Raw genomic sequence first — 54,842 nt, forward strand, 5'->3', positions numbered from 1 at the left:
TGGCGCCAAACATGCCTGCCGAACTGGTGTGCTCGGCCTTGCAGATGGCCATTACGCAGCGCCAGCCGCCGGCGGGCCTGATCGTGCATTCCGACCGTGGCAGTCAGTACGCCAGCGAAGCCCACCGCGCCTTGCTGAGCCGTCATGGCCTGACGGGCAGCATGAGTCGCAAAGGCAACTGTTGGGACAACGCCGTCATGGAGCGCTTCTTCCTCAATCTGAAGAGGGAGCGGGTCTGGCAAAACGACTACGCCAACCACGCCGAGGCGTGTCGTGACATTACCGATTACATCGTCGGGTTCTACAACAACGTCCGTCTGCACTCGACGCTGGGCTACCTGCCGCCCACGGCCTATGAACGGAAAACCCCAGTACAGCACCCTATCGAGGTGTCCGGTATTACTTGACCACTACACCCAATCCCCCCGTAAACTCCGCCCGTTCAACCACGGAGCCCGCCCCCATGTCCAAACAGATCATCGCCACGCCCAACGCCCCTGCCGCCATCGGCACCTACTCCCAGGCCGTCAAGGCCGGCGACACCGTTTATATGTCGGGCCAGATCGGCCTGGATCCGGCTTCCATGCAGATGGTCGAGGGCTTCGAGGCCCAGACGGTGCGCGTGTTCGAGAACCTCAAGGCGGTGGCCGAGGCGGCTGGCGGCTCGCTGGGCGATGCGGTCAAGCTCAACATCTACCTCACCGATCTGGCCAACTTTGCCAAGGTGAATGAGGTGATGGCCCGCTACTTTGCCGAGCCCTTCCCGGCCCGCGCGGCGGTGGGCGTGAAGGAGCTGCCCCGCGGCGCGCTGGTCGAGGCCGACGCCATCCTCGTGCTCGGCTGATCTTGCCCGAGACCGCCGCGCCCGTTGCCAACGCCGCGCCGCCCAAGAAGGCGGCGGTGCGCGGCTGGCCGGGCGTGGGGCCGCAGCTGGCCGAGCGGCTGGCGAAGCTCGACATCTTCTCGCCGGCCGACCTGATCTTTCACCTCCCGCTGCGCTACGAGGACGAGACCCGCCTCACCATGCTGGCCGACCTGCGCCCCGGCGTGCCGGCCCAGTGCGAGGTGGAGGTGATCTCCTGCGAGGTGAGCCCGCCACCGCGGCGCCAGCTGCTGGCCCGGGCGTCGGACGCCAGTGGCGAGGTGACGCTGCGCTTCGTCCACTTCTACCCCAACCAGCAGAAGCAGCTGGCGGCCGGCAGCCGGCTGCGCATCTTTGGCGAGCTGCGCGACGGCTTTTTTGGCGCCGAGATGATCCACCCGCGGGTCAAGCCCGTGGCCGCCGGCGAGCCGCTGCCCGATAGCCTCACCCCGATCTACCCGACCACCGCCGGCCTCGTGCAGTCGGCGCTGCGCAAGCTCATCGGCGGCGCGCTGCGCCATAACCCGGTGGTCGAGGACCTGCCCGAGCCCCTGCGCCGCCGCCTCAACCTGCCCACGCTGCCCGAGGCCCTGCGCACACTCCACGCGCCGCCGCCGTCGATGGCGATCCTCGACATCGAGGATCGCGGCCACCCCGCGTGGCAGCGCGTGAAGCTGGACGAGCTGCTGGCCCAGCAGATTTCGCTCCGCCGCGCCTACGCCGCCCGCCGCGCCAAGAACGCCCCCAGCCTGCCGCGCCACGACACGCTCACCCGCAGCCTGCTGGAGCAGTTGCCCTTCGCCCTCACCGGCGCCCAGGGCCGCGCCTTTGCCGAGATCGCCGCCGATCTGGCCTCGGACCACCCCATGCAGCGCCTGCTGCAGGGCGACGTGGGCTCGGGCAAAACGTGCGTGGCCGCGCTGGCGATGCTGCTGGCCGCCGAAAACGGCCGCCAGGCGGTGCTGATGGCGCCCACCGAAATCCTCGCCGAGCAGCACTACCGCAAGCTGGCCGGGTGGCTCGCGCCCATCGGGCTGGAGGTGGCGTGGCTCTCCGGCAGCCGCAAGAAGAAGGAGCGCGAGGCGACGATGGCCCGCCTCGCCGCCGGCGAGATTTTGCTGGCGGTGGGCACCCACGCGCTGATCGAAGACCCGGTGGCCCTGCCGCTGCTTGCCCTGGCGGTGGTGGATGAGCAGCACCGCTTTGGCGTGCGCCAGCGCCTGGCCCTGCGCGAAAAAGGCCAGGCCGGCGAATCGCCCCACATGTTGATGATGTCGGCCACGCCCATCCCGCGCACGCTGGCGATGAGCTACTACGCCGATCTGGATGTCTCGGTGCTGGACGAGCTGCCGCCGGGGCGCACGCCCATCGTCACCAAGCTGGTGTCGGACCAGCGCCGCGACGAGGTGATCCGGCGCGTCCACGACGCCTGCGTGGTCGGTCGGCAGGCCTACTGGGTGTGCCCGCTGATCGAGGAATCCGAAGCCCTGCAGCTCAAGACCGCCCAGGAAACCTTCGAGATGCTCTCGGCCGCGCTGCCCGATCTGGCGGTGGGGCTGGTGCATGGCCGGCTCAAGAACGACGAGAAATCCGCCACCATGGCCGCCTTCAGCGCCAACGAGGTGCAGGTGCTGGTGGCCACCACGGTGATCGAGGTGGGCGTGGATGTGCCCAACGCCAGTCTGATGGTGATCGAGCACGCCGAGCGCTTCGGCCTCGCCCAGTTGCACCAGCTGCGCGGCCGGGTGGGGCGCGGCGTGCATGAATCGGTGTGCATCCTGCTGTTTGCGCAGCCGCTGTCCCAGGCCGGGCGCGAACGCCTGAAAGCGATCTTCGAGCACACCGACGGCTTCATCATCGCCCGGGAAGACCTGCGCATCCGCGGCCCCGGCGAGTTCATCGGCGCCCGCCAGAGCGGCGTGCCGCTGCTGCGCTACGCTGATCTCGAGGAAGATGCGGTGCTCGTCGACATCGCCCGCGATCTGGCCGAAACCCTGCTGCGCGACGCGCCACGGGTGGCCGACGCAGTCACCGCCCGCTGGTTCGGCGGCCGGGCCTCGCTGCTGAAGGCCTGATCCGGCCCCCTGTAGGTCGGACGTCAGTCCGACAACATCGGGTTGGGTAGGTGGAGGTGTCGGACTAAAGTCCGACCTACAGTGAGACGGTGATCGGCAGGCCGGGATGAAAAGGCCGGTCCGCCCTTGGCCCGGAATCGCCCTGTGGCAGCGAAGCACCACGCCCGGCGGCGCCATCACCTGTACGTCGGACTTCAGTCCGACAGCGTCGGGTTGGGCAGGTGGAGGTGTCGGACTAAAGTCAGACCTACAGTCCGCCGTGCTCCCCTGGTCCGCCATAAGCCGTACAATTGCGCGGCCCGCTTGCGGGCGTTTTTCGTTTTTCTGCACACCGATGACCCTGGCCCACTTTCCGGGTCGCGATCCCTTCCGCATGGCCGCCTGGCAGGCGCCGCGGGGGATGCGCGGCTGGCTCACCGACGACAGCTCCCTCACCGCCCGCATCCGCAGCCGCTGCGGACGCTTCTCGTTGCGCGTGGTGAGCCAGGGCAAGGGCGTGGTGCTGCCGGATGAAATGGCGGCTCTGGGCGTGCATTGCCACGGCCGGCTGTGGCAGCGCGAGGTGCTGCTGATCGCCGACGGTGAGCCGGTGGTGTTTGCCCGCTCGCTGGTGGCCGACACCTCCATCCCGGCGGACTGGCACCTGCTGCGCGGGCTGGGCGGGCGGCCGCTGGCGGCGGTGCTGTTCGACGACCCGCGGGTGGCTCGCTCGCGGCTGGAGGCGGCTCGTCTGGATGCCCGCGATTCCCGCTGGCACCACGCCGCCCGCGCCACCGGCAACGCTGATCTGCCGGCCCTGTGGGCGCGCCGCTCGGCCTTCCGGCGCAATGGCGCGCCGCTGCTCATCACCGAAATCTTCCTGCCCGCGATCCGGAGCCTGGCCCCATGAACCCGACCATGCCAACCCTCACCCTGCGCGAGCGTCTCGCCGAATACGAAAAGCTGATGCGCCTCGACAAGCCCATCGGCATCCTGCTGCTGCTGTGGCCGACCCTGTGGGCGCTGTGGGTGGCGGGCGAGGGGCGGCCGTCGGTGCTGGTGGTGGCGATCTTCGTGATCGGCACGGTGCTGATGCGCTCGGCCGGCTGCGTGATCAACGACTACGCCGACAAGGATTTCGACGGCCACGTGGAGCGCACCCGCAACCGCCCGCTGGCCGCCAGGCGCGTGACGCCGAAGGAGGCCCTGTGGCTGGCGGCCGGGCTGGCGGCGGTGTCCTTCCTGCTGGTGCTCCCGCTCAACACCCTCACCATCCTGATGAGCGTGCCGGCGGTGTTCCTGGCGGGCAGCTATCCCTTCACCAAGCGCTTCCTGGCGATTCCCCAGGCCTACCTGGGCATCGCCTTCGGTTTCGGCATCCCGATGGCCTTTGCCGCGCTGCAGGGCGAGATTCCGCTGGTGGCGTGGGCGATGCTGGTGGCCAACGTGTTCTGGGCGGTGGGCTACGACACCGAGTACGCGATGGTGGATCGCCCGGACGACCTGAAGATCGGCATCAAGACCTCGGCGATCACCTTTGGCCGCTTCGACGTGGCGGCGGTGATGCTGTGCTACGTGGCCACGCTGGCGATCCTGGGCTGGGTCGGGGCCGTCACCGGCGCCGGCGCGGCCTTCTTTGCCGGGCTGGTGGTGGCGGCGGGCATCATGGGCTATCACTACACCCTGATCCGCGAGCGCGATCGGGCGAAGTGCTTCAAGGCCTTCCTGCACAACAACTGGGTGGGCGCGGCGATCTTCGCCGGCTGGGCGGTGGATTACCTGCTGCGCGGCTGATCAGCGCCGCTGGGGGCGCGAGCCCCGCAGCAGCGGGGTGAGCATGTCCATGGTGCGCTCGGTGGCGCCCCGGTGGGATTGGGCAAAGTCGCGCCCGGCCTGGCCCATGGCGGCGCGGCGGGGCGGGTTGGCGAGGATCTCGATGGCTTCCTCGATGGCGTCTTCGATGTCGTCGGCGCGCACCGCGGCGCCCACCTCGATGGCCTGCTCGCACACCACCTTGAAGTTGAAGGTGTGGGGCCCGACGATCACCGGGCAGCCCACGGTGCTCGCCTCGATGGGGTTCTGCCCGCCGAGCTTCTCCCACGAACCGCCGATGATCGCCACGTCGGCCGCCGCGCAGTAGGCGTACATCTCGCCCATCGAATCGCCCAGCCACACGCGGGTGTCGGCCATCACCGGCACGTCCTTGGAGCGCTTCTGCATCTGCAGGCCGGCGCGCTTGACCAGCTTGGCGACCTCGTCGAAACGCTGCGGGTGGCGCGGCACCAGCACCAGCAGCACCTCGGGCGGGCACAGCCGGGCGAAGGCTTCGAGCAGCGGGCCTTCCTCGCCCTCGCGGGTGCTGGCGGCCAGCAGCACCCGGCGCTGGGGCCCGAAGCGGTTGCGGAACACCGCGCCCAGGGCCAGCATCGGCGCCGGCGGGGCGATGTCGAACTTGATGTTGCCGGTGACCATCACGTAGCGCGCGCCCAGGTTGCTCATGCGCTGGCCGTCGGCTTCGGTTTGGGCGCCGATGGCCGACAGGTGCGCGAAGGCCTTGCGCGCCAGGGCCCCCGCCCGCGCGTAGCCCTTGGCCGAGCGGGCCGACAGCCGCGCATTGACCATCGCCAGCGGCGTGCCGGTCTGGCGGCAGGCTTCCACCAGGTTGGGCCACAGCTCGGTTTCCATCAGGATGCCGAGGCGCGGATGAAAGTGCCGCAGGAAGGCCGCCACGGCCCACGGGAAGTCATAGGGCAGATACACGCTCTGCACCCGCGGCGCGAGGCTGCCGAAGAGCTCGGCGGCGGTGGCCCGGCCGGTGGGCGTCATGTGGGTGAGCAGCACCGAGTGATCCGGGTGCGCATCGAGCAGCGCGTGGAGCAGCGGCGCGCAGGCCCGGGTCTCGCCCACCGACACTGCGTGCAGCCAGATCACCGGGCCCGGCGGCAGGCCGGTGTAGCGGCCCAGGCGTTCGCCCACGTGCTGCAGGTATTCCGGCTGCTTGCGGGCGCGCCACAGCAGCCGCAGCGCGACGAAGGGCGCGGCGACGTACCAGACGGCGGTGTAAAGGCTGCGATGGATCAAGGGGATGGCGATTGATTCGGGAACGTCAAAGTATACCGGGCGTTGCAGATGCCACGGCACAAGTTGTGTCCTGGATTTACGCTGTCATGTGCCCGTGCGAAAATGCCGGGCTGACGGTTCCGCTTCCGAAGGCGTGCCCGCCCTACAACCTGCATCGTCCCTCACGAACATGAAAATTCTCGTTACCGGCGCTGCCGGCTTCATCGGCTCGCATACCAGCCTGCTCCTGCTGGCTCGCGGCGACACCGTCGTCGGCCTCGACAACCTCAACGATTACTACGACGTCCAGCTCAAGCTGGATCGCCTCGCCCGCCTCACGCCCCACGAAAACTTCCGTTTCGTGAAGCTCGACGTGGCCGACCGCGAAGGCATGGAAAAGCTCTTCGCCGAAGAGAAGTTCGACAAGGTCATCCACCTGGCCGCCCAGGCCGGCGTGCGCTACTCGCTGGTCAATCCCCACGCCTACATCGAGAGCAACATCTCGGGCTTCATGAACATCCTCGAGGGCTGCCGCCACAACAAGGTGCAGCACCTTGTGTATGCCTCCAGCTCCAGCGTGTATGGCGGCAACACCAAGATGCCGTTCGCCGAGTGCGACAGCGTCGACCACCCGGTGAGCATGTACGCCGCCACCAAGAAGGCCAACGAGCTGATGGCGCACACCTACAGCCACCTGTTCGGCCTGCCCACCACCGGCCTGCGCTTCTTCACCGTGTATGGCCCGTGGGGTCGTCCGGACATGGCCCTGTTCCTGTTCACGAAGGCGATCCTCGAAGGCCGCCCCATCGACGTGTTCAACCACGGCAAGATGAAGCGCGACTTCACCTACGTGGATGACATCGTCCAGGGCGTCATCAAGACCCTCGACCACACCGCCGAGCCGGACGCCAGCTACAACGCTGACGCGCCGAACCCCAGCACCAGCAACGCGCCCTTCCGCGTGTTCAACATCGGCAACAACAACCCGGTCGAGCTGATGAGCTTCATCGAAGCCATCGAGAACGCCGTGGGCAAGAAGGCCGAGAAGAACTTCATGCCGCTGCAGGATGGCGACGTGCCCGCCACCTACGCCAACACCGACGCCCTCAACGCCTGGACGGGCTTCGTGCCGGCCACCCCGGTGCCGGTGGGCATCGGCCGCTTCGTCGAGTGGTACCGGAGTTACTACAAGGTTTGATGTCTGTCGCGCTGGGCGGCGTCCTGCCGCCCGCCAATCCTGAAGTCGGGCGCTGATGGAGCGCCTGACCGTCAGCCTCGTGCTGTACCGGCCCGACGCCGCGCAGCTCAAGGCAACCCTGGATTCGCTGGTCACGGCGAGCCGGGCGGCCGATGTCGTCCCCGATCTCTTCCTCATCGACAACGGCGGCAGCGACGCCGTGCTCGCCGGCCTGCAACTGCCCGACGACTGGCAGGTTCACGTGTTCTCCGGCCACGGCAACGTGGGCTTCGGCTGCGGGCACAACCTCAGCCTCGATGGCGCCGGCGACGTCCACCTGATTCTCAATCCCGATCTCGAACTGGCCCCCGACGCCCTCGTCGAGGCCCGGGCCTTCTTCCGCGCACACCCCGAATGCGGCCTGATCGCCCCGGCGGTGCGCTGGGAGGATGGCCGCGTGCAATACCTGTGCAAGCGCGTGCCGACGGTGTTCGACCTGTTCCTGCGCGGCTTTGCGCCCGGCTGGCTGCGCCGCCGCTTTGCCGCGCGCATGGCCCGCTATGAGATGCAGGACGTGATCGGTGACGCCGTGGTGTGGGATCCGCCGCTGGTGAGCGGCGCCTTCATGTGCTTCCGCACCGACGTGCTGCGCCGGCTCGGCGGTTTCGATTCGCGCTTCTTTCTTTACTTCGAAGACTACGACCTCAGCCTGCGCGCCGCCCGTGAAACGCGGATCGCATATGTGCCGACGGTGAAAGTCGTGCATCATGGCGGCCACGCGGCAAAGAAGGGCTTGCATCACATCCGCCTCTTCATGCACGGTGCCGCGCTGTTCTTCCGATTGCACGGCTGGAAATGGTTCTGAAGACTCCCCTTGAAACCCGTCGCGCGTGGCTGCGCGGCGGGGTTTGCGCTGCCCTTGCGGCTGCGTTCTGCGGCCCGGCCCGGGTGCTGGCGGTCGCCGGTGTCGCGGCGCCGCCGCTGCTCCTGGCCGAAGTGCTGCGGGGCGATGTGGATGTCACCCGCTACTGGGTCAGCGAAAAACTCGATGGCGTGCGCGCCGTCTGGGATGGCCGCGTCCTGCGGTTCCGCAGCGGGCGCGTGGTGAATGCGCCGGCGTGGTTCGTCGCCGGCCTGCCGCCGGAGCCGCTGGACGGTGAATTGTGGATGGGCCGCGGGCGTTTCGAGGATCTGTCCGGCATCGTCCGCCGCCGCGAGCCCCGCGACGACGACTGGCGCCGGGTGCGCTTCATGGTCTTCGAGCAGCCCGGCGGCGAGGGTTCCTTCACCGAACGCATCGCCCTCCTGCAGGCCATCGTGGCCCGGGCCGGCGTGCCGTGGCTGGCGGTGGTCGAGCAGTTCCGCGTGGCCGATCGGCCGGCGCTCCAGGCAAAACTGGATGAAGTCGTCGCCGGTGGTGGCGAAGGGTTGATGCTCCACCTGGCCGACGCGCCCTATCTCACCGGCCGCAGCGACGTGCTCCTCAAGCTCAAGCCGCTCCTCGACGCCGAAGCCACGGTGATCGCCCATCTCCCGGGCCGCGGGCGGCTCGACGGTCTGATGGGCGCGCTGCTGGTGGAAACCGACAAGGGCGTGCGCTTCCAGTTGGGTACCGGCTTCACGGATGCGGAGCGGCGCAGTCCGCCGCCCGTCGGCAGTCTCGTCACCTTCGTCTATCGCGACCTCACCCAGGACGGCGTGCCGCGCTTCGCCAGCTACCTGCGGCGGCGCGAGGTGTTCTAGCCGCCATGGGCATCCTCGTTACCGGCGGAAACGGTTTCATTGGCAGGCGCCTCGTGGCGGCCCTGCGCGCCGACGGCCTGCGCGTGCGGGTACTCACCCGGCGCGAGCCGGTCGGCCCTGACGAGATCCGCGGTGACCTGTGCCAGCCGGCCAGCCTGGCAGCGGCCTGCGCGGGCATCGATACGGTGTTCCACTGCGCGGGCCACGCCCATGCCTTTGGCGCCCGCAGCGAGGCCGACGCGGCGCGGCATCGGCTGGTCAATCTGGAAGGCAGCGGGATGCTCGCCGAAGCCGCCGGTCGGGCTGGCGTGCGGCGGCTGGTGTTCCTCTCGAGCGTCAAGGCGATGGGCGATCCTGGCGACGACTGCATCGATGAAACCTGGCCGGTGCCACCGGCGTCGGCCTACGGCCTCGCCAAGCGCGAGGCCGAGGCCGTGCTGCTGGCCACCGGCGAGCGTTTCGGGATGCATGTGGTGTGCCTGCGCCTCGCGATGGTCTATGGCGCCGGCGGGCGGGGCAATCTGGAGCGGATGGCTGCGCTGGTGCGGCGCGGGTGGTTTCCGCCGCTGCCCGAGACCGGCAACCGCCGTTCGATGGTCCATGTGGCCGACGTGGTGGCGGCGATGCGACGGGTGGCGGGCGACCCGCGCGCAGCTGGGCGCAGCTACATCGTCGCCCATCCCCAAACCCATTCCGGGCGACAGCTTTACGACGCGCTGCGGGCCGCCAGCGGCATGCCTCCGGTTGGCTGGGCCGTGCCCCGGGGCGTGCTCGCCGCGGCGGCTCGGCTGGGCGATCTGGGCGCGGCCGTCCTCGGGCGGCGCATGCCGCTCGATAGCGAGGCGCTGGATCGGCTGCTCGGCTCGGCCTGTTATTCGCCGGCCCGCATCGAGCGGGAGCTGGGCTGGCGCGCCAGCCTGGATCTGGCCGATGGCCTGCGGGAGACGCTCCATGGGGCTTGAGCTGCTGCTGGTGCCGGCGGTCGCCTTTGCGGTGGCCTGGGCGGTCACCTGGCTGTGTTGCCGGCCGGGGTCGTGGCTGCATTTTCTCGATCAGCCCAACGAGCGTTCGCTCCACGTCAAACCCACGCCGCGCACTGGCGGTGTCGGGGTGATGGCGGGGGTGATGGCGGCCGGGCTGGTGCTTGCACCGGGCGCTGCGCCAGAGCTGCTGGCGGCCGTCGGCGGTGGGTTGGCGCTGGCGGCGGTCGGGCTGGTGGATGATCGGCGCAGCCTGTCGGCGCGGTGGCGGCTGGTGGCGCAGTTGCTGGTCGCGGCGGTGTTTCTGGCGCTCTTGGGGCCTGCGGCGGGCTGGGCCTTTGGCCTGCTGTGTGTCGTCGGGCTGGTGTGGATGGCCAATCTCTACAACTTCATGGATGGCTCCGACGGCCTCGCCGGGGGTATGGCGCTGTTCGGCTTCGGCACGCTGGCCTGGGCGGCGCTGGTGGCCGGGCAGCCGGGGCTGGCGGCGCTGGGGGCCGGGATCGCCGCCGCGGCGCTGGGTTTCCTGTGCTTCAACTTCCACCCGGCCAGGATCTTCATGGGCGATTCGGGTTCGGTGCCGCTGGGTTTCATGGCCGGCGCGCTGGGGCTGGTCGGCCATGAGGCTGGGGCCTGGCCGTTGTGGTTTCCGCTGCTGGTGTTCTCGCCCTTCATCGCGGATGCGACGGTGACCCTGCTGCGCCGGGCCTTGCGCGGGGAGAAGATCTGGCAGGCCCACCGCACCCACTACTACCAGCGGCTGGTGCGGATGGGCTTCGGGCACCGGGGCACGGCGCTGGCTGCCTATGCCCTGATGGCCGCGGCGGGGGGCTCGGCTGTTGCAGGCTTGCCACTAGGGTTCTCGCTGCAGTGCGTCATGATTACAATGTGGATATTCGTCTACATGATCCTTGGCTGGCTGATCGACCGCGCGTGGCGCCGGTTCGAGGCCGCCGAGGCGCCCAGGCCTTGATCAAGAAAGTCTTTCACCCTTCGCTGGTCTATCTGTCCGACGTGGTCGGCGTGGCGCTGGCCTGGTGGCTGGCCTACCTCGTCCGCTTCAACTTCGATATTCCGAAAGATTTCAACGCCGGCCTCTATCAGGGGCTGTTCGTCACGCTGGTGCTCCAGGGCCTGCTGCTGCGGGCCTTCGGGCTGTACCGGAGCATCTGGGTCTTTGCCAGCCTGCCGGATCTCGTCTGCATCGCCCGGGCAGTAGCGGTGTCCGCGCTGCTCACGCCGCTGGTGGTGGTGGTGGCGGTGCGCTCCGCGCCGGAGGTGCCCCGGCTGGTCTTTGCGATGCAGCCGCTGCTGCTGGCCATGTACATGGGCGGCTCGCGGGTGCTCTACCGCACCTGGAAGGAATCCCGGCTTTATGGTGGGCTGCGGGCCCTCGGTCAGCCGGTGGTGGTGCTGGGTACCGGCGATGCGGCGGTGAGCCTGGTGCGCGAGCTCTCCCGCTCGGCCGAGTGGCGGGTAGTGGGCCTGCTCGACGACAACAAGGCCAACCAGGGACGCGAGGTTTACGGCTGCAAGGTGCTCGGCCGGATCGCCGATCTGGAGCGCATTGCGGAGGAATACAAGGTCGGCCACGCCATCATCGCGATGCCCAACGAGCGCCACGAGGTGCGCCGCAAGGTGGCCAGCGCCTGCGTTCGGGCAGGGGTGAAGGCGCTGATCGTGCCGGCCATCGCCGACGTGATGACCGGCCGCGTCAAGGTGAGCGAAGTGCGCAACGTGGACGTGGAAGACTTGCTCGGCCGCGATCCGGTGCGCATCCACACCGCCGAGGTGCGCGAATATCTGCGTGGCAAGTCGGTGATGGTGACCGGTGCCGGCGGCTCGATCGGCACCGAACTGTGCCGCCAGATCGCCCGCTACGAGCCGTCGATCCTGGTGTGCTTCGACATCAGCGAGTTTGCCCTGTACCGCCTGTGCGAGGAGTTCGCGGTTCATTACCCCAACATCCAGCTGGTGGCGCTGGCCGGCGACGTGAAGGACGCGGTGCGGGTGGATGAGGTCATCACCCGCTTCCACCCCCACGTGATCTTCCACGCCGCGGCCTACAAGCATGTGCCGCTGATGGAAGAGGACAACGCCTGGCAGGCGGTTCGCAACAACGTGCTGGGCACCTGGCAGGTGGCGTGCAGCGCGGTGGCCTGCGGGGTGTCGCGCTTCGTGTTGGTGTCCACCGACAAGGCGGTCAATCCGACCAACGTGATGGGCGCCACCAAGCGGCTCGCCGAGAAGGTCTGCCAGGCCATGTCGGCCGAGGGCAAGACCCAGTTCGAGATCGTCCGCTTCGGCAACGTGCTGGGCAGTGCCGGCAGCGTGATCCCCAAGTTCCAGGAACAGATCGCCGCTGGTGGCCCGGTGACGGTGACCCACCCGGAGATCACCCGCTTCTTCATGTCCATCCCCGAGGCCGCGCAGCTGGTGCTGCAGGCCGGCTCGATGGGCAAGGGCGGCGAGATCTTCGTGCTCGACATGGGCGAGCCGGTGAAGATCGCCGAACTCGCGCGGGATATGATCCGCCTTTCGGGCCGCAGCGAAGAGCAGATCCGCGTCGTGTTTACCGGCCTGCGCCCCGGCGAGAAGCTCTACGAAGAGGTGCTGGCCGACGCCGAGGAAACCCGCGCCACCCATCACCCCAAGCTGCGCATCGCCCGTGCCCAGCCAGTGGAGGAAGGCAGCCTCGACGCGCTGCTGCAATGGCTGCGCCAGCGCCGCCCGGTGGGCGCGCTGGAGGTTCGCCGCGAGCTGCGCCGCTGGGTACCCGAATACACCCCGTCACCGTCGCCGCCGGCGCTGACGGTGGTGGATAAGCCCGGACGGCGGGCCTGAACATCATGGCAACTTACGCGATTGGCGACATCCAGGGCTGCTTCACCTCCCTCACCGCGCTCCTCAACCGGATCAACTTCGACCCCGCCCGGGATCGCCTGTGGCTGGTGGGCGATCTGGTCAATCGCGGGCCCGATTCGCTCCAGACCCTGCGCTTCGTGCGCGATCTGGGGGCTTCGGCGGTCACGGTGCTGGGCAATCACGATCTCTACCTGCTGATGGTGGCCTACGGCACCGTGCGTGCCCGGGGCAAGGACGACACCATCCAGTCGGTGCTCGACGCGCCAGACCGGGACGCCCTGCTGGGCTGGCTGCGCACCCGCCCGCTGATGCATCTGGAAGACGGCTTTGCGATGGTCCACGCGGGGCTGCTGCCCGGCTGGACGGTCTCCCAGGCGCGGGCCCTGGCGCGGGAGGTGGAGGGCGCCCTGGCCGGCCCCTATCACGCCGATCTGCTCAACAACATGTGGGGCAGCGAGCCGGCCGCCTGGCACGACGGGCTGCGGGATTACGAGCGGATCCGGGTGATCGTCAATGCGATGACGCGGATGCGCTTCTGCACGCCCGACGGGGTGATGGATTTCAAGGTGAAGGGCGAGGTCACCAAGGCGCCGAAAGGCTACGTGCCGTGGTTTGAGGTGCCGGGCCGGAAGAGCGCCGACGCGACGGTGGTGTTCGGCCACTGGTCGGCCCTCGGGCTGCGCATCGAGCCCAACCTGCTGGCGCTGGATTCCGGTTGCCTGTGGGGGCGCGAGCTCACCGCGGTGCGGCTGGAAGACCGCAAGGTGTTCCAGGTGGCCTGCCCCGGGCTTACCCACGGCAAGCTCAAGCCGTCCTGAGCGGGCCGTTGTCGGCTCGTCTTTCCTTCTGCTGATCTGATGTGAAGCCTGCCGGAATGGCGGGCTTCAGGCGCTTTCGATGCGTTCGAGGATCGCGGCCCGGGCCATGTGGGCGAGGGCCTTGCGATCCGGCGTCTCGCGGGTGCACAGGGCCGGCTCCACGTCGATGCGGGCAACGATGTGGCGCTCGCCGACGATGGCCCGCAGGCATTCGCCCAGGCTCACGTCGCCGTCGTAGGCCGGCGCCCGGGTGAAGCGGCCATCCGGCAGGCGGTAGGCGATGGCCAGCGGCTGGATCAAGGCGCCGGCGTCGATGGCCGGCTGGAGCAGGGCACCGTGGAAGTTGTGCAGGGTGCTGCCGTCGGTGGTCGTGCCCTCGGGGAACAGCGCCACGTACTGGCCGTCGGCCAGCAGCCCGGCAATCTCGCCATTCACGACCTTCGCGTGGCCGCGGCTGCCCCGGTGCAGGAAGACGGTCTCGCTCTTCACGGCGAGCCAGCCGAACAGCGGCCACTGGCGCACCTCGGCCTTCGAGATGAAGGCAGCGGGCCAGGCGGCGTTGATGATGAAGATGTCCAGCCACGACACGTGGTTGGCCACCAGCAGGCAGCCGGGCACCACGTCGCCACCGCCGCGAATCTGCAGCGTGACGCCGAGTACCTTTACCAGCCGGGCCGACCACCACTGCTTGAGCTGGCGCCGGCGTAGCAGGCCGAGGAAGGGGAAGGCCGCCGCCGCGATGGCCACGCCGACGGCGATGTGGCCGGCGAGGCGCAGGTAGCGGGCGAGGCGGATTGCGAACGGAGCGGGGCTGTCGGGCTTCAGTCCTTGCGTCCCATGAAGTGCTTGGCGTAGCGGGCGTCGAGCCGGGAAACCGGCAGCAGGACGGGCAGATCGGCCGTGTTGAAATCAGGATCCCAGGCCGGTTCGCCGCAGATCCAGGCGCCGGCCCGCAGGTAGCCCTTGATGAGCGGCGGGGTTTCGGCGTCGAGATCCTGGCGCAGGGCGGCGAGGGGCAGCGGGGTGCGGGGGAACACGCGGTACTCGAGCGGGCACAGGTGTTCGTCCTTCAGCCGATTATACAGGCTGGCCGCCATGTGCCCGCCGTCGGCCATGCTCACCGAGGCGCAGCCGATGAGGTAGTCGTAGTTGTTCTCGAGCATGTAGCGGGCGAGACCCGACCACAGCAGGGTGATGACGGCACCGGAGCGGTATTCTGCATCGATGCACGAGCGGCCGATCTCGACCATGCGGCTTTTGAGGTGGCGCAGGCGGGTGAGGTCGAACTCGTTTTCCGAGTAGTAGCTGCCCACTTCGCGGGAGGCGGAGGGCGACAGGATGCGGTAGGTGCCGACGATGCGGCCGGCGTCCTCGTCGCGGACGATCAGGTGCTCGCAGAACGGGTCGTAGAGGTCGCGATCCACGCCGGGCGTGCGCGGGTTGAGGCGCGCACCCATCTCGTCGGCGAACACGCGGTAGCGTAGCTTCTGGGCTTCGAGCACTTCGGTGGGGCTGGTCGCGAGGCCCACGTGCAGGTTGCGACCGGGGCGTTGGGCAGCTTGTTGTTGCTTGTGCAGCATGGCGGAAATCCTCGTGGGGTTTCCGCGCATTGTGGGAAGGGCGCGTTGCGGCCCGGTGAAGGGGCGGTTACCGGCGTGTGACGGCGCCCAAAGGCAAAGGGAGCCGCGCGGGCTCCCTTGCTGGATGCTGCCGGGCCGAAAGGCTCAGCGGGTCACGCGGGTGGTGCGGCCGTCCTGCAGCAGGCGGACGCGTTCGCCGGGCTTGAAGTTCTCGCCCTGGTCTTCCTGGGTGATGGCGAGCAGTTCGCCGTTGTCCATCTTGAGGGTGATTTCGACGCCCTGGCTGCGGGTCAGGCCTTCTTCCGCCGCCGCGCCGGCCAGACCGCCGACCACCGCGCCGACCACCGCACCGATCGCCGAGCCCTTGCCGCCGCCGACGGTGCTGCCGGCGATGCCGCCGACGGCCGCGCCGCCGATGGTACCCACCGGCGACTTGGTACCTTCGAGCTTGACCGCGCGCACGCCTTCGATCACGCCGAGCCGGACGCTCATCACACGGCGGGTTTCGGTGCGCTGGTAATCACCCGCGCCCTGGCCGGTGGCACAACCGGCGACGGTGACGGCGGCAAGCAGGGCAACGCCCAGATTCAGGATTCGCATCGTTCTTCCTTTCACCAAAGGGTTGAGCCGAAGGCCTTGCGATAGGCCTCGGCGATTTCATCGCGGCTGGGCGCGTGGTTCTGGCCGCCGCGGCTGGCAATCTTGATGGCGCCCATCAGCGAGGCGAGGCGCCCGGTCTGGTCCCAGTCGAGGCCGCGGTCGATGCCGTAGAGCAGGCCGGCGCGGTAGGCGTCACCACAGCCGGTCGGGTCTTCGACGCGGACGGGCACGGCGCAGGGGATGTCGATGCGCGCGCCGCCGGTGTGGATCTCGGAGCCTTCGCTGCCGCGGGTGACGATCAGCGCCTTGACCTCGCCAGACAGGGATTCGATCGAGCGGCCGGTGCGTTCGCACAGCAGGCGCGCTTCGTAGTCGTTGACCGTGCAGTAGTCGGCCAGTTTCAGGCAGGCGAGGAGCTCGCTGCCGCTGAACATGGGCAGGCCCTGGCCCGGATCGAAGATGAAGGGGATGCCGGCCTCGGCAAACTGGCGGGAATGCTCGAGCATGCCGTCGCGCCCGTCCGGGGCGACGATGCCGAGGCGCACGCCGCTGGTCTGGCCGATGGTGTTGACGTGGGAGTGGATCATCGCGCCCGGGTGGAAGGCGGTGATCTGGTTGTCGTCGAGATCGGTGGTGATGAAGGCCTGGGCGGTGAAGGTGCCGGGCACCTGGGTGACGTGGGTGCGCGGCAGGCCGAGGGCGTCGAGGCGGTCGAGGTAGGGCGCGGCATCGTCGCCGACGGTGGCCATGATGAGCGGCTCGCCGCCCAGCAGCTTGAGGTTGTAGGCGATGTTGCCGGCGCAGCCGCCGTATTCGCGCCGCATCTCGGGCACGAAGAACGAGACGTTCAGGATGTGCAGCTGCTCGGGCAGGATGTGATTGCGGAAGCGGTCATGGAAAACCATGATCGAGTCGTAGGCGATGGAACCACAGATCAGCGTGGACATGATTCGGCGATGGTTGGGCGGTTGCCCTGCCGGCGGCTGCCGTCAGGGGTAGAAGACGTACACGCGGTAGCCCGCGGCGGCGACGCCGGGGGCCTCGAAGGCGATCCGGGTGGCGACTTCGCGCTTGGCGGCGAAGGCGTCCTTCGGGGCGTCGGCGGGCAGCCACTGGGCGGGTTCGAGCACCTTGCGGACGAGGGCCTTGTCGCGGGCGTCGGTGAGGGTGATCTCGAGGTGCGGATAGGCCTGGGGGAACTCCGCCCGGTTGCGCAGGGTGGCGTGCAGGGTGAAGAAGGCTTCGCGGGCGGCGTCGGGCTGGATGTCGGAGCTTTCGATGGCGATGTCGGCGGCGTTGCGCGGCAGCGGCAGCTCGCAGCCGAGGGCGCCGCACAGGCTTTCCATGAACGGCCGGGTCTGGGGCGAGGACTGGACGATCTCGCTGCGGAACACCAGCGCGCCCTGGGCCAGGAGGGCGAGGCTCAGCAGGGTGGCGCCGGCAGTCCAGGCGGCCTGACGCAGTACCGGCGACGTGGCGGGTTCGGCTTCCGGTTCGATCGGCGGCTCGTCGTCGGCGTCTTCGTAGGATTCGACGGTCTCGACGGTTTCGGCGACGATCTTCGGCTCGGCCCGGCGGGGATCGGCGCTGGTGTCGATTTCGATGGGCACGTGGGCGGCCTCGGCCTGGGCTTGGGCGAGCATCGCGGCGGGCTCTTCGCTGGCCGGCCAGGGCTGGTCGTGGGGCGTGGCGGCGAGGGCTTCCGGCGGGGTCGGGTCCTCGTCCTGCTTGTGGAGCAGGGCGTCGAAATCGACGGGTTCGGCGGGCGGGGCCTTCAGGTCGAGATCGGCGGCGGACGGCCAGTCGGGCTGGAAGGGGGGCGCCTCGAAGGGTTCGACAGCGGGCGGGGCGTCGCTGGCGATCACGTCGTCGAAGTCGTCGCGCTCGTCGGTGGTGTCTGCGGTGTGAGCATCGCTGCCGAACTCGGTGGTGGGCGATGCTTCGGGTGGCCAGGGTTGTGCCGCGTCGATGTCGATATCGATGTCGGCGAAGGGCGCGACCGGCGCGGCGGCTTCGTCGGCAGGCTGGGACGCTTCAGCGGGCTCGTCCGGGAAGGCGTCGACGGGCTCGCTGTCGGGCAGGTCGAAGCTGGGGGCGTCGGCCGGGGCGGGTTCTTCGGGCGTGTCGAAGGCGTCGCCATCGCCTTCTTCGGCAGGGAGGGCTGCGTCCGGGGTGTCGTCCGGGAGGGCGGGCGCTGGCGGGATGTCGGCTTCGGCGATGAGCTCGTCCGCCAGGGGCTCGTCGGCCAGGGGTTCAGCGACGGGGGACGGTGTGTCGGCGGGCAGGAGGTCGTCGAGGTCGAGGAGATCTTCGTCGGCCGGTGCGGCGATCGCTTCCGGCTGCGGGGCGTCAGCGGCTGCCTCGGTGGCCTCGACCGGCGCGGCGTCTTCCTGGGGCTTTTCTTCAAGAACGAAGATGGGCGGCTCGGCGGGAGCCTCGACAGCGGGTGCCGGCGTGGGCGCCAGGGAGTGGGTGTCGGTGGGTTCGGTGTCCTCGGGGATGCGGCTTTCCAGCGCGTTGAAGGCGTGCTGGCAGTGGCCGCAGCGCACGCGCCCGCCCCGGGCCTGCAGTTGCTCGGGGCGAACCCGGAAGGTCGTGGCACAGGCGGGGCAGCGTGCGAGGATCATGGCGTGACCGGTCGTTCTCCTTCGAGGCGGACCCAGCCGTCGTGCGTGGCGCCGACGGTGAGCGCGATGAAGGGTGCGTAGGCTTCGATGACTTCGTCCGCCTGGGCTTCGAGCACGCCCGAGAGGGCGAGCCTGCCGCCGGGTGCGACGCGGGCCGCGAGGAGCGGCGCGAGCATCTTCAGCGGGTTGGTGAGGATGTTGGCGACGACCCGCTGGAAGGTGCCGTCGAGGGGCTTGGACGAGACCTGCAGGTGCAGCTTCACGCCGTTGGTCTCGGCGTTGAAGGCGGCGGTCTCGACGGCCTTCTCGTCGATGTCGACGCCGGTGACTTCGCCCGCGCCCAGGCGCGCGGCGGCGATGGCGAGGATGCCGGAGCCGCAGCCGTAGTCGAGCACCGTGACGCCCGGCTCGATCACGTCGGTGAGCCATTCGAGGCACAGCCGGGTGGTCGGGTGGGAGCCGGTGCCGAAGGCCATGCCTGGATCGAGGATCAGGTTGATGGCGTCCGGCGCGGGGGCTTCGTGCCACGAGGGCACGATCCACAGGCGGTCGGTGATGCGGATCGGGTCGAACTGGCTCTGGGTGAGCTGCACCCAGTTCTGCTCGGCGACTTCTTCGATGGTGAAGGGCGGCACCGCATCGAGCCCGGCGGCGGCCGAGGCGGTTGCCAGGGCTTCGGCCAGGTCGGTGTCGGTGTCGAAGAGGGCGACGACGCGGCTGTGATCCCACAGGCTGGCCGGGTGCATGCCCGGCTCGCCGAACTGGGGCTTCTCGGCGTCGGTGCCCGCGTCGGCATCGTCGATGCTGACCGACAGGGCGCCGTGATCCATCAGCGCCTCGGACAGGGCCTCGGCGCGTGTGGCATCAGCCTGCAGGATGACGGAGATCCACATCAGCTTTTGCTGACCTCGTTGCGCCCCGCCAGCTTGTGCTCCAGGTAGTGGATGCTGGTGCCGCCTTCGACGAAGCGGGCGTCGAGCATCAGCTCCTGGTGCAGCGGGATGTTGGTCTTGATGCCTTCGACCAGCATCTCGGACAGCGCGATGCGCATCCGGCGGATGGCCTGGTCGCGGGTGTCGCCGTAGGCGATCAGCTTGCCGATCATCGAGTCGTAGTGCTGCGGCACGGTGTAGCCGTTGTACACGTGGGAGTCGACGCGGATGCCGGGGCCGCCGGGGACGTGCCAGTTGGAGATCTTGCCCGGGCAGGGGGTGAACTTGAACGGGTCTTCGGCGTTGATCCGGCACTCGATGGCGTGGCCGCGGAACTCGATGTCCTTCTGCTTGTAGCGCAGCTTCTGGCCGGCGGCGACGCGGATCTGTTCCTGGACGATGTCGACCCCGGTGATGAGCTCGGTGACCGGGTGCTCGACCTGGACGCGGGTGTTCATCTCGATGAAGTAGAACTCGCCGTTCTCGTAGAGGAACTCGAAGGTGCCGGCGCCCCGGTAGCCGATCTTGCGGCAGGCTTCGGCGCAGCGTTCGCCGATGCGCAGGATGTGGCGGCGCTCGATGCCGGGCGCGGGCGCTTCCTCGATGACCTTCTGGTGGCGGCGCTGCATGGAGCAGTCGCGCTCGCCCAGGTGGATGGCGTTGCCGTGCTGGTCGGCGAGGATCTGGATTTCCACGTGGCGCGGGTTTTCCAGAAACTTTTCCATGTAGACCATGGGGTTGCCGAAAAACGCGCCGGCTTCGGAGCGGGTGGTGGTGACCGCGTTGAGCAGCGCCGCTTCGGTGTGCACCACGCGCATGCCGCGGCCGCCACCGCCGCCGGCGGCCTTGATGATCACCGGATAGCCGATGGCGCGGGCGATCTTGACGATTTCCTTCGGGTCGTCGGGCAGGGCGCCTTCGGAGCCGGGCACGCAGGGCACGCCGGCAGCCTTCATGGCGTCCTTGGCGGAGACCTTGTCACCCATCAGGCGGATGGTTTCGGCGCGGGGGCCGATGAAGACGAAGCCGGACTGCTCGACCCGCTCGGCGAAGTCGGCGTTCTCGGACAGGAAGCCATAGCCGGGGTGGATGGCTTCGGCGTCGGTGACTTCTGCGGCCGAAATGAGCGCCGGGATGTTGAGGTAGCTGAGGGCGGACGAGGCCGGGCCGATGCACACGGATTCGTCGGCCAGCTTGACGTACTTGGCTTCGGCGTCGGGCTGGGAATGGACCGCGACGGTCTTGATGCCCAGCTCGCGGCAGGCTCGCAGCACCCGGAGGGCGATTTCACCCCGGTTGGCGATGAGGATCTTTTCGAACATGGCCATGATTTAGCCGATGATGAACAGCGGTTCGCCGAATTCCACGGGTTCGCCGTTGGTGACGAGGATCGCCTTGATGACACCGGCGGCGTCGGCCTCGATCTCGTTCATGAGCTTCATGGCTTCGATGATGCACAGCACGTCGCCCACGGCGACGGTCTGGCCGACTTCGGCCAGCGGCTTGGCGCCCGGGGCGCTGGCGCGGTAGAAGGTGCCGACCATCGGCGACTTGACCTCGTGGCCTTCGGGCACGGCGGGTTCGGCGGCAGCCGGGGCGGCTGCGGCAACCGGCGCAGCGGCGGGGGCCGGCGCGGCGGCGGGCATCTGGGTGACGTAATTGACCGGGGCCGGGCCGGAAGCGTGCTTGGCGATGCGGACCTTTTCCTCGCCTTCGGTGACTTCGAGTTCGGAAATGCCGGATTCCTGGACCAGATCGATCAATTTCTTGAGCTTGCGAAGATCCATTGTGTTCCCCTTGAATGAGCTGGTCCCCGCCGAAGGGCAGGGAGCCGGTATCTGGAATTAGGCGCGAAGGGCGCTAGGACGGAAGCGCGCAGGTGCGGGGGTGTGCGCCGCTCGGACGAGCGTGCGGAAAATCACGGCCCCGGGGCCGGGCTGAACATGCGCGCAGTGCAGCGTCTGTTCAGCCGAGGTGATGGCCCAATGGCGGTTTTTGCGCGTCATGGACGCAAGTTTGCCGTAATTCGGCGCAAGTTGTCCACCGCCAGGGGCTGGCGGCGGGGTTCAGGAGCCGGTCAGTTCAGCCAGTTTGCGGTCGAGTTCGTCTTCGGACAGGGTGCCCAGCTTGACGAGGCCGAGCTGGCCATTTTGGGTGACGATCACGGTGAAGGGCAGCGCCTGGGAGGTGTTGCCGAGGGCTTCGGTGAGCCCCACGACTGACGGCGAGGCGATAACCAGCGGGTAGCTGACCTTGTTGGCCGCCTGGAAATCGCGCACGTTGTCGGCGGTGTCGATGCTGATCCCCACGAACTGGACGCCCTTGTCCTGGTATTTGGCGCTCATCGCCGAGAAGGCGGGGATTTCCTTGCGGCATGGCGGGCACCAGGTGGCCCAGAAGTTCACCACCAGCACCTTGCCCTTCCAGTTTGCGAGGGGCTGTTTGGCGCTGCCGCTGTCTGGCAGCTCCAGCGCGAGGAGCTTGTCGAGGGCGGCCTGCTGTTCGGGCGAGGCGGTGGGGGCGCTGGCCGGGGGCGTGTTGCGGCGGGCCGAGTAGATGCCGGCGGCGCCGGCGGCCAGGGCGACGATGATGACGAGGACGATGCGGAGGGTTCGGTTCATGGCGTGGTGCCGGCGGTGGCCGGCGTGTTGCTGACGAGGGCTTCGACGACGGAGCGGCGGGCGCGTTCCATCTGCCGTGCGCCGTGGGCGCCGCGGCGGCTGACGCGCTCGATGTCCTGGGCGTAGATGCGCAGCTTGAAGGGGATGTCGTCCCAGTCGAAGACGAGGATGGCCTCGGGCCCGTCGGGCTGGTTGCGGCGCGGCTCGCGGTGTTCGTAGGCGACGTTCTGGTTGAGGAAGAAGATCTCGACTTCCTTGGCGCTCTCGGGGAAGAGGTCGATCTCGACCTCGGAGTAACGGCCGGCGGTGCCTTCGAGCACGGCACCGGTGAGATAGGGGCGGAAGGCGTCGAGTTCGCGCATCACCTCGATGGCAGCAAGGCGCATCACCTGCTGGCGTTCAAGGTGCTCCTCATCCTGGAAAACCGCCAGATAGGTGCGGACCTCGGCCTCGATCTCGGCGTTGTTGGGCAGTTCGTCGGCGTTGACGGCGCCCAGCTGGCGGGCGGCCTTGCGCTTGGCGAAGCCGTAATCGCTGATGCCGTCTTCGGCGATCATCCGGGCGGCCAGCGCGGCGATCTCGCGGCGGAGGTTGCTGCGATGGGGAACGGCAGGGCGCGGCATGGGCGGTCGGAGCTCCCCGTTCGATTAGAATAGGCCCCATTCTACACACGACTGTTGCGGCGCTGTTTCGGCCGCCTTCTGGATTCCATGCATATTCATATTCTTGGCATTTGCGGCACTTTCATGGGTGGCGTGGCGCTGCTGGCGCGGGCCGCCGGCCACAAGGTGACGGGCTGCGACGCCAACGTCTATCCGCCGATGAGCACCCAGCTCGAAGAGCAGGGCATCGGCCTCGTCGAAGGTTATGGCGTCGATCAGCTAGGCCTTGCGCCGGATGTCTTCGTGGTCGGCAACGCGATCTCCCGCGGCAACCCGCTCCTCGAGGCGATCCTCGACCAGGGGCTGCCGTACGTCTCGGGCCCCCAGTGGCTGGCCGAGAACGTGCTGCAGGGGCGCTGGGTGATGGCGGTGGCCGGCACCCACGGCAAGACGACGACCACCTCGCTGCTGGCGTGGATCCTCGAAGATGTCGGCATGAAGCCGGGCTTTCTGGTGGGCGGTGTGCCCAAGAACTTCGGCGTGTCGGCGCGCCTGGGCGAGACGCCCTTCTTCGTGATTGAGGCCGACGAATACGACACCGCCTTTTGCGACAAGCGCTCCAAGTTCGTCCATTACCGCCCGCGCACGGCGATCCTCAACAACCTGGAGTTCGACCACGCGGACATCTTTGCCGATCTGCCGGCGATCGAAACCCAGTTCCACCATCTGGTGCGGATCATTCCCAAGTCGGGCCGGATCGTCGCCAACGGGGCCGAGGAGTCGCTGCAACGGGTGATCCAGCGCGGCTGCTGGTCGGAGCTCGAATGGTTCAACGACGCCGCCGGTTGGTCGGTGGCCGAGGGCGCCTTCGAGGACGAAGTGGTGGTGCGTTTCGAGGGCCGCGAGATCGGCCGCAGGCGCCTGCCCCTGTCGGGCACCCACAACCGGGCCAATGCGCTGGCCGCCATCGCCGCCGCCCGCCACGTGGGCGTGACGCCTGAAGTGGCGCTGGACGCGCTGACCCGCTTCGAGGGCGTCAAGCGCCGGCTCGAGGTGCGCGGCACGGTGCGCGACGTGACGGTCTACGACGACTTCGCGCATCACCCCACCGCGATCACCCTCACCGTCGAGGGCCTGCGCCGGCAGGTGGGCGACGCGCGCATCCTGGCGGTGCTGGAGCCGCGCTCCAACACCATGAAGCTGGGCGTGATGAAGGATCAGCTGCCGGCCAGCCTGGCCCAGGCCGACAAGGTGTTCTGCTACGCCGCCAACCTGGGCTGGGACGCCCGCGGCGCGCTGGCGCCCATCGCCGGCAAGACGGTGGTCGAGGACGACCTGGACGCGCTGGTGAAGGCCATCGTCGCCGAGGCGAAGGCAGGTGACCGCATCCTGGTGATGAGCAACGGCGGCTTCGGCGGCATCCACGGCAAGCTGCTCGCCGCGCTGGCGGGCTGATCCGCCGGCCCCGCTCCAGCCGGCGGCGCGGGGCGCTTTAGTTGAGCATGTCGCCGACGTGAGAGAAGATACAGAATCTGGAAATAAGAAGTTGCGGCTGAAAGGCGGGGGCTCAATCGCTGCCCCCTCGACCCCCGCTATTGGAGGTTTTGTGATGACATTCCGTCAAATTCTTCTTGCGTCTGCCGCTGTTGGGGCCATGGTGCCTGCCATGCCAGCCCTGTCGGGTGATGACCTGATGGTTGCCCCGCACTATAAAGATTTTACAGACCGTCGTGTTGTCGGCTCCGCTGCGCGTTCGTTTGTGAAGCGATTTACAGATTTAGCTACTTTGCCTGCTGTAGAAGACGCTGGAATGCGAGATTTCTTGAATTCGACATTCAGGGTTGCGGCTGATTTTGATCAGCCCATCACAGATGCCGCGCGCACTTTTACCGAGCTGTTGCAAAAGCCTCAAAAGGCATCCGACCCCATTGTTTATACCCACCTGAACCCTATCAGCCCAGAAGGCGTAGTCACCACATTTGCCGCGCGTGCGCCAGATGATGTCTTGGCCAGCTCCTCTACAGGTTTTGAATGGGGAGGCCAGATGGTTGCCTTCAGATATTGTATTGAGGTAAAGGGCCAAGTGGTATCGTATGGCGGTGTTGGTTATAACGGCTTGCCTGTTGCGCCAACTTCTGGGTCATCAATTCCGCGTAAAGTGGGTAAACCGATAATCGACCCCGCGACAGGTGCTGTTGTGGTGGACGCTGCCACAGGTCAGCCGCGCACATCCTTTGTTTTTGCCTGTAAAGCGGTGTTGGCTCAGCCAATCAAAGATTACATTGCATCCCGTTTAGGTCGATGAATATCAATATCACGACTACCTTTCCCTTCCACGCTCTCGCCCCCAGAAGGACGACCTGAATCCAGTCGTCGCGCTGCGCGCTCGGGCTGCTTCACCTGCTCAAACGTGTTCACAGGCCCACGCGGCTTTTGCAGTTCCTCTTCCTTGATCTCGGCGGCAATGCGCTGCCGCTCTGTCTTGTGCCATGTCTCATCAAGCTGTTCCAGCTCGTGGCGCTGCTTCTTTTCCAGCCTTCGGACCTCTTCCGCGTAACGCGCAGCCTGTGCCCGCTGTGCGGCTTCGTCAGCGGCTTCCTCTCTTGCGGTGCGCCCTGTGACCTCGGAAAGCCACTTGGACAGACGGTGATGCTCTAGCGCACTACCTCGAAACGCCTCGGAAAGCCCGCCGCTGGCACCCGGCCGCGGGCTTTTTCTCGCTCGAACACCCGGGCCACGGCGGCCAGGGTGGCGCATAGCAGCAGCGCCGCGCCGGTGTTGTGGGCGACGGCCAGCGGCAGCGGGAGCTGCAGCAGCACGTTGGCGATGCCGAGGCTGATCTGCAGCGCCAGCGCCGCCAGCAGCGCCATGCCGTGCCGGCGTAGCAGCGGCTGGCGACACAGCAGCACGCCCAGGCCGCCGACGACGATCAGCACCACGCCGGCGAACAGCCGGTGGGTGAAGTGGATGGCGGTGAGGGCCGCGCCGGGCAGCAGCGCGCCGGAGGCGGTGGCGCCCAGCTCGCGATCGAGCGTGAAGGCGTGGTGGGTGTCCATCTCGGGCCACCAGTTGCCCTGGCAGGTTGGGAAATCCGCGCAGATGGCGGCGGCGTAGTTGCTGCTCACCCAGCCGCCCAGGGCGATCTGCGTGAGCACCGCCAGCAGCGCGCCAGCGGCCAGCAGGCGCAGGCCGGCGGAGGCGGCGGGCCGTGCCGGGCGATGCTCGCGCAGCCACAGCAGGGCGAGGAGGGCGAGCGTGGTCATGCCGCCCAGAAGGTGGCTGGTGACGATCACCGGCTTGAGGAGCTTCGTCACCGTGAGCATGCCGAGCAGCGCCTGGCCGATCACCACCGCCAGCAGCGCCACCTCCAGCCACGGTCCGCGCCGGGCCCGCTGGCGCCACGCAAGCACTGCAAGGCCGAGGATGCACAGCCCCAGCGTGCCGGCGGCGTAGCGGTGGATCATCTCCTTCCAGGCCTTGGGCGCCTCCACCGGCTTGCCGAAGGCGGCCTCGGCGCGGGTGACTTCGTGGGCCGCTTCGGGCACGCCGATCAGCTGGCCGTAGCAGCCGGGCCAGTCGGGGCAGCCAAGGCCGGCGTCGGACAGGCGTACCCAGGCGCCCATCGATACGACGACCAGCGCGAGTACCAGCGCGAGGCTGGCGAGGAGGCGGTAGCTTCTGCTCACAGCAACCGATCCAGGAAGAGCGCCGCAAACAGCCCGGTGAGGTAGATCAGCGAGTAGCGGAAGGCGTGGCGGGCGCGGGCGTCGGAGTAATGCCGCCACAGCACCCAGGCTTCGCGCAGGTAGCCCAGGTTGAGCACGCTCACCAGTGCCACGTAGATGCCGCCCGAGAGGCCGAGGGTGGCGGGCAGGTACGAGACCGCCGCCAGCAGCACGGTGTACAGCAGGATGTGCAGGCAGGTGAGCGGCACGCCGTGGCTCACCGGCAGCATCGGCAGGCCGGCGCGGGCGTATTCCTCGCGGCGGTAGCAGGCCAGCGCCCAGAAGTGCGGCGGCGTCCACAGGAAGATGATGAGGAACAGGGCCAGCGCCGGCAGGCCGATGGAGTCGGTCATCGCGGCCCAGCCGAGCACCGGCGGCATCGCCCCGGAGGCGCCGCCGATCACGATGTTCATGGGCGTGGCGGGCTTGAGGATCAGCGTGTAGACGATGGCGTAGCCGAGGAAGGTGGCGAGGGTGAGCCACATGGTGAGCGGATTGACCGCCACGTGGAGCAGCCACAGCCCGGCGCCGCCGGTGAGGCAGGCGAGGGTGAGCGTCTCGGCGGGGGTGATGATGCCCAGTGGCAGCGGCCGGCCGCGGGTGCGCGCCATGCGGGCGTCGATGGTGCGTTCCACCAGGCAGTTGATCGCCGCTGCCGCGCCGGCCACGAGGGCGATGCCGACGGTCGCCGCAACCATCAGCCCGGCCGGTGGCCAGCCGGGTACGGCAAGGAACATTCCGATCATCGCGGTGAATACGATCAGGCTGTTCACCCGCGGCTTGCACTGGGTGGCAAAGGCGGCCAGACGCAGGCGCAGGGGCGTGGCGAGGGCGGTGGTGCGGAGGGTCGTAGGCATCGTGGTCTCTCCGGTGGCGTGCGTGTGGTCTGGTCAGCCGGCCCAGGCGTAGCGGAGCAGGCGGTCCATGTCTTTGAGGATGTCCTTCGGGTCGGCGTCGGGGGCGTAGCGCAGGATGATCTGGCCCAGCGGATCGACCACGAAAACCCGGTGGCCGGCGGTGGTCAGGTCGAAGGCGTCGGCGGCGTCGGTGCCGGTGGCGACGAGCGGGTGCAGATCGGGCTGGATGGCGAGGAGCGGGGCGGGGTCGGCGCCGGGCTGGTCGGTGACCCAGGCGCGCTGCACCCGCGGCATCTGTTTGTAGAGGGCCACGTGTACCTGGCGGGTGATGGTGATCCACTGCCGGCAAGCCGCCTCGCAGGGGCCGCTGCCGGCGACGACGAGCGTCCAGTGGCCGTCGAAGTCGGCCTTGGCCACGGGCTTGCCGGCGGTGTCGGCGAGGGGCGGAACCGGGCGCGGCGGGGTGAGGAGCTCGCCATGGCTCGTCGCCTTGGCCGGCCGCCAGCCCCAGGCGTAGAGCCCGCCGCCGATGGCGAAGGGCAGGATCAGGAGCGCCACCACCAGCAGCAGCGGGCGGTAGCGGGCGAAGGGTGAGGCGGGCATGGTGGGGCTTCCTGCGCTCATGGCCGCCTCCAGCCGAGGGCGAACCAGATCAGCACCGCCGAGGCGGCAAAGCCGTACCACTGCAGGGCGTAGGAGAGATGGCGCTCGAAGCGCTCGTCGGGGCGCGGCCAGTCGCGTACGAAGCCGGCCGGGGCATCCGGGGCGAGCTGCACCACCACCGGCTGCAGCGGGTAGGGCGCGCTGCCGGCGAAGCGGGCCAGGTCGAGGTTCTGCCACACGGGCTGCCAGCCGGCCTGCGGGGCGTCGCCCAGGGTGAAGAAGCGCGTTCCGGGCACGACTGCGGTGCCGGAGAGCGTCACCGGCCCGGCCGGCGTGGCGACCTGCGGGATGTCGTCGTGGCGGGCGTTGGCGGGAATCCAGCCACGATTGACCAGCACCCGCATGTCGCTGCCGTCGATGCGCAGCGGCGTGAGCACGTGGTAGCCGGCCTGCTCCCGGTGGATGCGGTTATCGACGAGGAACTGGCGGTCGGTCTCGAAATGCCCGCGTACCGTCACCGGCCGCGAGCGCAGGGCGTCAGCATCGACCGGGGCTGCGCCGATGCTCACCGGCGCGTCGCCGCCCCGGCTGTCGAGCAGGTGCTGGGCGGCGAGCTTGCGGTCGGCCTTGGCGTGCTGCCAGTTGCCGAGCTGGATGCAGCCCGTCGCCACCGCCAGGGCCACGGCGCCGCCCCACCAGGACGGGCGGAAGCGCCGCCCGCTTGTGGCCGTCCGGGTGACGGCGCAGAATCGGGCGACGAAGTTGGGGGAGCGAGCCGTGCTGTTCAAGTTTGCCGTGGTGCTCATGCTGTTGCTGGTGATTGGCAGCCTCTTTTCGGGCTTGTTCTTCCTCTATCGAGACAAGGGGGCGGGCGACCGGGTTGTGCGGGCGCTGACCTTGCGCATCTCCCTCTCCCTGCTCCTCTTTGTGGCCTTGCTGCTCAGCTATCGCTTCGGGCCTTACAGCCAGTAGACGACGACGAACAGCAGCAGCCACACCACATCGACGAAGTGCCAGTACCAGGCCACCGCCTCGAAGGCGAAGTGGCGTTTGGCGTCGAAATGCCCCGACAGGCAGCGCCCGGCCACCACGGCCAGCATGATGGCGCCCAGCGTGACGTGGAAGCCGTGGAAGCCGGTGAGCATGAAGAAGGTGGCGCCATACACGCCGGCGCCCATGGTCAGGCCCAGCTCGGTGTAGGCGTGGTGGTATTCGTAGGCCTGGAAACCCAGGAAGATCACCCCCAGCAGCACCGTGAGGATGAGCCCGGCGTTGAGCTGCGCGCGCTTGCCCTGCATCAGCCCCCAGTGGGCCCAGGTGAGGGTGGCGCCGGAGGTGAGCAGCAGCGCGGTGTTGATCGCCGGAATGCCCCAGGCGCCCATCGGCGTGAAGCTGGCGCCCTTGGGGCCGGCCGAGGGCCAGGCGGCGGTGAAATCCTTGTACAGGGTGAAGGCCGGGTCCATGCCCGCCAGCGCCGGCACCGAGATGTTGCGGCAGTAGAACAGCGCGCCGAAGAAGGCCGCGAAGAACATCACCTCCGAGCCGATGAACCACACCATGCCCTGACGGAAGGATTGGTCTTCCCAGTCGGTGTAGGCCCCGCGTTGGTTCTCGGCGATCACCGCGCCAAACCACTTGAACAGCACCGCGATGATGACCGCCGCGCCCGTCGCCATCACCCACGGCCCGGGCGCGAAGTGGTTCATCAGAAGGATGAAACCCAGCGCCAGCAGGAACATCCCCCCCGACAGGATGAAGGGGTACAGGCTGGGTTGCGGCACGTAGTAGTGGCCGGCGTGGGGCGCGGCAGATCGGGCGTGGGATGCGTTCACTGGGTGCTCCCTGAGGGTGGGGTTGGGGCCGGGAAGAAGGCGTAGGCGAGGGTGAGCTCGCTGATCTCGGGGCCGATCTCCCGGTCGACGATGAAGGTCAGGGCCATCTCGCGGGATTCGCCAGGGGCGAGGGTCTGCTGGGTGAAGCAGAAGCAGTCGAGCTTCTTGAAGTGCTTTGCCGCCACGGTGGGCGACACGCTGGGTACGGCCTGGCCGACGATGGGTTTGTCGGAGAGGTTGCGCACCAGGAAGCGGGTGGTGCGCAGTTCGCCCGGGTGGAGTTCGATGGACGGCTCCAGCGGGCGGATCTCCCACGGCAGGCCGGGCATCAGGGTGGTGGTGAACTGCACGCCCAGCTTGCGGCTGGCGTCCAGCCCGCCGGGGGCCACGTCGCCGGCGGCGATGGCGTCCTTCAGCGTCTTGCCGTTGAAGCCCACGACCCGGCACAGGGTGTCGTAGAGCGGCACCAGCGCAAAGCCGAAGGCAAAGCACGCCGCCGCTAGCAGCACCAGCCGGCTGACGAGCCGGCCGTGGCTGCGGGGTGGGGGCAGGGTGGCTTCGCGCATGGCCTAGCGCTGGATGAAGAAGCCCACGATGTAGAGCCCCAGCGCCACGGCGCCAAGGGCCCACGCAAAGCGCGCGGACGACTTGCGGCGCTGGGCGAGGTCGAATTCGGTGAGGTGCATGGCGTCTTCCTTTCTCACTTGATGACCGGCTGGACATCCCACGAGTGGTGGGGCGGCGGCGAGCTGAGCTCCCACTCGAGGCCGCTGGTGCCTTCCCATACCTTGTCGCTGGCCCGCTGACCGCCGCGCACGCAGCGCCACACGTTCCAGGCGAACAGCAACTGGGACAGCCCCAGCACGAAGGCGCCCACCGTCGAGATGGCGTTGAACTCGGCGAACTGCAGGGCGTAGTCGGGGATGCGCCGGGGCATGCCGGCGAGGCCCAGGAAGAACTGCGGCATGAAGGTGAAGTTGAAGCTGATGACGGTGAGCCAGAAGTGCAGCTTGCCGAGCCGCTCGCTGTACATGTGGCCGGTCCATTTGGGCAGCCAGTAGTACACGCCGGTCATCACGCCCATGATCCCGCCGGCGAAGAGCGCGTAATGGAAGTGGGCGACCACGAAGTAGCTGTGGTGATACTGGGCGTCGGCGGCCACGTCGGCCAGCACCAGCCCGGTGAGCCCGGCGATGCCGAACAGCACGATGAAGCCGATGGCGAACAGCATCGGCGTCTCGAAGCTCATCGCACCGCGCCACATGGTGGCGATCCAGCAGAAGAACAGCACCGCCAGGGGCAGGGAGATGGCCATCGTGCTGTACATGAAGTACAGCAGCGCCGGCACCGGCAGCCCGGCGGTCATGAAGTGGTGAGCCCACACGATGAGCCCCAGCACGCCGATGGCGATGAAGCCATAGACCTGGGCGGTGTGGCCGTAGATCGGCTTGCGGGAGAAGGTGGACAGCACGTGGGGCATCAGCCCCCACACCGGCAGCAGCAGGATGTAGACCTCCGGGTGGCCGAAGAACCAGAACAGGTGCTGGAACAGGATCGGGTCGCCGCCGCCCGCCGCGTCGAAGAAGTGGGTGCCGAAGTGGCGGTCGGTGAGCAGCATCGTCACGCCGCCGGCGAGCACCGGCAGGGTGATGATGAGCAGCACCGCGGTCACCAGCCAGCCCCAGCAGAAGAGCGGCATCTTCATCAGCGTCATGCCCGGGGCGCGCATGTTGAGGATGGTGGCGATGATGTTGATCGAGCCCATGATCGAGCTGATGCCCAGGATGTGGATCGAGAAGATCGCGAAATCCACCCCGATGCCGCCCTGCACCGACAGCGGCGCGTAGAGCGTCCAGCCGGTGTCCACGGCGCCGTCGCCGATGCCGAAGATCGCCAGGATGAAGGGCATGGTGAGCAGCATGGCGGCCGGCGGCAGCAGCCAGAAGCCCCAGTTGTTGAGCCGCGGCAGGGCCATGTCGGGGGCGCCGATCATCAGCGGGATCATCCAGTTGGCAAAGCCGGTGGCGGCCGGCATCAGCGCCGCGAAGATCATCACCAGCGCATGCACGCCGATCAGCTGGTTGAAGAACTCGGGCTTCATCAGCTGCAGGCCGGGCTGGAAGAGTTCGGCCCGCACCGCCAGGATCATCGCGCCGCCGACGAAGAACATCAGCAGCGAGAAGGTCAGGTACATCGTGCCGATGTCCTTGTGGTTGGTGGTGGTGAGCCAGCGCATGAGCCCGGTGGGCTGATGACCGTGGCCGTCGTGGTGATCGAGGGCGTGGGTGGCGGTGTTCATCGTGCGGACTCCTTACCGAAGGGCCTTGATCTGGGCGGGCTGGATCATGTCGCCCCTGGCGTTGCCGAAGGCGTTGCGCTCATAGGTGACGATGGCGGCGATGTCGGTGTCCGACAGGGTGGTCTTGAACGCCTGCATCGCGGTGCCGGCCTTGCCGTTCATCACCCGGTCCACGTGGCTGTCGGGGATCAGCTTGCCCTCCGGCGAGAGCAGCGGGCCATTGACGATCTTGCTGCCGGCCAGCGCCGGGAAGGCCGGCGGCACGCCCTTGCCGTCGGGCTGGTGGCAGGCGGCGCATTGCTTCTCGTAGGCGTCCTTGCCGTGGGCGATGAGCTCGTCCTTGGTCCAGGTCTTGTCGCTGCCGGCGGCTGCGGCGGCGAGCTCGCCCTTCTTCTTGTCGACCCACGCGGCGTATTCGGCTTCGGGCACGGCGTGCACCACCACCGGCATGAAGCCGTGGTCCTTGCCGCACAGCTCGGCGCACTGGCCGCGGTAGATGCCGGGCTCCTCGATGCGCACCCAGGTCTCGCGCAGGAAGCCGGGGATGGCGTCGCGCTTTACGCCGAACTGCGGCACCCACCAGGTGTGGATCACGTCGGTGGAGGTGAGCAGGATGCGCACCTTCTTGCCCACCGGCAGCACCATCGGGTTATCCACTTCGAGCAGGTAGTGCTCGCCCTTGGCTTCCTTGCCCTCGATCTGCTCCCGCGGGGTGGACATGGTGCTGATGAAGCGGATGCCCGAATCCGGGTATTCGTACTGCCATTTCCACTGCATCCCGGTCACCTTCACCACCATGTCGGCCTTGGTGCGGGTGTCTTCCATCTCGATCACTGCGTGGAAGGCGGGGATGCCCATCAGCACGAAGTCGATGAACAGCAGGATGCCGAAGGGCACCAGCACCCAGAACCACTGCAGCGCGCCGGTGGGGCCGGTGAAGCGGGCGGGCTCTGCGCCGACGCTCTTGCGGTGCCTGACCATCGAATAGACCATGATCGCAAATACCACCACGAAGAGCACCGTGATGATCACCATGAACTCGTTGTGGATGTTCAGGGTGTCCCGGGCGATGGGGGTGACCGGGGTGGGGAAGTTCCAGCTGAAGTCGGCGAGGGCAGGGCCGGTGGCGAGGAGGGCGCCCAGTCCGGCAAGCAGGCCGGGGATGCGTGGGGCTGACTGAGTGAGGCGGATGCGGGGGTTGAGTGTCGTCAAGGCTCTACCTCTTCTCGTCGTGGGATGATGTCAGGGCTGCAGCCGCTGCCGGAGATCCATCGCCAGCATCTGGCGCTGGTCGGGTGTCATCAGTGCGCCGACCCGTGCGGTCTTGCCGTGGGAACGGATGCACACCAGCGGATCGTCGGGGCGCTCGCCTTCGAGGCTGACCCGGGCCCAGCCGGCATGAAAGCTGTGGTGCGATTCGCAGCCCGGCAGATGGCGGGTGACGGTCAGGCGGTCGCCTTCGAGGCGGATCGATTCGAACGAGGCATCGCGGCGCACAAGGGCACGCAGGGCGACGAAGAGAAGAAGGAGTTCAAGACCGGCAAAGGGCAGCACCAGCCACGCGCCCGCCAGCCAGAAACCGAGGCTGATGAGGATGCTCGCCGCCAGGATCAGGCCGATGAGGCCGCGGCGGACTGCTGGGGTGAGTGAGCGGTTCGGGCGCGCGATCCATTCACGCGCGCCCGCCGTCTCTCTTGTTGTTATAGCCATGGCGTCTCCTCCAGGCCCTGTCTGCGACTTTTTGACGCAGATCAAATTCTGGAGCCAGTGTAGCATCGTGCATCGTTTTTGCAGTGCACTTGAAAAACGCGCAAGCAGTTGAAACTTAAAGGGGTTTTAAATGATTTCGATGTTGCGCCGCACCATCGTGACGGGCCTGGCCCTTGGCCTGCTGGCGGCCTGCTCGCCGAAGGGGGATGGCGGGCCCGGCGCGGGTTTTGCCAGCACCGACATCACCGGCGCCCAGTATGGCCAGAGCCTCAAGCTCACCGACCACACCGGCACCGTCCGCACCCTGGCTGACTACAAGGGCAAGGTGGTGACGATCTTCTTCGGCTACACCCAGTGCCCCGACGTGTGCCCCACCAATCTGGTGAACATGGCCGAGGTGATGCGCCAGCTCGGGCCGGATTCCGACAAGGTGCAGGTGCTGTTCATCACTGTCGACCCGGAGCGCGACACACAGGAGCTGCTGGCCCAGTACGTGCCGGCCTTCGACCCGCGTTTCGTCGGCCTGCTTGGCGACGCAGCGACCACCGCCGCGGTGGCCAAGGATTTCAAGGTTTTCTACCAGAAGCAGGGCGACACGAGCGGCAAGGCCTACACCGTCGATCACTCCACCGGCACCTACGTCTTCGACCCCCAGGGCCGGCTGCGTCTGTACGTGAAGCATGGCGAAAAGCCCGAGGTGGTCGCTGGCGACATCCGCAAGCTGCTGGCGGGCAAGTAACCCGACCCGAAATCTGTGCCTATCGGATTTTCAATCTGATCGATCTGTGCCTATACCGGCTCTTGCCGGGCGCGGCACAAAACAAAAGGGCGGCCCTGAGGTCGCCCTTTTTGCTGTTGCCTGCCTGGATCAGGCCAGCGCCACCAGCTGGGTGCGCATCTTCTGCATCGCCTTGGCTTCGATCTGGCGGATGCGCTCGGCGGAAACGCCGTATTCGGCGGCCAGCTCGTGCAGGGTGGCGGCGTCGCCTTCGGCCAGCCAGCGGCGCTGGACGATGGTGCGGCTGCGGTCATCCAGCGCGGCCAAGGCCTCGTGTAGCCCGCTATCCTGCAGTCGGGCGTATTCGCGCTGGGCGATCACCTCGGACGGTTCGGCGTGGGGGTCGGCCAGGTAGGCGATGGGCGCGAAGCGCTCCTCTTCGTCTTCGGGGCCGGATTCGAGCGCCACGTCGCCACCGGACAGGCGGGTTTCCATCTCGCGCACTTCTTCGGGCTTGACGCCCAGCTGCTCGGCGATGGAGCGGACTTCCTCGCCCTGCAGGGTGCTGCTGCTCGCCTTCAGGCCGCGCAGGTTGAAGAACAGCTTGCGCTGCGCCTTGGTGGTGGCGATCTTGACCAGCCGCCAGTTCTTGACGATGTATTCGTGGATCTCGGCCTTGATCCAGTGGATCGCGAACGAAACCAGTCGCACGCCGCGGTCCGGGTCGAAGCGCTTCACGGCCTTCATCAGGCCGACGTTGCCTTCCTGGATGAGGTCGGCGTGGGGCAGGCCGTAGCCGAGGTAACCCCGGGCAATGGCAACCACCAGCCGCAAGTGGGACATGACCAGCTTGCGCGCCGCATCCAGATCCTCGTTCTCCCGGAAGCTGTGGGCGAGGTCGGATTCTTCCTTCTCGGTCAGCAGAGGGATGCGATTCACGCTCTGGATGTATTGATCCAGGCTGCCAACCGCGGACGGGACGGGAAACGACAAGGTATGGGACATCAGTAACAACCTCCTTCACCCAGATGTTAGCACTCCCTGCCTGTGAGTGCTAAGGGGGCGATTGGTTCCGCGGCAGGGGATTTTCCATACCGCACGGGCGACGCCCGCGCCCGTTGTTTACGGCCGCTGCGGGGCGGACTGCATGCCGCGGTGGTGCTTCGCCCGCTGGCCCGCCGCGGCCCGCGCTGTTATCTTCCCGTCGCTACCGAAGGCGCCGCCCGCGCCAGCCCCGAGGACGAACCGTGCACCCCACCGCCGCACTCATCCAGCTTCACGACGACATCGACCAGCGGGTCGGAATGATCCGCGCCGGGCAACCCGACTGGCTGTGCGCCAAGGGCTGCGACACCTGCTGCCGGCGCCTCGCCAGCGTGCCCAGCCTCACCGCCAGCGAGTGGACGCTGCTGCGGGACGGGCTGGACGCGCTGCCGGCCGCCCAGCTGGATGAGATCCGCCGCCGCGTGGCCGCGCTGGCCGATGCCGCGGTACGTCCGGTGGTCTGCCCGATGCTGGATGAGGCCAGCGGCGCCTGCCCGGTGTATCTCAGCCGCCCGGTGGCCTGCCGCACCTACGGCTTCTACATCGAGCGCGACAAGGGCCTGTACTGCCGCGACATCGAGGCGCAGGAAGCCGCTGGCGAACTGGCCGGAGTGGTGTGGGGCAACCACGAGGCCGTGGACCGCCGGCTCGCCGCCCTGGGCGAAACCCGCCCGCTGACCGACTGGTTTGCCGGCTGGACCGACGATCCACCTGCTCGCGGCGCGCCCTGACGGGATTTGCGCGGGTGGCTGCACGCAGAACTTGAAATCCGGCATTGACTGTATATTATTACAGCTTAAAGAGGGTTTCAAAGGTTTCACCATGCCGCGCTTCATCTGCCCCCATTGCCATAGCCCGGTCGATCCCGCATCGATGGATTTCGCCACCGGCCCCGGCGCCTATTACCGCGTCTGCCCGGTGTGCGACGAAGCCGTGCTGGTGTCCCTCGCTGCCGGCCTCCACGCCGCCGAGCCCGAGCCTGCCGCCAACAGTGCGCCCGAGCCGGAGCTCGCCCGATGAGCGACGCCGCTACGGCCGAGCTGCCCGCCTACCTCGCCAGCCTCAACGACGCCCAGCGTGCCGCCGCCCTCCACGGCGCCGGCGAGGATTCGCCTGGGCCGCTGCTCATCATCGCCGGAGCGGGCTCGGGCAAGACCAACACCCTGGCCCACCGGGTCGCCCATCTGCTCGCCCAGGGCGCCGATCCGGCGCAGATCCTGCTCCTCACCTTCTCGCGCCGGGCGGCGGACGAGATGATCCGCCGTGTCCAGCGCATCGCCGCGCAGGTCTCACCGCGCCATGCCCGGCTGGCCCAGGGCGGCTTTCCGTGGGCCGGCACCTTCCACAGCGTGGGCGCGCGCCTGCTGCGGGAGTTCGCCGGGCGCATCGGGCTTGACCCCGGCTTCACCATCCACGATCGGGAAGATTCCGGCGACCTGATGAACCTCGTCCGCCACGAGCTGGGCTGCTCGGCCAAGCACAAGCGCTTCCCCCTCAAGGGCACCTGCCTTGCCATCTATTCGGCGGCGGTCAACACTCAGGCGCCCCTGGCCGAGGTGCTGCAGTCGAGCTTTCCGTGGTGCGCCGAATGGGAGACCGAGCTCAAGCCCCTGTTCCTCGCCTATGTCGAGGCCAAGCAGGCCCAGCAGGTGCTCGACTACGACGATCTGCTGCTCTATTGGGCGCAGATGGTGGCGGTGCCCGAGCTGGCCGATGAAGTGGGCGGGCGCTTCAGCCACATCCTGGTGGATGAGTTCCAGGACACCAACCGTCTGCAGGCCGGGCTGCTGCAGGCCATGAAGCCCGACGGCCGCGGCCTTACGGTGGTGGGCGACGATGCCCAGTCGATCTACAGCTTCCGGGGCGCCACCGTGCGCAACATCCTCGAGTTTCCCGATCAGTTCGATCCGCCCGCCCGGCGCGTCACGCTGGATCGCAACTACCGCTCCACCCAGTCCGTCCTGGCCGCCGCCAACGGCGTGATCGCCCAGGCGAAGGAGCGTTTCAGCAAGGATCTGTGGAGCGATCGCACATCGGGCGAAAAGCCCCGGCTGGTGTCGGTGCGCGACGAGGCCGACCAGGCCGCCTACGTGGTCGAGCAGGTGCTGGCCCGGCGCGAGGCGGGGCTCAAGCTCAAGGCCCAGGCGGTGCTGTTCCGCGCCGCCCACCACAGCGTGCGGCTCGAGATCGAGCTCACCCGGCGCAACATCCCCTTCGTGAAGTTCGGCGGGCTGAAGTTTCTCGAGGCCGCCCACGTGAAGGACGTGCTGGCCATCCTGCGCTGGGCGCAGAACCCGCGGGATCGCGTGTCGGGCTTTCGCGCCGTGCAGCTCCTGCCGGGCATCGGGCCGAAGACGGCCGGGCGCATCCTCGACAACATCCAGGCCGCCCCGCCAGGCTGCCAGCTGCTGCCCGAGCAGCCGGTGCCCGAAGCCGCCCGCGCCGAGTGGGAAGTCTTTGCCCGGATGGTCGAAGCCCTCGACACCCCAGGCGCCTGGCCGGCGCCGCTGGAGCGCCTCGCCCAGTGGTACGAGGCCGGGCTCGACCGCCTGTACGAAGACGCCGCCGTGCGTCAGGCCGACATCCAGCAACTCGTGCGCATCGCCGCCACCTACCCGAGCCGCGAGCGCTTCCTCACCGAACTCACCCTCGATCCGCCCGACGCCACCAGCGACGAATCCGGCACCCCGCTGCGCGACGAGGACTACCTGATCCTCTCCACCATCCACTCCGCCAAGGGGCGCGAGTGGCCGGCGGTGTCGGTGCTGAACACGGTGGATGGCTGCATCCCGTCCGATCTCGCTACCGGCAGCGAGCGGGAGATCGAGGAGGAGATGCGTCTGCTCTACGTGGCGATGACCCGCGCCAAGGATCACCTCGACCTGATCGTGCCCCAGCGTTTTTACGTGAGCGGGCAGGCCGCCACGGGCGATCGCCACGTGTACGCCAGCCGAACCCGCTTCATTCCCAACCGGCTGCTGGATCGTTTCGAGAGCACCAGCTGGCCGCCCGTGGCGCCGACGGCCGATGTCGATCCCCAGGCGCGGGAGAAGGCGGTGGATCTGGCGGCGCGGATGCGGGCGATGTGGCGCTGAAGGGGAGGGCGGGTCAGGGCTCGCCCTGGGGGCCGATGCGGAAATCCGCCAGCAGGGTGTCGGCGTCGGGCGTGAGGGGGCGGCCCTTGCTCCTCGTCCGGTTGTCCCGCGATGCATCGCGCCCGCAGGACGGCATGGCCACCACGGGCCGCGACGGGTGCTTCTGGCCATAGCCGCTCAGGTCGTACACCTGGCCGTTGATCACCGTCCAGCAGTCGCCGGGCTTGTTGTGGCGGGCGACTTCGGCACGGCTGATGCGCTTTTCCACCGGCGCGGCGGCCACCGGGGCGGGCGCCGGTGCTGGCGGCGGTGTCATTCCGCTGCCCTGCCAGATCGCCGCGACCGCCAGCCAGAAGCCAACCGTGCCCAGATAGAACAGCTTGTGCATCATTTGAAATCGAAGGGTTCGAAATGGATGTGCCTGTCGGGCACTCCTCGGGCGCGCAGCAGCGCCACGGCGGCCTGCAGCATGGCGGGAGGCGCGCACAGGTGGCAGTGCCAGCCGGTCAGATCGGACGCCTGGGGCAGGATGGCTTTCAGGTTCGGCGCCCTCGGGCCTGTTTCCCGGGTCTCGAGGTGCAGGCCGGCGTCGTGGCTGGCCAGCTCTTCGAGTTCGTCAAGGCAGGCCGCGCCGGCGTCGTCGGGGTACAGGTAGATCAGGCGCGTGGGGGACGGCAGTCGGCCCTTGCGCAGCTTTGCGATGAAGGGCGCGATGCCGGCGCCGCCCGCCAGCCAGATGGCCGGCGGCACGTTGTCCTGGGAGACGAAATCGCCGAAAGGCCCCTGGATGCGCACGGCCACGCCGGTGTTGAGGGCCTGCAACTGGCGGGTGCAGCTGCCCAGCGCCTTGATGCCCAGCGAGATCTGCCCGTCCAGGCGCACGCCGGTCAGGGGGTAGGGGTGGAATTCGCCGCAGCCCTTGAAGTCTGGCCCGGCGCCAAAGGCGGCCAGCACGAACTGCCCGGTGTCGGCCTCGATCGGCAGGGTGAGGGGTTTGATGCGCACGTCCACGCTGTCGGCGGCCGGGTGGGCGACGTGGTCCACGATGAAGGGGCGGGCGTTCAGGCCGCCGCCGCGCAAGGCCTGCCACAGCATGAAGGCGAGGGCCAGGATCGGCAGGCCCAGCAGGGGATGGGTGTGGCCCAGCGCCGCCAGGTGGGCGACCGCCAGCATCACCGCCAGCCCGAGCAGCCAGTGGGACGCCCGCCAGATGTCGTAGGGCAGCCGCCGGGCCAGCGACACGCCGACGCCCACCATCAGCCCCAGCAGGGCCGCCCAGCCCAGCCAGCCGGGCCAGCCCTGCTGGAGCGGGTCCAGCGCCGACCATGCCTGTTGCGGCGATTCTTCCCAGCTGTCGGCGGCCAGCGCCAGGGGGTGGAGCAGCAGCGCCAGATAGGCCAGGATGCCCAGCACGTTGTGCCAGCGGTACAGCCGCTCCAGCCCGCCCAGCCATTCGGTCACCCGTGGGGGGCGGAGCATTGTCAGCAGGCCGGCAAGGATCAGGCCAACGCCAACCCAGCCTGCAACGATCGCGACATTGCGCCCGGGGGTGAGATTTTCGGGGTAGGCCCAGTAGACGGGAAGGGCGATCAGCAGCCCGGAGATCAGCGGCAGGGAGAGCCGGTGCAGTGCGTTCATGTTGCTGGGCGGCTTACGGCTGGTCGGTTCGGGCTTGCAGGTGGGCGCAGAAATCTGGCCCGCCCGCCACCTCGCGCCCCGCGGCCCTGGCGCGCAGGGCGATCAGGCGCAGGTGGTCTTCCCGGTGGCGCAGGCAGTCGTCGTGGGTGCGAAAGCCGCGCACGCGGGCCTGATGTTCGATGCGTTCCGCCGGGCTCATCAGCGGCCAGCCGGGGGTGTTGCCCTCGTTCGCCCGCCACGGGCCGCGGGCAAACGCGCCGCCGGCTGCGCAGCTGAGCGCCAGGACGAACATCGTCCGGTACCCCCACTTGATCATGACATCTCCCTACCCAAGGCTAACAAGGCTAACGGGCGTCAGTTTACTCCGCCTCTCCGGTCGCCTTGTGCCTTCCGTGAAACACATTTTCTGCCTTGAAGGCCCTCGGAGCCAACCGCGACGCCACGGATCGGGCTGGCGAGGCGTGGGACGGCGGGGTGATGTGCAATCGGGCGCCTATTTTGTCATGGACAAATGATTCTGGATTGCCTAAAATTGAGTCAGGTTCAGCCTTGCTAGGGTTTGTGCCTGTTTTGTGTCAAAGACAAAACGGTTTTCTCCTCCTGAGTGGCGTGGCCGGGTGGCCTTTTGAAGGGGTCGAGCATGTCCAGACTGTTCAAGCGGCTTCCCGGCCAAGTGCCATCCCCCGCCGGTGCCGAACGCGTGGTGCTGCGTCGTCTTCCCCGCATCCTGTTGATCGGCACCCTGCTGCTGGCCCTGCCGCCGCTGGCTGCCCGACTGTTCACCGACATGGCGCCGGGCCTGGCGATGGTGGACATCTACTGCGTGAGCCTGATCGTCCTGCATTGGACGGTGGTCTTTACCGTGGGGATCGGGGCCTTCATCGTGATGGTGATGAAAGGCCCGGCCTACGTGGCCGACGCCTATCCCCTCTCCGACGCCGAGCGGCCCGGCTGAGGGCCGCCGGCGCCGTCAGCCGCCGTCAGCCGCCGTCATCCTGCCGACCACTCACCAGCCTGTCCGGATCAAAACCCTGCGCAATCAGCCGGGCGCGGATGCCGGCTTCCGTGCGCGCATCGAGCGCCGGCTTGCGCGCGAGCACCCACAGGAAGCGCCGCGATGGCTCGCTGACCACCACCCACTGGTAGTCGTCGTCGATCTCCACCACCCAGTAGTCACCCCACACCAGCGGCAGGAAGGACAGCCACGCCGGCGCAAAGCGCACCTCCAGCTTGGGTGACGTAGGCCCGCCGAGCTGCCGGGCCTCGCCGATCGCTTCGTTCATGCTGCCGTCAGCCAGCCGGCAGCGGTTGGTCACCCGCACGGTGTTGTCGGCTTGCAGCTGGTAATCGGCCGAGGATTCGCCGACGCATTGCTTCTGGAAGCGGTTGGGGTAACGGGCGATCTCGTGCCAGCGCCCCATGTAGCGGGGCACGTCGAGGGATTCGATGGTGGTGAGCGGGGTGGCGGCATCTTCGGCCACGGCCGCCAGTGGCGCCGCGACGGCCAGCGCGGCGGCGATCAGCAGGCGCTTCATGATGCAGTGGCCCGGGCGGCGCGCCACGCGGCAAGGGCGGCGAGGGCGTCGTCGAGGGTGGCGAAGAGCTGCACGCCCTCCTGACGGGCCACCCGGGCCACGCCACGACCGCCGGCCCACAGGTCGATGTTCGCCGGCAGCATCTGGCGCAGTTGCTGGAGCAGGCCGGGGATCTGGCGCTGGGGAAATGCCACCGAGAACGACAGGGCGACGATGTCGGCCCGGTGGGCCTCGGCGGCGCGGCTGATCTCCAGCAGCGGCATCTGGGTGCCCAGCGGCACACAGTCGGCACCCTCCAGGGCCAGCATCGATTCGGCCATCAGCAGACCCAGCACGTGGGGCTCGTCGGGCACGCTGGTCAGCAGCACCCGCGGGCCGCGACCGGCCGTGGGCAGGGTGGCGATCACCTGGCGCAGCAGGCGCTTGGTGAGCTCGGTGTACAGGTGTTCCTCGAAGACTTCGAAGCTGCCGTTCTCCCAGGCTTCGCCTACCTTTTCGGTCAGCGGGGCGATGGTGTCCTGGACAAAGTGCTGCAATCCCTGGCGAGCGAGGCGTTGCTGCATGGCCTGCTGATAGCCGGCGGAATTGTGCTGCTTGATGAGGGCAAGCAGCTCGTCCAGCTCGACGGCCTCGGCCGGCGGGGTGGATTCGACCGGCCGCGGGCGGCGCGGGGCCAGGCTGGCGAGCTCGTCGGCCGGTGCGCCGATCAGCTTGCCGGGCCGATGCCCTTGATCCATCAGGCGTTTGATGAGGCGCAGGCGCTCCACCTGATCGGCCGGATAGACCCGCTCGCCGTTGCAGTCCCGTTGTGGCGTCGGAAAGCCGTAGCGCCGCTCCCACATGCGCAGGACGTCCTTGGATAGCCCGGTGTCGCGCTCCACGGCGGCGATGTTGAAGCTGAGGGTGTTCATATTTGTCCTGAACAATTGTTAGACAAACCGTTGACAAATGGGAATCTGATCCCTATCTTACGAACAAAGAGCTATTTTGTCTAGGACAAACAAAAAGTGAGGCTGAACATGCGTATCCAATCTGGCGGTTTTGCCTGGCTCGCGGCGGTGGTGCTGGCCGGTGCTGCGCCCGGCGTGGCATCCGCCGCCTGCCCGCCGCTGCTGGACCACAGCTTCACCACGCTCCAGGACGGCAAGCCGATGCCCCTGTGCCAGTACGCCGGCAAGGTGATCCTGGTGGTGAACACCGCCAGCTACTGCGGCTTCACCAGCCAGTACGACGGGCTCGAAAAGCTCTACGCCCGCCTGAAGGACAAGGGGTTGGTGGTGGTCGGGTTCCCGTCCAACGACTTTGGCGAGCAGGAGCCCGGCAACGACAAGGAGATCGCCGATTTCTGCCGGCTCACCTACGGGGTGAAGTTTCCGATGGCCAGCAAGACGGTGGTCAGCGGCAAGGGCGCCAACCCCTTCTATCTGAAGCTCGCCGAGATCACCGGCAGCCGCCCCAAGTGGAACTTCCACAAATACCTCATCAACCGGGATGCGACCCAGGTGGTCGCGTACACCAGTTTCACCAAGCCGGACGACAAGGAATTGGTCAACAAGATTGACCAATTTCTCAAATAACCCCAACGTCAGGAGCCTGCCCCGATGAATGCCCCCGAGTCCATCTTTCTCCCCGACGTGCAGTCCTCCGTCGATCATCGCCGGCTGGCGATCCACCAGGTGGGCGTGAAGGGCCTGCGCTACCCCCTCGCCTGGCGGGCTGCCGGCGGCGAGACGGTGAACTCCGTGGCCACCGTGACCATGAGCGTCGGCCTGCCGCCGGAGGTCAAGGGCACCCACATGTCGCGCTTCGTCGAGCTGCTCGAAGCCCGCGACGGAGCCCTAGACCACGCCGGCCTGCTGGCCATGGCCGACGAGATGCTGCTGCGCCTGGATGCCGCCAGCGGACGCATCGAGATGGCTTTCGCCTACTTCATCAAAAAGGCGGCGCCGGTTTCAGGCGTCGAGAGCCTGCTCGATTACGACGTGACCCTGATCGCCGAGCGGCTCGAGAACGAGGCGCCCCGGCTCACCTTGCGGGTCGTCGCGCCGGTCACCAGCCTGTGCCCGTGCTCCAAGAAGATCTCGGCTTACGGCGCCCACAACCAGCGCTCCCACATCACGCTGGAGGCCCGCCTGCGTGCGCCGATGGACATCGAGGAACTGGTGCGCATCGCCGAGGACGAGGCCTCCTGCGAGGTCTTCGGGCTGCTCAAGCGGCCGGATGAAAAGTGGGTCACCGAGCGCGCCTACGACAACCCCAAGTTCGTCGAGGATCTGGTGCGCGACATCGCCCTGCGCATGGCCGCCGAGCCGCGCATCGCCGAATGGAAGGTGGCCTCCGAGAACTTCGAGTCCATCCACAACCACTCCGCCTACGCCGAGCTGTACGGCTGCAACCCCTGAGGCACGCCATGCACCCAAAGCAACGCATCGCCGTGGTCGGGGCCGGCATCTCGGGCCTCGCCACCGCCTGGCTGCTGGGCCGCGATCATGCGGTGACCCTCTTCGAGGCCGGCGACTACCTGGGCGGCCACACCAACACCGTCGATGTGACGCTGGAAGGCCGCAGTCACCCGATGGATACCGGCTTCCTGGTGTTCAACGAGAAGACCTACCCCAACCTCATCGCCATGTTTGCGCTGCTGGGCGTGGAGAGCGTCGAGACCGAGATGTCCTTCGCGGTCAGCCTCGAATCGCCCAACCTCGAATGGGCCGGCAGCAACCTGGCGACGATCTTCGGCCAGAAGCGCAACCTGGTGCGTCGGCGCTTCTGGGCGATGCTCTCCGACATCCTGCGCTTCAACCGCGAATGCACCGCCTGGCTCGACGCCAACCCCGACAACGACCTCCGGCTGCGGGATTTCCTCACCGAGGGGCGCTACTCCCGCGCCTTCGCAGACTGGTATCTGCTGCCCATGGCGGCGGCCATCTGGTCCTGCCCCACCGGCCAGATGCTCGACATGCCGCTCGCCACCTTCATCCGCTTCTGCCACAACCACGGCCTGCTGCAGATCTTCGACCGGCCCATGTGGCGCACCGTCAAGGGCGGCGGGCGTGAATACGTGCGGCGCATCGCCGCCCAGCTCGACGACGTGCGGCTGGCCTGCCCGGTGACCGCGGTGCGCCGCAGCGGCGCCGGCCTGCAACTCACCCACCGCCACGGCACCGAGACCTTCGACCAGGTGGTTATGGCCTGCCACAGCGACCAGGCCCTGACCATCCTCGGCGACACCGCCAGCCCAGCCCAGCGCAAGGTGCTGTCGGCGATCCGCTACCAGCCCAACCGCGCGGTGCTCCACACCGACAAGGCGCTGCTGCCCCGCGACCCGCGCCTGTGGTCGGCGTGGAACTACTTCGCCGGCCGCGGCGAGCCGGGCCACCAGCCGGTGGGCGTGTCCTACCTCATCAACCGCCTGCAGCCGCTGCCCTTCCGCACGCCGGTGGTGGTCACCCTCAACCCCGCGCGGGAGCCCGACCCGGCCAGCGTGATCGCCGAGTTCGACTACGCCCACCCGATCTTCGACGGCCCGGCCATCGCCGCCCAGCAGCGCTTGCCGGCGGTGCAGGGAGAGGGTGGCGTGTGGCTGGCCGGCGCCTGGGGCAGCTTCGGCTTCCACGAAGACGGCCTGCGCTCGGCGCTGGCGGTGGCCAACCGGCTCGGCGTGATGGCCCCGTGGCAGGGCGAGGCGCCGGCGAACGCCCGCCAGGCCGAACTGGCCTGAAGCCCATGAACACCGCACCGGAAATCCTCCTTGGTCACGTGATGCACCGCCGGCTGCGCCCGGCGATGCATGCCTTCGTGTATCCGGTGTTCTTCGTCCGCCTGCCCCTGCGCCGGCTCGAATCCGCCCGCCGGGCGATCTTCGGCATCGAGCGCTGGAACCTCCTCGGCTTTCGCACCGCCGACCACGGCCCCCGCGACGGCAGCCCGCTGCTGCCGTGGATCGAGTCCCTGCTGCGCGCCCGCGGCCTGCCGGCGGATGGCGAGATCGTCCTGCAGACCTTTCCGCGCGTGTTCGGCTACGTGTTCAACCCGGTGAGCTTCTGGTTCTGCCACGACCGCGCCGGCCAGCTGGTGGCGGTGCTGGCCGAGGTGAACAACACCTTCGGCGGCCGCCACGCCTATTTGCTCCACCACCCGGACGGCGCGCCCATCTGCGATGCGGACGAGTTCGGCGCCGACAAGGTCTTCCACGTCTCGCCCTTCAACCGCGTGGAAGGCAGCTACCGCTTCCGCTTCCAGCTCGGCCGCAGCGTGCAGGCCGTGCACATCGACTACGACGACGCCGAAGGCGAGCTCCTCGCCACCGCCATCAGCGGCCGTCCGCGCGCGTGGACGACCCGCGCCCTCGCCGCCGCCCTCGCGCGGATGCCCTTCCTCACCCTGGGTGTGATCGCCCGCATCCACTGGCAGGCCCTGCGCCTGTGGTGGAAGGGCGTGCCCTTCCTCGGCGCCCGCCCGCCCAACCCAGCCCTTCAGGAATCGACAAAATGAACAACACGATGATCCTGCGCGGCGTTGCCCGCGATGCCGCGTCCCGCGACACCCGCACCGTCTTCGACCTGCTCGACAAGCTCGAAGGCGGCCCGCTGGAGGTGCGCCTGCCCGACGGCTCCTGCGTGCTCTTCGGCCACGGCGACCGGGGCGTCACCCTGCAGGTGCACGACAAGGCCGTGTTCAGCCAGATCCTCGCCCGGGGCGACATCGGCCTCGCCGAAGCCTACATCGACGGCCTGTGGGATTCGCCCGATCTGCCCGGTCTGCTCACCCTGCTCGCCGCCAATCGCGACGTGCTCAAGAAGGCGCTCTACGGCTCGTGGCGCGAGCTGCTGTCGGCGCGCCTGCGCCACTGGCTCAACCGCAACAGCCGGGCCGGCAGCAAGCGCAACATCATGGCCCACTACGACCTGGGCAACGACTTCTACAGCCTGTGGCTCGACCCCAGCATGAGCTACTCGTCGGCGCTCTACCGCGAGGCGCTGGAGCCCACCTTCGAATCCGCCCAGGAGGCCAAGTACCGCCGCATCCTGCGCCGCCTCGACCCCGAGCCCGGCCAGCGCATCCTCGAGATCGGCTGCGGCTGGGGCGGTTTTGCCGAGCTCGCCACCCGTCGCGGCGCCCAGGTCACCGGCCTCACCCTGTCGCCGGCCCAGCAGGCCTGGAGCCGCGCCCGGGTGCCCGAGGCCGACATCCGTCTGCAGGACTACCGGGACGTGAAGGAGCGCTTCGACCACATCGTCTCCATCGAGATGTTCGAGGCCGTGGGCGAGCGCTGGTGGCCCAGCTATTTCCGCACCATCGCCCGCAACCTCGCCCCCGGCGGCAAGGCGCTGGTTCAGACCATCACCATTCATGACGAGCTCTTCCCCCGCTACCGCAAGGGCACCGATTTCATCCAGCAGTACATCTTCCCCGGCGGCATGCTGCCGTCGCGCAAGGCCTTCCGCGCGGTGGCGGCAAAGGCCGGGCTGGCGGTGAAGGATGAGTTCGCCTTCGGCCACGACTACGCGGTGACCCTTGCCCAGTGGCGCGCCAACTTCGACGCCAACTGGCCGCGCATCGAGCGGCTGGGCTTCGACGACACCTTCCGCCGCCTGTGGCGGATGTATCTCGGTTACTGCGAGGCGGGCTTCCGGGCCGGCAGCGTCGATGTGGTCCAGTTCGAGCTTGTCCACCGCTAGGCGCCGGCTGCTGCTGGCGCTGGCCATCTGGCCCTGGCTGCCGGCCCTCGCCGCCGAGCCGTCCGCGCCCGTCCGCGGGCTGCGCCGCTGGGGGCAGGGCGAGTTCCGGCGCTTCGGCTTCCTCGTCTATGAGGCCACCCTGTGGGGCGGCGACGACCCCGTTCGTCCGCCGCTGGCCCTGCGCCTCGACTACCGGCGCAACATCGCCGGCAGCGCCATCGCCGAAGCCAGCGTGAAGGAGATGCGCCAGCTTGGCGCCGACGAAGCCCTGCTGCGCCGCTGGGGCCCGGAGATGGCCCGGCTCTTCCCGGACGTGAAACCCGGCGACCACATCGTCGGCGTGTATCGGCCTGAGGGCGCGAGCTTCCTGTTCAACGGCCGGCCGCTGGGCGAGATCCCGGAGCCGGAGTTCGCCCGCCGCTTCTTTGGCATCTGGCTCGACCCCCGCACCAGCGCCCCGGATCTGCGCGCCGCCCTGCTGCGTCGGCCGGAAGGCTGAGATGCCCGCCCGCCGCGCCCTTGCCTACGGCCTGCTGGGCCTGCCGCTGGCCTTTGCCGCGCTGCCGGTTTATGTGCACGTGCCGCGGCTGTACGCCGAGACCGCCGGGCTGCCGCTGGCGCTGCTGGGGGCGATCCTGCTGGGCGCACGCCTCCTCGACGCCGGCATCGACCCCTGGCTGGGCTGGCTGGCCGACCGGCTGCCCCGGCGCGGGATGCTCGCGGTGGCGCTGCTGCCCTTTGCCGCCGGCTTCGCGGCCCTCGTCAATCCGCCCGCCAGCCACGCCGCCGCCTGGCTATTGGGGGCGCTGGCGCTCACCTATCTCGGTTTCTCGGCGGCCACCGTGGCCTACCAGGCCTGGGGCGCCGACATCGCGCCGGATTCGGCCGAGCGCACCCGCTTCACCGCCGCCCGGGAAGGCTTCGGGCTGGCCGGCGTGGTGCTCGCCGCGGCCCTGCCCGGGCTGCTGGCGGCCGATCACAACACCGGCCTCGGCCGGCTCGGCTGGGTGCTGCCGCCTCTGCTGCTGGTGGCCGCGGTGACGACGCTGGTGGGCGTCGGGCCGGCGGCGGGGCGCGTCGCCGCGCTGGCCGAGCCGGTCGGGGCCAGCCTGCGCGGCGCTCTGGGCGATGCCGCCTTCCGGCGCCTGCTGGCGGTGTTCGTCGCCAACGGCCTCGCTGCGGCGTTGCCGGCCACCTTGTTCCCGTTTTTCGTGGCCGACGTACTTGAGGCCGACGCCGCCGGCGGGCCGCTGCTGGTGGCCTACTTCCTGGCCGGCGCGGCGTCGCTGCCCCTGTGGGTGAGGCTCGCCGCGCGGCACGGCCGGGTGACGGCCTGGCTCGGCGCGATGGGGCTGGCGATGCTCGCCTTCGGCTGGGCGGCCCGGCTGGGGCCCGGCGACGTGGCGGGCTTTGCGCTGGTCTGCGTGGCCTCCGGGCTGGCCCTCGGGGCCGATCTGGCGCTGCCCGCCGCCATCGCCGCCGACCTGGGCGAACGCCAGGGCCGGGCCGGCGCCTGCTTCGGGGTGTGGAACCTCGCCGCCAAACTCAACCTGGCCCTCGCCGCCGGGCTGGCCCTGCCGCTGCTGGCGTGGCTGGGCTATCAACCGGGCAGCGGCACCGGGCTGCCCGCCCTCAGCTTCACCTACGCGCTGTTGCCGCTGGCCTTCAAGGCGGTGGCGGCGGCGCTTCTGTGGCGCTGGCGCCACCTGCTGGAGATCACATCATGAAAACCCTGCTCGCCACGGCCCTGTGCCTCGGCCTCACCGCCTGCGCCTCGCCGGGCGTCGAACAGTACAAGGCCGAAACCCCGGTGCTCGATCTGCGCACCTACCTCAACGGCACCGTCGATGGCTGGGGGATGTTCCAGGGGCGCTCCGGTGAGGTGAAGAAGCGCTTCCACGTGGTGATCGACGCCCGCTGGGAGGGCGACACCGGCGTGCTCGACGAGCACTTCCAGTGGTCCGACGGCAGCACCTCGCGCCGGGTGTGGACGCTCACCCGCCAGCCCGACGGCACCTACCGGGGCCGCGCCGACGACGTGATCGGCGAGGCCACCGGCAACGCCCTGCGCTGGCGCTACGTGCTGGCCCTGCCGGTGGATGGCCGCACCTATCACGTGGATTTTGATGACTGGATGTTCCTGATGGACGGGCAGGTGATGATGAACCGCTCGTACATGTCGAAATGGGGCTTCCGGCTGGGCGAGGTGACCCTCACCTTCGTCCGCCGGCCCGGGTCATGAACCCGAAGATCACTGACTGGCGCGGCCGGCGGGTGTGGCTGGTGGGCGCCTCCAGCGGCATCGGCGCGGCGCTGGCGCAGCATCTGGCCGGGCTGGGGGCGCGGCTGGCCCTCACCGCCCGCAGCGCCGACCGGCTGGCGGGGCTCGATATCGGCGATGCCGACGCCCTGATCCTGCCTTGCGATGCCACCGACGCCGCAGCCCTGGCGGCCGCCCGGGACAGCCTCGTTGCCGCCTGGCAGGGGGTCGATCTGGTGATCTACCTCGCCGGCGATTACGTGCCGATGACCGCTGCCAGCTTCGATCTGGCGGTGGCCGAGCGGGTGGTGGCGGTCAACTTTGGCGGGGCGATGCGCCTCGCCGCCTGCGTGCTGGGCGATCTGCAGCCCGGCGGCGGGATCGCCTTCGTGGCCAGCGTGGCCGGCTACCGCGGCCTGCCCCGGGCCCTGTGCTACGGGCCGGGCAAGGCGGCGCTGATCCACTTTGCCGAATGCCTGCATTTCGATCTGGCGCCGAAGGGCGTCGGGGTGTGGGTGGTCAATCCGGGCTTTGTGGCCACCCGGCTCACCGCCCGCAACGACTTTGCCATGCCCGCGTTGATGAGCCCCGATGCCGCCGCCGAGGCGCTGGTGGCGGGGCTCGCCACGGGAAGCTTCGAGATCGATTTCCCTAAACGCTTCACCCGCATCATGAAGCTGCTGGCGCTGCTGCCTTACCGCTGGTATTTCCCGCTGGTGCGCCGGCGGACCGGAGACTGAAATGAGCCTGAACGCCCTGATCGCCTATTACGAGAGCCTCACCGAGGAGAGTGTCGTCCGCCTGCCGGCCTTCTACGCCGAGGACGCCACCTTCACCGACCCCTTCAACGACGTGCGCGGCGTGCCGGCGATCCAGCGCATCTTCCGGCACATGTTCCGCCAGGTGGAGACCCCGCGCTTCGTGGTGCTCGAGAAGGTGGCGGATGCGGATGGCGCGGTGCTGGTGTGGGCTTTCCACTTCCGCTTCCGGCGCAGCGGGCCCGAGCAGGTGATCCAGGGCGTGTCGCACCTCAAGTTTGACGATGACGGCCGGGTGAACTTCCACCGGGATTACTGGGACGCCGCCAGCGAGCTCTACATGAAGCTCCCCGGCATCAGCCTGTTGTTGCGGCTGCTGCGCCGGAAGCTGGCTGCCTGAGGGCGCGCAATGAGACGCGGGGTTAAAGCCCGTGTGCATGCTGCCGATAATCAGTGCGGTGGTACGCTGTGCCACGTCATCGACCCGGTGCGCTCCCGAGCGCCTTCCGCCCGCTTCCCGGGCCAGGGTCGAACCCCGCATTCCCAACCGAGGCAGGTCATGATCAGCAACGGCAGCGCCCCACAACACGCCGAGAACAAGCCGGGACAGACGATCCTGATCGTGGATGACACGCCCCAGAACCTGACCATCCTCGGCGAGCTCCTCCAGCCCTATTACCGCGTCCGGGCAGCCAACTCGGGCGAGCGTGCCCTGCGGGCCGCCGGGCTGCAGCCCCGTCCCGACCTGATCCTCCTCGACGTGATGATGCCGGACATGGACGGCTACGCCGTGATGGAGCGCCTGCGCGCCGACCCGGTAACCCGCAACATCCCGGTGATCTTCGTGACCGCCATGCACGGCGTCGAGAGCGAGGAGCACGGGCTCGAGCTGGGCGCCGTCGACTACATCACCAAGCCGATCAACCCGGCCATCGTGCTGGCGCGGGTGCGCACCCACCTCGAACTCAAGCAGGCCCGCGACCGGCTGTCCGTCGAGAACCAGTGGCTCGAAGGCGAAGTCGCCCGGCGGATGCGCGAGAACCTGCTGATCCAGGATCTCAGCGTGCGCGCCCTGGCCTGCCTTTCCGAGGCCCGCGACAACGAGACCGGCCTGCACATCGTGCGCACCCAGACCTACGTGGAGCTGCTGGCCCGGCGTCTGGCCGACCACGAGCGCTTCCGCGACGCCCTCGCCGGCGACCGGCTGGGCATGATCGTCAAGGCCGCGCCGTTACACGACCTGGGCAAGGTCGGCATCCCCGACGGCATCCTGCTCAAGCCCGGCAAGCTGACCGACGAGGAATTCGAGATCATGAAGCATCACGCGACCATCGGCGCCGACGCCATCGGCAAGGCGATGGCGCAGGCCTCGGCGAGCGCCGGCGCCGATGCGGCCGAAAGTGCTTCGCGGGCCTTCCAGTTTCTCGGCGTGGCGCGGGAGATCGCCCTCGGCCACCACGAGAAGTGGGACGGCTCCGGCTACCCGCAGCGCCTGGCCGGTGACGACATCCCGGTGTCGGCCCGTCTGATGGCCCTGGCCGACGTGTTCGACGCACTGATGACCCGCCGGGTCTACAAGCCGCCCTTCAGTCTCGAGGAAACCACCCGCATCATCCGCGACGGCCGCGGCAGGCATTTCGATCCGGACGTGGTGGACGCCTTCATGGCGTGTCTCGACGCCTTTGCCGATATCGCCGAGCGCCTTGCCGACCCGATGCCGGAAGACGCGGAGCAGGCGCGATGATCCCGTCTCCGCCCCGTCCGCCTCACTGAAAGCCGCCCCCCATGCGCCGCTCCCGCCGTGTCCGATCCGATTCAGGAAGCGCGGAATGGCGCGTTCGGCAGGGCGGCCTGGCGGGCACCGCTGCCTTCCGCCGCCGCCGGCTGGCTCGTCACTCCACCGATGCCGCCGACGCCCGCGAGCAGCTTGCCGGCACCCTCGACGCGCTCCCCGACGCCTACCTCGAGCTGGACCGTGACGGCCTTTGCCTCGACGCCCACGTCCGCCACTCCGCCCTTTTCGCCAACCAGCCCGGGCCCCTTGCCGGGCGCGACATCCGCACTCTGCTGGCGCCCGAGCCCGCCGCCATCCTGACGGCCGCCCTGGCCGCCGCCGCTGCCCACGGCAGCGATCAGGGCCGCACCCTGCAGATCGAGGCCGGCGGCCAGATCCACTGGTTCGAGCTGGCCGTCACCACCCGTCCGGGCGCCGGCGCCATGCGCTTCATCGTGCTGGCCCGGGACATCACCGCCCGCCGTCAGGTCGATCTGGACCAGAGCAACCTGCTGGAGGCCGAGGTGGCCCGGCGCACTGCCGATCTCGCCACCGCCATCGAGGAAGAGGCGGCGATCCTCGATTCGGCCAGCGTCGGCATCGTGGTGCTGAAGGACCGGCGGATTGTCCGCACCAACCGGCGGATGGACGAGATGTTCGGCTACGCCCCGGGGGAGCAGGTCGGGCAGTTCACCCGCATCTGGTATTGCAGCGAAGAAGACTGGGCCGAGACCGGGCAGGAGGTGCGCACCCAGGTGTGGCGCGGCCAGACCCACCAGCGCGTGCAGGAAGTCCGGCGCCGCGACGGCAGCCGTTTCTGGGCCCGCATGTCGGGCCGGGCGATCGACGCGGCCGACCCGACCAAGGGCATGGTCGGGATCATCGAGGACATCACCGCCGAGCGCGCCGCGGCCGAGGAGATGCAGCGCGCCCGGGCCCTGGCCGAGGAGGCCGTGCGGGTGAAGTCGGATTTCCTCGCCAATATGAGCCACGAGATCCGCACCCCGATGAACGCCATCGTCGGGATGGCCTACCTGACCCTCCAGACCAGCCTCACCGGGCGCCAGCGGGATTACCTCACCGAGATCCAGGCCGCCAGCCAGCACCTGCTGGGCATCATCAACGACATCCTCGACATCTCGAAGATCGAGGCCGGCAAGCTGGTGATCGAGCACGTGGGCTTCTCCCTCGACCGGGTGCTCGACAACGTCACCGGCCTGATCGCCGAGAAGACCGCCGAGAAGGGGCTGGAGCTGATCGTCGATGTGGCCGACAACGTGCCCGGCGAGCTGGTCGGCGACCCGCTGCGGCTCGGACAGATCCTCATCAACTTTGCCAACAACGCGGTGAAGTTCACCGAGCGCGGCGAGGTGACGATCCGCGTACGGCTCGCCGAGATGCGGGACGACGGGCCGTGCCTGCGCCTGTCGGTCACCGACACAGGCATCGGCATCACCGACGACCAGCGCGGCCGGCTGTTCCGCAGCTTCGAGCAGGCCGATTCGTCCACCACCCGCAAGTTTGGCGGCACCGGCCTCGGGCTCGCGATCAGCAAGCGGCTGGCCGAGCTGATGGGCGGCGAAGTGGGCGTGGACAGCATTCCGGGCGTCGGCTCCACCTTCTGGTTCACCGCCTGTTTCGGCCGGGGGGCGGCTCAGCCGCGCCGGCTGGTGCCGCGGGCCGATCTGGCCGGGCGCCCGGTGCTGGTGGTGGATGACAACCCCAACGCCCGCGACGTGCTCGCCGACATGCTCCGGCGCATGGGTTTTGCGGTCACCGCCGTGGATTCGGGGCGCGCGGCGCTGCATGCGGTGCGCGACGCCGAAACCCGCGGCGCGCCCTTCGCGGTGGTCTTCCTCGACTGGCAGATGCCCGACCGGGACGGCATCGCCACCGCCGGCGACATCCGCGACCTGAAGCTCGCCGAGCCGCCGCGGCTGGTGATCGTCACCGCCTACGGGCGGGAGGAGCTGATCCGCTCGGCGGGCAGCGTGGATATCCACGACGTGCTCATCAAGCCCGTCACCGCGTCGCTGCTGTTCGACACCGTGCTGCGCCTCCTGGCCGGCGAGGACGCCGGCGAGCGCGCGGCGGCTGTGGGCACGGCCCCGCCGCCCCTGCCGGCGGCCGAGCTGGGCGCCATCGCCGGTGCGCGCATCCTGCTGGTGGAAGACAACGACCTCAACCAGCAGGTGGCCACCGAGATGCTGGCTCACGCCGGCTTTGAGGTGGATGTGGCCGACAACGGGGCGGTGGCGGTCGAGAAGGTGGCGGCAGGCGCCTACGATCTGGTGCTGATGGACATGCAGATGCCGGTGATGGACGGGCTCACCGCCACCCGGGCGATCCGCGAGAAGCCCGATCTGGCCTGGCTGCCCATCGTGGCGATGACCGCCAACGCGATGTCCGGCGACCGGGAGCGCTGCCTCGCGGCCGGCATGCAGGATCACGTGGCCAAGCCCATCGACCCGGCCACGCTGTGGGCCACGCTGCTGCGCTGGATCAAGCCCCGCAGCGGCATGGCCGCGCCAGTGGCGGGCGCCCGGGCTGAAGCCGAAGCGCCGGCGACCGGAACCGGCGCGGTGATCGCCCGGCTTGCGGCAATCGCCGAACTGGACGTGCCGGCCGGGGTGCGCAATGCCCTCGGGCGGGAATCCCTCTACATCGCCCTGCTGGGCAAGTTCGTCAGCGGGCAGGGGGATTTTCCGGCCCATGTGACGTCGGCGCTGCAGGATGTGGACTGGCTCTCGGCCGAGCGGCTGGCCCACACCCTGAAGGGCGTGGCGGCGCAG

The 54,842-nt window shown here is 68.6% G+C and carries 59 protein-coding genes (1 of these 59 running past the window's edge); 33 read left to right on the top strand and 26 right to left on the bottom strand.

Features of this window, described 5'->3' with window-relative positions:
• The 5 genes from GH681_RS18710 to ubiA form a co-directional block, all read left to right on the top strand.
• Positions 1 to 407 (top strand): DDE-type integrase/transposase/recombinase (locus tag GH681_RS18710; RefSeq protein ID WP_153163063.1); only part of this gene is annotated, 407 nt, incomplete at its 5' end.
• A 56-nt stretch (positions 408 to 463) separates the two neighbouring features.
• Positions 464 to 844, top strand: a complete 381-nt coding sequence (locus GH681_RS18715; RefSeq protein WP_153163064.1) for a RidA family protein — start codon at positions 464 to 466, stop codon at positions 842 to 844.
• A gap of 2 nt (positions 845 to 846) precedes the next feature.
• Positions 847 to 2,937: an ATP-dependent DNA helicase RecG gene (recG, locus tag GH681_RS18720; RefSeq protein WP_153163065.1), complete on the top strand. Its 2,091-nt coding sequence runs from the start codon at positions 847 to 849 to the stop codon at positions 2,935 to 2,937.
• Positions 2,938 to 3,271: 334 nt separating this feature from the next.
• Positions 3,272 to 3,826, top strand: coding sequence for a chorismate lyase (locus GH681_RS18725; RefSeq protein ID WP_228111981.1), 555 nt, complete (start codon positions 3,272 to 3,274; stop codon positions 3,824 to 3,826).
• Positions 3,823 to 4,710: a 4-hydroxybenzoate octaprenyltransferase gene (gene ubiA, locus GH681_RS18730; RefSeq protein ID WP_228111982.1), complete on the top strand. Its 888-nt coding sequence runs from the start codon at positions 3,823 to 3,825 to the stop codon at positions 4,708 to 4,710. Before GH681_RS18725 ends, ubiA begins: the two co-directional genes overlap by 4 nt.
• On the opposite strand, the gene waaA is transcribed toward ubiA, so the two are convergent.
• Positions 4,711 to 5,997, bottom strand: a complete 1,287-nt coding sequence (gene waaA, locus GH681_RS18735) for a lipid IV(A) 3-deoxy-D-manno-octulosonic acid transferase (protein WP_153163066.1) — start codon at positions 5,995 to 5,997, stop codon at positions 4,711 to 4,713.
• Between the two features lie 169 nt (positions 5,998 to 6,166).
• Here waaA and GH681_RS18740 point away from each other — a divergent pair, with 169 nt between their 5' ends.
• The 7 genes from GH681_RS18740 to GH681_RS18770 are packed head-to-tail and all read left to right on the top strand — an operon-like array spanning position 6,167 to position 13,559.
• Positions 6,167 to 7,174 carry an NAD-dependent epimerase gene (locus GH681_RS18740; protein ID WP_153163067.1) on the top strand — a complete coding sequence of 336 codons (1,008 nt, stop codon included), beginning with the start codon at positions 6,167 to 6,169 and terminating at the stop codon, positions 7,172 to 7,174.
• 55 nt (positions 7,175 to 7,229) lie between these two features.
• Complete coding sequence (locus tag GH681_RS18745; protein WP_153163068.1) at positions 7,230 to 8,018, top strand: glycosyltransferase; 789 nt, start codon at positions 7,230 to 7,232, stop codon at positions 8,016 to 8,018.
• Positions 8,009 to 8,896, top strand: a complete 888-nt coding sequence (locus tag GH681_RS18750) for a DNA ligase (protein ID WP_153163069.1) — start codon at positions 8,009 to 8,011, stop codon at positions 8,894 to 8,896. Before GH681_RS18745 ends, GH681_RS18750 begins: the two co-directional genes overlap by 10 nt.
• Positions 8,897 to 8,901: 5 nt before the next feature.
• On the top strand, positions 8,902 to 9,858 hold the full coding sequence (locus tag GH681_RS18755) for an NAD-dependent epimerase/dehydratase family protein (protein WP_153163070.1): 957 nt from the start codon (positions 8,902 to 8,904) through the stop codon (positions 9,856 to 9,858).
• Positions 9,848 to 10,849, top strand: coding sequence for a glycosyltransferase family 4 protein (locus tag GH681_RS18760; protein WP_194271275.1), 1,002 nt, complete (start codon positions 9,848 to 9,850; stop codon positions 10,847 to 10,849). The genes GH681_RS18755 and GH681_RS18760 overlap by 11 nt, the downstream gene beginning before the upstream one ends.
• A complete protein-coding gene (locus GH681_RS18765; protein ID WP_153163072.1) occupies positions 10,846 to 12,720 on the top strand; it encodes a nucleoside-diphosphate sugar epimerase/dehydratase in 1,875 nt (624 codons plus the stop codon). The genes GH681_RS18760 and GH681_RS18765 overlap by 4 nt, the downstream gene beginning before the upstream one ends.
• 5 nt (positions 12,721 to 12,725) lie before the next feature.
• Positions 12,726 to 13,559 carry a symmetrical bis(5'-nucleosyl)-tetraphosphatase gene (locus GH681_RS18770; RefSeq protein ID WP_153163073.1) on the top strand — a complete coding sequence of 278 codons (834 nt, stop codon included), beginning with the start codon at positions 12,726 to 12,728 and terminating at the stop codon, positions 13,557 to 13,559.
• 66 nt (positions 13,560 to 13,625) lie between these two features.
• Here the strand turns inward: GH681_RS18770 and GH681_RS18775 are convergent, their stop codons facing one another.
• The 10 genes from GH681_RS18775 to GH681_RS18820 form a co-directional block, all read right to left on the bottom strand.
• Complete coding sequence (locus GH681_RS18775) at positions 13,626 to 14,306, bottom strand: 1-acyl-sn-glycerol-3-phosphate acyltransferase (RefSeq protein WP_228111983.1); 681 nt, start codon at positions 14,304 to 14,306, stop codon at positions 13,626 to 13,628.
• Between the two features lie 74 nt (positions 14,307 to 14,380).
• The gene (locus tag GH681_RS18780; protein WP_153163075.1) at positions 14,381 to 15,139 is read right to left on the bottom strand and encodes a GNAT family N-acetyltransferase; all 759 of its coding nucleotides are present in this window, start codon (positions 15,137 to 15,139) and stop codon (positions 14,381 to 14,383) included.
• Positions 15,140 to 15,283: 144 nt separating this feature from the next.
• Positions 15,284 to 15,739 (bottom strand): glycine zipper 2TM domain-containing protein, encoded by a 456-nt coding sequence (locus GH681_RS18785; RefSeq protein ID WP_153163076.1) that lies wholly within the window; start codon positions 15,737 to 15,739, stop codon positions 15,284 to 15,286.
• 11 nt (positions 15,740 to 15,750) lie between these two features.
• Positions 15,751 to 16,686, bottom strand: a complete 936-nt coding sequence (locus tag GH681_RS18790; RefSeq protein ID WP_153163077.1) for a carbohydrate kinase family protein — start codon at positions 16,684 to 16,686, stop codon at positions 15,751 to 15,753.
• 42 nt (positions 16,687 to 16,728) lie between these two features.
• The gene (locus GH681_RS24065; RefSeq protein ID WP_153163078.1) at positions 16,729 to 18,366 is read right to left on the bottom strand and encodes a DUF3426 domain-containing protein; all 1,638 of its coding nucleotides are present in this window, start codon (positions 18,364 to 18,366) and stop codon (positions 16,729 to 16,731) included.
• Positions 18,363 to 19,259: a 50S ribosomal protein L11 methyltransferase gene (prmA, locus tag GH681_RS18800; protein ID WP_153163079.1), complete on the bottom strand. Its 897-nt coding sequence runs from the start codon at positions 19,257 to 19,259 to the stop codon at positions 18,363 to 18,365. Before prmA ends, GH681_RS24065 begins: the two co-directional genes overlap by 4 nt.
• The gene (gene accC / locus GH681_RS18805; protein ID WP_153163126.1) at positions 19,259 to 20,620 is read right to left on the bottom strand and encodes an acetyl-CoA carboxylase biotin carboxylase subunit; all 1,362 of its coding nucleotides are present in this window, start codon (positions 20,618 to 20,620) and stop codon (positions 19,259 to 19,261) included. Before accC ends, prmA begins: the two co-directional genes overlap by 1 nt.
• A 9-nt stretch (positions 20,621 to 20,629) precedes the next feature.
• On the bottom strand, positions 20,630 to 21,085 hold the full coding sequence (gene accB, locus GH681_RS18810; protein ID WP_153163080.1) for an acetyl-CoA carboxylase biotin carboxyl carrier protein: 456 nt from the start codon (positions 21,083 to 21,085) through the stop codon (positions 20,630 to 20,632).
• 279 nt (positions 21,086 to 21,364) lie between these two features.
• Complete coding sequence (locus GH681_RS18815; protein WP_153163081.1) at positions 21,365 to 21,919, bottom strand: TlpA disulfide reductase family protein; 555 nt, start codon at positions 21,917 to 21,919, stop codon at positions 21,365 to 21,367.
• A complete protein-coding gene (locus tag GH681_RS18820) occupies positions 21,916 to 22,476 on the bottom strand; it encodes a hypothetical protein (RefSeq protein ID WP_228111994.1) in 561 nt (186 codons plus the stop codon). Before GH681_RS18820 ends, GH681_RS18815 begins: the two co-directional genes overlap by 4 nt.
• Positions 22,477 to 22,629: 153 nt before the next feature.
• On the opposite strand from GH681_RS18820, the gene mpl reads away from it, so the two are divergent.
• The 3 genes from mpl to GH681_RS18835 all read left to right on the top strand — a co-directional run bounded on the left by mpl (position 22,630) and on the right by GH681_RS18835 (position 25,179).
• Entirely contained in the window at positions 22,630 to 23,976 is a 1,347-nt protein-coding gene (mpl, locus tag GH681_RS18825) for a UDP-N-acetylmuramate:L-alanyl-gamma-D-glutamyl-meso-diaminopimelate ligase (protein ID WP_153163083.1), read from the top strand.
• Between the two features lie 154 nt (positions 23,977 to 24,130).
• Positions 24,131 to 24,826, top strand: coding sequence for a hypothetical protein (locus GH681_RS18830; protein ID WP_153163084.1), 696 nt, complete (start codon positions 24,131 to 24,133; stop codon positions 24,824 to 24,826).
• A 128-nt stretch (positions 24,827 to 24,954) separates the two neighbouring features.
• Entirely contained in the window at positions 24,955 to 25,179 is a 225-nt protein-coding gene (locus tag GH681_RS18835; RefSeq protein ID WP_153163085.1) for a hypothetical protein, read from the top strand.
• Here GH681_RS18835 and GH681_RS18840 read toward each other — a convergent pair.
• From GH681_RS18840 to GH681_RS18855, 4 genes are read right to left on the bottom strand one after another with little or no spacing between them, the layout of a single operon-like run.
• Complete coding sequence (locus GH681_RS18840; RefSeq protein ID WP_228111984.1) at positions 25,176 to 26,207, bottom strand: heme A synthase; 1,032 nt, start codon at positions 26,205 to 26,207, stop codon at positions 25,176 to 25,178. The genes GH681_RS18835 and GH681_RS18840 overlap by 4 nt on opposite strands.
• A complete protein-coding gene (gene cyoE / locus GH681_RS18845; protein ID WP_153163086.1) occupies positions 26,204 to 27,103 on the bottom strand; it encodes a heme o synthase in 900 nt (299 codons plus the stop codon). Before cyoE ends, GH681_RS18840 begins: the two co-directional genes overlap by 4 nt.
• Before the next feature lie 33 nt (positions 27,104 to 27,136).
• Positions 27,137 to 27,727 (bottom strand): SCO family protein, encoded by a 591-nt coding sequence (locus GH681_RS18850; RefSeq protein WP_153163087.1) that lies wholly within the window; start codon positions 27,725 to 27,727, stop codon positions 27,137 to 27,139.
• A complete protein-coding gene (locus GH681_RS18855; RefSeq protein WP_228111985.1) occupies positions 27,724 to 28,494 on the bottom strand; it encodes an SURF1 family protein in 771 nt (256 codons plus the stop codon). The genes GH681_RS18850 and GH681_RS18855 overlap by 4 nt, the downstream gene beginning before the upstream one ends.
• Here GH681_RS18855 and GH681_RS23380 point away from each other — a divergent pair.
• Positions 28,484 to 28,678 (top strand): twin transmembrane helix small protein, encoded by a 195-nt coding sequence (locus GH681_RS23380; protein WP_194271277.1) that lies wholly within the window; start codon positions 28,484 to 28,486, stop codon positions 28,676 to 28,678. The genes GH681_RS18855 and GH681_RS23380 overlap by 11 nt on opposite strands.
• On the opposite strand, the gene GH681_RS18865 is transcribed toward GH681_RS23380, so the two are convergent.
• The 5 genes from GH681_RS18865 to GH681_RS18885 all read right to left on the bottom strand — a co-directional run bounded on the left by GH681_RS18865 (position 28,666) and on the right by GH681_RS18885 (position 33,547).
• On the bottom strand, positions 28,666 to 29,538 hold the full coding sequence (locus tag GH681_RS18865; protein WP_153163090.1) for a cytochrome c oxidase subunit 3: 873 nt from the start codon (positions 29,536 to 29,538) through the stop codon (positions 28,666 to 28,668). The two genes, GH681_RS23380 and GH681_RS18865, sit on opposite strands and share 13 nt — an antisense overlap.
• A complete protein-coding gene (locus GH681_RS18870) occupies positions 29,535 to 30,104 on the bottom strand; it encodes a cytochrome c oxidase assembly protein (protein ID WP_153163091.1) in 570 nt (189 codons plus the stop codon). Before GH681_RS18870 ends, GH681_RS18865 begins: the two co-directional genes overlap by 4 nt.
• 134 nt (positions 30,105 to 30,238) lie before the next feature.
• On the bottom strand, positions 30,239 to 31,837 hold the full coding sequence (gene ctaD / locus GH681_RS18875) for a cytochrome c oxidase subunit I (protein ID WP_153163092.1): 1,599 nt from the start codon (positions 31,835 to 31,837) through the stop codon (positions 30,239 to 30,241).
• Between the two features lie 12 nt (positions 31,838 to 31,849).
• The gene (gene coxB, locus GH681_RS18880) at positions 31,850 to 33,049 is read right to left on the bottom strand and encodes a cytochrome c oxidase subunit II (RefSeq protein WP_228111986.1); all 1,200 of its coding nucleotides are present in this window, start codon (positions 33,047 to 33,049) and stop codon (positions 31,850 to 31,852) included.
• Between the two features lie 30 nt (positions 33,050 to 33,079).
• On the bottom strand, positions 33,080 to 33,547 hold the full coding sequence (locus tag GH681_RS18885; RefSeq protein ID WP_194271276.1) for a DUF2244 domain-containing protein: 468 nt from the start codon (positions 33,545 to 33,547) through the stop codon (positions 33,080 to 33,082).
• A gap of 139 nt (positions 33,548 to 33,686) precedes the next feature.
• Here GH681_RS18885 and GH681_RS18890 point away from each other — a divergent pair, with 139 nt between their 5' ends.
• The gene (locus GH681_RS18890; RefSeq protein ID WP_153163129.1) at positions 33,687 to 34,286 is read left to right on the top strand and encodes an SCO family protein; all 600 of its coding nucleotides are present in this window, start codon (positions 33,687 to 33,689) and stop codon (positions 34,284 to 34,286) included.
• Positions 34,287 to 34,415: 129 nt separating this feature from the next.
• Here GH681_RS18890 and rpoH read toward each other — a convergent pair whose 3' ends face one another.
• Positions 34,416 to 35,270: an RNA polymerase sigma factor RpoH gene (rpoH, locus tag GH681_RS18895; protein ID WP_153163094.1), complete on the bottom strand. Its 855-nt coding sequence runs from the start codon at positions 35,268 to 35,270 to the stop codon at positions 34,416 to 34,418.
• A 242-nt stretch (positions 35,271 to 35,512) separates the two neighbouring features.
• Here rpoH and GH681_RS18900 point away from each other — a divergent pair, with 242 nt between their 5' ends.
• From GH681_RS18900 to GH681_RS18910, 3 genes are all read left to right on the top strand, one after another.
• Positions 35,513 to 36,040, top strand: coding sequence for a YkgJ family cysteine cluster protein (locus tag GH681_RS18900; protein WP_228111987.1), 528 nt, complete (start codon positions 35,513 to 35,515; stop codon positions 36,038 to 36,040).
• Between the two features lie 91 nt (positions 36,041 to 36,131).
• The gene (locus GH681_RS18905) at positions 36,132 to 36,329 is read left to right on the top strand and encodes a hypothetical protein (protein ID WP_153163095.1); all 198 of its coding nucleotides are present in this window, start codon (positions 36,132 to 36,134) and stop codon (positions 36,327 to 36,329) included.
• Complete coding sequence (locus GH681_RS18910) at positions 36,326 to 38,404, top strand: ATP-dependent helicase (protein WP_153163096.1); 2,079 nt, start codon at positions 36,326 to 36,328, stop codon at positions 38,402 to 38,404. Before GH681_RS18905 ends, GH681_RS18910 begins: the two co-directional genes overlap by 4 nt.
• A gap of 13 nt (positions 38,405 to 38,417) precedes the next feature.
• Here GH681_RS18910 and GH681_RS18915 read toward each other — a convergent pair whose 3' ends face one another.
• From GH681_RS18915 to GH681_RS18925, 3 genes are read right to left on the bottom strand one after another with little or no spacing between them, the layout of a single operon-like run.
• On the bottom strand, positions 38,418 to 38,795 hold the full coding sequence (locus GH681_RS18915) for a cytochrome b5-like heme/steroid binding domain-containing protein (RefSeq protein WP_153163097.1): 378 nt from the start codon (positions 38,793 to 38,795) through the stop codon (positions 38,418 to 38,420).
• Positions 38,792 to 40,042, bottom strand: coding sequence for a ferredoxin reductase family protein (locus GH681_RS18920; protein ID WP_153163098.1), 1,251 nt, complete (start codon positions 40,040 to 40,042; stop codon positions 38,792 to 38,794). Before GH681_RS18920 ends, GH681_RS18915 begins: the two co-directional genes overlap by 4 nt.
• A gap of 13 nt (positions 40,043 to 40,055) precedes the next feature.
• On the bottom strand, positions 40,056 to 40,358 hold the full coding sequence (locus tag GH681_RS18925) for a hypothetical protein (protein WP_153163099.1): 303 nt from the start codon (positions 40,356 to 40,358) through the stop codon (positions 40,056 to 40,058).
• A gap of 324 nt (positions 40,359 to 40,682) precedes the next feature.
• Between GH681_RS18925 and GH681_RS18930 the strand changes: the two genes are divergently transcribed.
• The gene (locus tag GH681_RS18930) at positions 40,683 to 40,997 is read left to right on the top strand and encodes a hypothetical protein (RefSeq protein ID WP_153163100.1); all 315 of its coding nucleotides are present in this window, start codon (positions 40,683 to 40,685) and stop codon (positions 40,995 to 40,997) included.
• Positions 40,998 to 41,022: 25 nt separating this feature from the next.
• Here GH681_RS18930 and GH681_RS18935 read toward each other — a convergent pair whose 3' ends face one another.
• Both GH681_RS18935 and GH681_RS18940 read right to left on the bottom strand, forming a co-directional pair.
• A complete protein-coding gene (locus GH681_RS18935; RefSeq protein WP_153163101.1) occupies positions 41,023 to 41,577 on the bottom strand; it encodes a lipocalin family protein in 555 nt (184 codons plus the stop codon).
• Positions 41,574 to 42,488, bottom strand: coding sequence for a MerR family transcriptional regulator (locus tag GH681_RS18940; RefSeq protein ID WP_153163102.1), 915 nt, complete (start codon positions 42,486 to 42,488; stop codon positions 41,574 to 41,576). Before GH681_RS18940 ends, GH681_RS18935 begins: the two co-directional genes overlap by 4 nt.
• Positions 42,489 to 42,596: 108 nt before the next feature.
• On the opposite strand from GH681_RS18940, the gene GH681_RS18945 reads away from it, so the two are divergent.
• The 12 genes from GH681_RS18945 to GH681_RS19000 form a co-directional block, all read left to right on the top strand.
• Positions 42,597 to 43,154 (top strand): glutathione peroxidase, encoded by a 558-nt coding sequence (locus tag GH681_RS18945; protein ID WP_153163103.1) that lies wholly within the window; start codon positions 42,597 to 42,599, stop codon positions 43,152 to 43,154.
• A gap of 24 nt (positions 43,155 to 43,178) precedes the next feature.
• On the top strand, positions 43,179 to 43,979 hold the full coding sequence (folE2, locus tag GH681_RS18950; protein ID WP_153163104.1) for a GTP cyclohydrolase FolE2: 801 nt from the start codon (positions 43,179 to 43,181) through the stop codon (positions 43,977 to 43,979).
• A gap of 8 nt (positions 43,980 to 43,987) precedes the next feature.
• A complete protein-coding gene (locus GH681_RS18955; protein WP_153163105.1) occupies positions 43,988 to 45,298 on the top strand; it encodes an NAD(P)/FAD-dependent oxidoreductase in 1,311 nt (436 codons plus the stop codon).
• Between the two features lie 5 nt (positions 45,299 to 45,303).
• Positions 45,304 to 46,071 carry a DUF1365 domain-containing protein gene (locus GH681_RS18960; RefSeq protein WP_153163106.1) on the top strand — a complete coding sequence of 256 codons (768 nt, stop codon included), beginning with the start codon at positions 45,304 to 45,306 and terminating at the stop codon, positions 46,069 to 46,071.
• On the top strand, positions 46,068 to 47,258 hold the full coding sequence (locus tag GH681_RS18965) for a cyclopropane-fatty-acyl-phospholipid synthase family protein (RefSeq protein ID WP_153163107.1): 1,191 nt from the start codon (positions 46,068 to 46,070) through the stop codon (positions 47,256 to 47,258). Before GH681_RS18960 ends, GH681_RS18965 begins: the two co-directional genes overlap by 4 nt.
• The gene (locus tag GH681_RS18970) at positions 47,245 to 47,757 is read left to right on the top strand and encodes a chalcone isomerase family protein (RefSeq protein ID WP_228111988.1); all 513 of its coding nucleotides are present in this window, start codon (positions 47,245 to 47,247) and stop codon (positions 47,755 to 47,757) included. The genes GH681_RS18965 and GH681_RS18970 overlap by 14 nt, the downstream gene beginning before the upstream one ends.
• A gap of 1 nt (position 47,758) precedes the next feature.
• Positions 47,759 to 48,985, top strand: coding sequence for an MFS transporter (locus GH681_RS18975; RefSeq protein ID WP_153163109.1), 1,227 nt, complete (start codon positions 47,759 to 47,761; stop codon positions 48,983 to 48,985).
• A complete protein-coding gene (locus GH681_RS18980) occupies positions 48,982 to 49,500 on the top strand; it encodes a DUF3833 domain-containing protein (RefSeq protein WP_153163110.1) in 519 nt (172 codons plus the stop codon). Before GH681_RS18975 ends, GH681_RS18980 begins: the two co-directional genes overlap by 4 nt.
• A complete protein-coding gene (locus GH681_RS18985) occupies positions 49,497 to 50,258 on the top strand; it encodes an SDR family oxidoreductase (RefSeq protein WP_153163111.1) in 762 nt (253 codons plus the stop codon). The genes GH681_RS18980 and GH681_RS18985 overlap by 4 nt, the downstream gene beginning before the upstream one ends.
• A 1-nt stretch (position 50,259) precedes the next feature.
• A complete protein-coding gene (locus tag GH681_RS18990) occupies positions 50,260 to 50,676 on the top strand; it encodes a nuclear transport factor 2 family protein (protein ID WP_153163112.1) in 417 nt (138 codons plus the stop codon).
• A 159-nt stretch (positions 50,677 to 50,835) separates the two neighbouring features.
• Positions 50,836 to 52,020, top strand: a complete 1,185-nt coding sequence (locus GH681_RS18995) for a two-component system response regulator (RefSeq protein ID WP_153163113.1) — start codon at positions 50,836 to 50,838, stop codon at positions 52,018 to 52,020.
• Positions 52,021 to 52,061: 41 nt separating this feature from the next.
• Positions 52,062 to 54,842 carry the 5' portion of a response regulator gene (locus tag GH681_RS19000; RefSeq protein WP_153163114.1) on the top strand. It continues 399 nt past the right edge of the window, so only the first 2,781 of its 3,180 coding nucleotides appear in the window; the start codon lies at positions 52,062 to 52,064; the stop codon falls past the right edge of the window.

The organism is Zoogloea sp. 1C4 (assembly GCF_009469605.1).
GTDB classification, from domain to species: Bacteria; Pseudomonadota; Gammaproteobacteria; order Burkholderiales; family Rhodocyclaceae; genus Zoogloea; species Zoogloea oryzae.

Coding starts and splice junctions, on each gene's coding strand:
- GH681_RS18990 (WP_153163112.1), top strand. CDS start 50,260: ATGAGCCTGAACGCCCTGATCGCCTATTACGAGAGCCTCACCGAGGAG.
- GH681_RS18780 (WP_153163075.1), bottom strand. CDS start 15,139: ATGCTGCACAAGCAACAACAAGCTGCCCAACGCCCCGGTCGCAACCTG.
- accC (WP_153163126.1), bottom strand. CDS start 20,620: ATGTTCGAAAAGATCCTCATCGCCAACCGGGGTGAAATCGCCCTCCGG.
- accB (WP_153163080.1), bottom strand. CDS start 21,085: ATGGATCTTCGCAAGCTCAAGAAATTGATCGATCTGGTCCAGGAATCC.
- GH681_RS18740 (WP_153163067.1), top strand. CDS start 6,167: ATGAAAATTCTCGTTACCGGCGCTGCCGGCTTCATCGGCTCGCATACC.
- GH681_RS18910 (WP_153163096.1), top strand. CDS start 36,326: ATGAGCGACGCCGCTACGGCCGAGCTGCCCGCCTACCTCGCCAGCCTC.
- cyoE (WP_153163086.1), bottom strand. CDS start 27,103: ATGCCTACGACCCTCCGCACCACCGCCCTCGCCACGCCCCTGCGCCTG.
- GH681_RS18920 (WP_153163098.1), bottom strand. CDS start 40,042: ATGAACGCACTGCACCGGCTCTCCCTGCCGCTGATCTCCGGGCTGCTG.
- GH681_RS18755 (WP_153163070.1), top strand. CDS start 8,902: ATGGGCATCCTCGTTACCGGCGGAAACGGTTTCATTGGCAGGCGCCTC.
- GH681_RS18890 (WP_153163129.1), top strand. CDS start 33,687: ATGTTGCGCCGCACCATCGTGACGGGCCTGGCCCTTGGCCTGCTGGCG.
- GH681_RS18930 (WP_153163100.1), top strand. CDS start 40,683: ATGTCCAGACTGTTCAAGCGGCTTCCCGGCCAAGTGCCATCCCCCGCC.
- GH681_RS18995 (WP_153163113.1), top strand. CDS start 50,836: ATGATCAGCAACGGCAGCGCCCCACAACACGCCGAGAACAAGCCGGGA.
- GH681_RS18790 (WP_153163077.1), bottom strand. CDS start 16,686: ATGTCCACGCTGATCTGTGGTTCCATCGCCTACGACTCGATCATGGTT.
- GH681_RS18725 (WP_228111981.1), top strand. CDS start 3,272: ATGACCCTGGCCCACTTTCCGGGTCGCGATCCCTTCCGCATGGCCGCC.
- GH681_RS18715 (WP_153163064.1), top strand. CDS start 464: ATGTCCAAACAGATCATCGCCACGCCCAACGCCCCTGCCGCCATCGGC.
- GH681_RS18850 (WP_153163087.1), bottom strand. CDS start 27,727: ATGAGCGCAGGAAGCCCCACCATGCCCGCCTCACCCTTCGCCCGCTAC.
- GH681_RS18815 (WP_153163081.1), bottom strand. CDS start 21,919: ATGAACCGAACCCTCCGCATCGTCCTCGTCATCATCGTCGCCCTGGCC.
- GH681_RS18965 (WP_153163107.1), top strand. CDS start 46,068: ATGAACAACACGATGATCCTGCGCGGCGTTGCCCGCGATGCCGCGTCC.
- folE2 (WP_153163104.1), top strand. CDS start 43,179: ATGAATGCCCCCGAGTCCATCTTTCTCCCCGACGTGCAGTCCTCCGTC.
- GH681_RS24065 (WP_153163078.1), bottom strand. CDS start 18,366: ATGATCCTCGCACGCTGCCCCGCCTGTGCCACGACCTTCCGGGTTCGC.
- GH681_RS18830 (WP_153163084.1), top strand. CDS start 24,131: ATGACATTCCGTCAAATTCTTCTTGCGTCTGCCGCTGTTGGGGCCATG.
- prmA (WP_153163079.1), bottom strand. CDS start 19,259: ATGTGGATCTCCGTCATCCTGCAGGCTGATGCCACACGCGCCGAGGCC.
- GH681_RS18975 (WP_153163109.1), top strand. CDS start 47,759: ATGCCCGCCCGCCGCGCCCTTGCCTACGGCCTGCTGGGCCTGCCGCTG.
- GH681_RS18905 (WP_153163095.1), top strand. CDS start 36,132: ATGCCGCGCTTCATCTGCCCCCATTGCCATAGCCCGGTCGATCCCGCA.
- GH681_RS18870 (WP_153163091.1), bottom strand. CDS start 30,104: ATGCGCGAAGCCACCCTGCCCCCACCCCGCAGCCACGGCCGGCTCGTC.
- GH681_RS18770 (WP_153163073.1), top strand. CDS start 12,726: ATGGCAACTTACGCGATTGGCGACATCCAGGGCTGCTTCACCTCCCTC.
- GH681_RS18925 (WP_153163099.1), bottom strand. CDS start 40,358: ATGATCAAGTGGGGGTACCGGACGATGTTCGTCCTGGCGCTCAGCTGC.
- GH681_RS18935 (WP_153163101.1), bottom strand. CDS start 41,577: ATGAAGCGCCTGCTGATCGCCGCCGCGCTGGCCGTCGCGGCGCCACTG.
- GH681_RS18745 (WP_153163068.1), top strand. CDS start 7,230: ATGGAGCGCCTGACCGTCAGCCTCGTGCTGTACCGGCCCGACGCCGCG.
- GH681_RS18980 (WP_153163110.1), top strand. CDS start 48,982: ATGAAAACCCTGCTCGCCACGGCCCTGTGCCTCGGCCTCACCGCCTGC.
- GH681_RS18915 (WP_153163097.1), bottom strand. CDS start 38,795: ATGATGCACAAGCTGTTCTATCTGGGCACGGTTGGCTTCTGGCTGGCG.
- GH681_RS18960 (WP_153163106.1), top strand. CDS start 45,304: ATGAACACCGCACCGGAAATCCTCCTTGGTCACGTGATGCACCGCCGG.
- GH681_RS18955 (WP_153163105.1), top strand. CDS start 43,988: ATGCACCCAAAGCAACGCATCGCCGTGGTCGGGGCCGGCATCTCGGGC.
- GH681_RS18940 (WP_153163102.1), bottom strand. CDS start 42,488: ATGAACACCCTCAGCTTCAACATCGCCGCCGTGGAGCGCGACACCGGG.
- GH681_RS18750 (WP_153163069.1), top strand. CDS start 8,009: ATGGTTCTGAAGACTCCCCTTGAAACCCGTCGCGCGTGGCTGCGCGGC.
- GH681_RS18945 (WP_153163103.1), top strand. CDS start 42,597: ATGCGTATCCAATCTGGCGGTTTTGCCTGGCTCGCGGCGGTGGTGCTG.
- mpl (WP_153163083.1), top strand. CDS start 22,630: ATGCATATTCATATTCTTGGCATTTGCGGCACTTTCATGGGTGGCGTG.
- rpoH (WP_153163094.1), bottom strand. CDS start 35,270: ATGTCCCATACCTTGTCGTTTCCCGTCCCGTCCGCGGTTGGCAGCCTG.
- GH681_RS18820 (WP_228111994.1), bottom strand. CDS start 22,476: ATGATCGCCGAAGACGGCATCAGCGATTACGGCTTCGCCAAGCGCAAG.
- GH681_RS18760 (WP_194271275.1), top strand. CDS start 9,848: ATGGGGCTTGAGCTGCTGCTGGTGCCGGCGGTCGCCTTTGCGGTGGCC.
- ctaD (WP_153163092.1), bottom strand. CDS start 31,837: ATGAACACCGCCACCCACGCCCTCGATCACCACGACGGCCACGGTCAT.
- GH681_RS18985 (WP_153163111.1), top strand. CDS start 49,497: ATGAACCCGAAGATCACTGACTGGCGCGGCCGGCGGGTGTGGCTGGTG.
- GH681_RS18885 (WP_194271276.1), bottom strand. CDS start 33,547: ATGGCTATAACAACAAGAGAGACGGCGGGCGCGCGTGAATGGATCGCG.
- ubiA (WP_228111982.1), top strand. CDS start 3,823: ATGAACCCGACCATGCCAACCCTCACCCTGCGCGAGCGTCTCGCCGAA.
- GH681_RS18785 (WP_153163076.1), bottom strand. CDS start 15,739: ATGCGAATCCTGAATCTGGGCGTTGCCCTGCTTGCCGCCGTCACCGTC.